Here is a 57,671-nt window from a genome sequence, read left to right as displayed (position 1 = left end):
ATCGGCTATTTGCAACTTTTAACCAATGTCATATACATAGTTTTAAACCCTCTCAGTGATACATTGATCTTTTCCACCTCTTGCGCATCCCCTTGTAGTTCAACACTTAAAGAGTCAGCACTATAAAAAGATTCAAGTTGGCCTATCGGTACCGTCGCCCAGTGTGTTGTCCCTTTAATCCAGACATCCATATCGAATGCTGAACCATTGTTTAGTGAAGCTTTTGCTGAATAGCCAGGTTCTTGCCTTGAAACTCCATTGAAAAACAATAGATTCACGCCTTCTGTGGTACATCTCAACGCGACCGTTTCTGCATTACCATCACTTTTAACACTCGATACTCCAAGAATCACAGCCTCTCCAGAATCAAAACTCTTAGACTCGTAATGTTCCCAATCTTGATAGGTCTTCGCTAACTCCAAACCAGCGGCTACGTTAAAAGTGCAAATAGATAGCAATCCGAATAATACGTATTTTTTCATATTTCTGATCCAATAAAGAAGCCGCGCTATATCATTATCATTATCAATTCCCACTAAGTTCAAGTGAGTGACAAGTGTGCGCAGCTTAAATGATTGTTGAATGATTAGTTAACCTAATTGGTCACAGATTCTGGTAGCAACACAGCTTCAAAGCGATCTGCACGAGTTAAAAACTGACGCATAATTCGATCGATTTTCGACTTGTTTGCTTCACTATTCGCTCGGCGCTGTGCTTGAATCAAGCGTGGGCTATCAGTCAGTACATAGGATTGTTCCATCGCATTTAACATGCCTAAATCTGAGTGCAGATAACGATCAATTTGGTCGTCGCGTTGAACCAATTTATTCTCAAGCACTTGTTCATCGGCTCCTTGCATTGCAACTGAACTCAACACCGAATGTGTCAGTGATATCAATTCATCCACTCGCTCAGGATCACAAGTAAACAGGATTCTTCCTTCTGCTTGCGGGCTGTAATTATCTTGCCAAAACCAACTTGCTACACCATATACTCCCGATGCCTGCTCTCGAAGCTTCAAGCGTAACTGCTCTTGAACCAACTCGCCGCTCAGCTCCAAGTAATAAGCATTATCAGGTCGCCACTGAGAGTCTTGAACTAAGTAAATCTCGACCTCTGCTCTCGGCTCTTTAGAATCAGATTTGCTGTAACGTACTTCAGGCGACGACGCTCTAAGCTCGTAGTAATTTCTCGCAGGCTCTTTCACCTCGACCGAGGACAAATAGCGCGCGGCAAGTTGTTCAAGTTGATGAGCAGATATATCACCCACAACAAAATAGATGTAATCTGTTTTACCAGCGATATATTCTTGATAAATATCACTAAGCCCTTGTGCGGTATAGAGTGTCGCTTGTTCACCATTATCGCTATACACTGTTGGGACGTCAGGGAAGCGCAACTCGGAGACCTTTCTAACAAAGCGGTCTGCACCGTCAAATTGGCTGCCACTTAAACGCTGCTCCATCTCAACTTGATATTCTTTTAGTGACTTTTCCGATACTGGACTTGCCGCCAATTTTAAATGAAATAGCTTTAACATCTTTTCAAAACTGTCGGTCTTGGCCCAACCAGAGAAGCCTTGTTGGTAATCTCCTACCAATGTCGACATCACAACAGGGTTACCACGGAAGATAGTTTGAATATCAGCCTGTGGGACTATACCCACACCCGTATCATCCACCAGACTGATCGCCGTTTTTAGGGCTTGATAATCTTGTTGAGGAACTGAGCGTAAACCGCCTTCAGTTAACGCCTTAAAGTGGACTTGGCCAGGGTTGCTGTCGCTATAGCGATATACAAGTTTACTTCCATTGCTCAAGCGATATTCAGTAATTCGATGTTCCGCCCACTTTTTCTCTTGTTTGAGTGTCCCCAATTTTGGTTCAACAACTGGCAACACAGCTTGGCTATCATCTATAACCCATCGCGGCTGTTTGCTAAGCATATTCGACTGCCATTCACTCTCAATCCACTCAGTCTCCGGTTTAGGTTGTCGCTTATTTGTTGGCTGCGTTAACAAAACTAAACGCGATTTAGGTTCTATAACTCGTCGGAAAGCTTCATTCACTTGATCAACGTTGATGCGCTCTAAAAAGTATTGATTAAGTTGATAAGCTTGCTCTTTATCTATCAATATTTGTTTGCTGGCTGCTGATATCATAAGATCCCCAGCAAGGTCGATGCTGTAATTCTTTTTGTCTTGGTTTCGGTCAATAACGCCTTTTAGACGACGGATTTCTCCATGTACTTCCTGTTCAGAAAAGCCGTGCTGGGTAAGCTGTGCAACAAACTGGAACAATGCTTGTGTTGCTTGTTCATATTGCCCTTCAACAAGTTGTAGAGAGAAGACCGCTTGTGATGTTTCTCTACCTACATTTGACGAGTAAAAGTTAGCTGCGTTGACCACGTTACCTTCATCTTGTTCCCAACGTTGAAGACGAACATTGAGCAGACGCGTCGCTATTTGATGGGCAAGATCCTCTTGATAGCGAGCGTAGCTAAGATCTGGTTGGAAAGTTGAGAAAAAGCTGACCTCCACTGATGGCGATGAGTACCCCTCTTCTGATACCACTTCACTACGCCAGCCTTCCACTAGTGGAATGCTGTAATCAACGGTCTCTAACGGTGAATCAGGCGCTTTGGCATCACCTAATTTACAAGTAATTAGCTGTTTGATTTGTTCAGTTTGAACATCGCCAACGACCACAACCGACATATTGTCTGGGCGATACCATTTAGTATAAAAGTCCGCAACTCGATACTTTGATACATTTTTAATGGTGTGAGGGTCACCAATTGGGTCACGCATAACATAGCGTGATCCAGCCATTTCAATCGCACTTTTCTTATCACCCAACCTTAACATTGGGCCTAATCGAGCACGCCACTCCTCCAAAACAATGCCACGTTCTGCATCTAAATCCCCTTTAAGCATCGTCACATTGCTTGCCCAATCAGAAAGTACATCCATCACCAATTCAAGAGTTTCCGGATCGTTACTCGGTAAGTTAAGGGTGTAAACCGTATTTTCAAAGTCGGTAAACGCATTGATGTCGACACCAAATTTCATTCCCGCTTCTTCCAGCACTTTAATGACTTCATTCCCGGGATAATGTTTTGTGCCATTAAATGCCATATGTTCAACGATATGAGCGACACCTCTTTGATCATCGTCTTCGCTCATTGAACCAGCATTAACGACCAAGCGGACATAAACTCGCGATTCAGGATTGGTGTTTTCAGCAATGTAATAGCTCAAGCCATTTTCAAGCTCGCCAACTTCTACATTGCTGTCAAAATTCAACGTCTGTGATAGGTCCAAAGGCGCATCTACATTTTTGGTCGGTGTAATCACCTGACAAGCACCCAAAAATGCCGCGCTTGCCAGTATCAGTATTTTGTTAATCTTCATAAATATTTAAACGATTGTGTTTGTGTGCATAAAATAAGTTGGTTTTGCTCTTCTTCGTGACTCTCGCGATGTGATACTTCGACGATATAGCAACCTGGGAGCTGCACCTTCAATACTTCTCGAATTGAACGATAACTTTCAGGATCGAGTGCCGACATAGCTTCATCCAAGAAAAGCCATTGAGGTTTTTGAACCAAACTGCGTGCCAGCATGATTTTCTGAAGCTCACCGCCTGACACACTCTGTTGCCAGTTACTATTGAAATCGAGCTTATCGCCAAACTTGCTTACTCCAGCAAGCGTTAACGCATCCACTAGATCTGAATCAGACGTCGATTCACCGTTTGGATACAACAAGATGTCGCGCAAACTAGCATTCGGCAGATAAGGCTTCTGAGGAATGAACATGCATTCTCTGTCATCTGGCATACTGACTTCACCATTTTGATAAGGCCATAACCCTGCCAAAGAACGAATGAAAGTACTCTTACCCCCACCAGATACGCCTTTGATGGTAATACTTTGAGAGATGTTTCCACTTTGTTCTGCAAGTAATGGCTGCTGTTCCGGTGAATACAAATTGAGATCGCGCCACTCAGGTTGGTTCGAATGCGGCATAACATTCGCTGCCGGCAGTGCTTCTAATTGAGTGTGGAACGTGATTAAACGGTCAGTCACTGCGCGCCAATCGGCAAGTGATTCATAAGAATCGACGAACCAACTGAAGGCTTCTTGAACGCGATAAAAACCGGTCGCGGTTTGCATCATATCGCCAAGTTGTAACGCACCACTCATCAATCTCGGTGAGGCAACCAAGTAAGGAAAAATTCGCGCAACTTCATTATAACCACTGGTAAAAGCGCCATATTTTAGCTTCATGCCTGTAAGTTGCTGCCAGTTATCCCATACCTTACCAAACAGATTTTGGGTGCGGTGGTTTTCAGCGGATTCGCCACGCTGCAGCGCAATAGATTCGGCATGTTCTCGTACACGCATTAAATGGAAACGAAAGTCAGCTTCACTTTTCTCTTGTTCAAAGTTCAGTGGTACCAAACGTTTGGCAATTTTGTGTGTCAACCAAGTACCAATGATGGAATAAACAATCGCAACCCATACCATATACCCAGGAACAACCCATTCACTGCCTGCAAACTCGAAAGTTAGGCTGCCTGACAGGTTCCAAAGAATCACCACAAATGAAAATAAACTGGTGACAGTGCGAAGTAAACCTAGCCCCATAGATAGTGTCTTGTCACAAAAGTCTTTCACATCCTGTGAGATACGTTGATCTGGGTTGTCACTATCGGGATAACTAAGTTGGTGGCGGTATAAACGTTTACCACCCAACCACTCTTGCAAAAACGTATGGGTAAGCCAACGGCGCCAGCGGATACGCAGTGCTCTTCTCAAGTATTCCTCAGCTAAGTCAACCACTGTGTAGACCATCATGATCAACACAAACTGACCGAGCATATTCCAGAAGTTATTCCACTCTTCATTTTGCATTAGGTTGAAAAAATCACGGTTCCAGTTGCTGTATAGAACCGCCACTTCAACAATCAAATAGTTCAGACCAACAACAAGGCCGAGCAGCAACCAAGCAATACGTTTCTCGTCGCTGCGCCAGTATGGATATGCTAGCGACCATACTTGAGAAAGGAAGGATTTGTCTTTTAGAGACAAGGGGGATGGGTTAGACATATTTCACCAAAAACGACAAGGCAACCAGTAGCTAAAAACCACTGGTCACCTATTATCAAAAAAATTAAAAAGAAGTAATTAGAATTCGTAACCTAGCTCAAGCCAGAATTCACGACCTGGGGAGTAAATGCCATAATCACCATCATCACCACGTATCACGCCAGATTGGCGAACTTGGTTAAGAACATTGAGGACATCTAACTGTAAATACGCTGAATGTGTGCCAAATAGATTTGGTTGGTATCGAATACGCGTATCCCACTGAGTATGAGTACCATAGTTGTAACTCGCGTACATTGACCGTTTATCCGGACCATCATCTGTCACGTGTTTGTACCCTTTAACCGGTGCTTTGACATAGACTTTGTTTGCCCATAGCAGATCGTAGCTAGGAATATTCATATCTAGACCTAAGCGAAGAACCCACTCTTCACTGCTACTATTCACTTCTTGCTCCATCTCAGAACGTTTCATCAGTTTACCATCGAGGAAAACCAATTCATTCGGAACAAAAGACTTATTTAGATCGGCTCTGTCAGTCGTCAACCAGTCAGCAGCTAAGGTTGTTGTCCAAAGAGTTGGACCCAATACCCAAGGTTTAATATTGCTGACCTGTAGCGTATAAGTATCAACTTTATAATCATGGCCATTTGAATAGTAAGTTACCGTTTTACCAGCAACATCTTTCTCTTCAGTCATGATTCGTTTCTGATGATCACGAAGTACGTAATTAGCAGCAACAACAAAGTTCCCTACATTTTGAGTTACGCCAAAACTCAGTTCATCTGAATATGAAGTATCCAAACTGTTGAGCGATTCGTAGTTACGCGTTTCGTCTTTGTTTAGCTCCGACACTTCACCAGCCAATTTCATCGCAGCAAAAGAGCGCCCGTAGTATCGATTTAACCCGAAGTTTAAACGAGTATCAGGTAATATTTGCCATCTCGTTGCCAAGCGAGGTGCAATGTTTGTGTTTTCTAAGAAATCATCTCGATCAACTCTTACGCCCGGACGAATAGAAACAGAGCCCCACTTAATCTTGTCTTCAACGTAAAAAGCATAGTTCTGATAACCTGTATTAACTTTACCTGCATTCAATGTTTTCGTTTCGTCATAGGTAAAGCCACCACCAAAATCCATGACCATACGCTGTGTTACATCATAATCACGATTAAACTCGTAATCCGTTTTTCGGTACTCTGCACCAAATGAGATTGCATGGAATGTACTACCTAATGCAAGTCGGTCTAAGCTGTAATCAACCTTAAATGTCGTGTTTTCTTGTGTAAGTTGACTATCTCCATAACCGCCCTCTTCATAAGAAAAAGAACTCATTGCATCAACGTAGACTGTAGCGTCATTACTTGAAGACTCTCGCTCATCTTGGAATTTATCGTATGCAGCAGTAACAGATAATCGCCCCTTGCCTAGTTGCTCATTCCAAGTCAGAGTAGAACCATAACCAAGGTGAGAATCTGTAACATCGCCGTTTACGTTAGTCTCGTAATATTTACCTTCATTATAGTCAGACAGGCGTAAACCCAGTTCCACGCTTCTTGCCGTGCTTGGAACCCAATTAACATTAGCTAGAAAGTTATCAGACCGACGAGTGTGATTTTGCTTATCCGTTTTGCCCTGTGGGTTTAACAAACGACTTTGTTGAATATCTGAATCTCGACGGCTAAAACCAATCACCATTCCAATGTCATCTGTAATAGCTTGTTCGGCAGAGACGCTAAAAAACTCTTTCTTATAGACTGGCTGAAAGGTTGAATCAATACCTTTAGGACTGGCTTTCTCCACTACGGCCTTAGCATTCGGATCTACTTTCATTTCAGCCCAATCCGACTGAGTTGTTCGATAGCTTAATCGTACTTTATCCTCACCTACATATTGGCGAGTTTCAGCAACAACAGTACCGCCAGTAAAACCACCAAATTGAGCTGGTACATCTGAACTATACACGGTAACGCCCGACAGCAAATTTGCATCTAGGAAGTAAGCTTGTTCTGATTGGCTTTGAGGGTTAACTTGCATCGTCCCATCAAATAGTTGGTTATTTGGATCCAAGTCATTATTAACATTCACACCATCGATCATGTACGACGTTTGACTAGAATCTGCGCCATGAATAGAAACTGAAACAGGTTTGATTTCCCCGCCTTGGAAACCATCCAAATCACCGCCAGCAAATCGTACATTTGGATTGTCTTTAAGATAATCGGTCAAGTTCCCGTTTGATGACGGTGTATCTTTAATATCATCAGCATCAAGCGTCTGTTTAGTTGAAAGATCATCATCTCTTGTATCAGTGACATTAACGGTAAGATCAGCTTGAGTATTCGATGTTTGTTCTGTTTCCGCATAAACGCTGGACACAGAACAGAGTGACGCAATGGTCGCGGCAAGTATGGTTTTATTAAAAGGGTGCATTTCAAAAGGTCTAAGTGATAATAATTATCATTAATACTAACAATAAGTTATTTAGTAAGTAAATCCCACTACACATACCTATAAGCAAAGAAGAATTCACTGCTACACGTTTTTTGTTAGCAAAACATTAACATTCACCAGACTTATAAAACCTGCCGAACCTTTCTGAAACCTTTATACACCCAAACGAAGATGATAATTAATACCATTTAGAATAAAACTCTACTAGAACTTTAATGGCATACAATTTTTTAACATAATTGTTTTTATAGAAATCTAATTTTGTTAAGGCAATCGATAAAATGAAAAAGACTAGAACTTAGTACCTCTTCTAGAAGATATTACGATTTATCTAATAAAATAAAATTTATTTTCATTTAAAATCAAAGAATTAAACAAGAAAACCAAGAAAACAAGCAAAAATAACCCTTCCCTTATAAATAAAAACAATTATCATTCTCTCGTTTAAACATCGTTATTTTAAATAACAGCAACCAAAGACAGTAAGAATACTGATGATTCAAATCCGATTTACGCCATTAACAATCTGCTTAATATTTCTGCAAAACACATCTTTTGCAGCATCAATCACTAATCAAAACCTTCAAAAGCAAATTGATTATATTGAATCATCTTCCACTACTCAGAAGCATATTGAAGCCATCGACGATCAAACTCAGCTTCAGCGCGAAATAACGAGAAACTTGGATCACGAGATACGATTACAAACACGATATGAGCAGCAACTGCACAAACAATTGCTTCAGCTAAAGGGGGTAGTCGATGATCTAGACCAAGAAATGGATAATATTCGTCAAACAAAGGTCAACCTATACCCCCTATTGGAGCGAATGACCAACACACTCCAAGCGCTTGTAAAGGCAGACCTTCCTTTCGATAAACAACGAAGACTTGAGCGAATTACACAAATCAACTCTGATTTAGATAACCCGCAATTGAGCGACGCCGAAAAACTTGAGCGTATTCTGATCGCGTATCAAACAGAGATCCAATACGGCACTCAAGTAAAGTCATGGTTTGGCCGATTATCCCCTATTCAAGAGGTTCAATACCTAAGAGTGGGACGTTTGGGGTACTACTATCTGTCTCTCGATGCTTCAAAAGCAGGCGTATGGCACTCGAAAGAGCAGCGATGGGTAATTTTAACAAACAACGAAACTGAGCAACTTCGCCAAGCAATCACTGCCCTTAATGGTGGTAGTGCATATCCACTCCTAACACTTCCAAAGGCGCTATAGTCATGAAAAATGAACGAATCATGAAACAAAGCAGCTGGAAAACTCATTGTTATGTGATGTTGATAGTCAGCTTAATGACAGTGTTGGGTATTGAACCAGCGGCAGGAGAGACTACATCAGATAAGCCAGCTCAGTATGAAACACTCCAAGCGATCTTTGAACGTGTCGAACGCGATAACAAAAATGATGTGCAACGCTATCAACAGCTAAAGTCACGTAAACAAAGTAAGTTGTCTGAAGTTAGTGACCAAGTCAACGCGCAGCGGTATCAGCTTAAAATGCTCAATCAGAGCAATGGACAACTTGAAGAAGAACTTCTTAAACTTCAACAAAGACTTCGCGACAAACAAAAACAAGTTGAAGCAGCACGAGCAGGTATTGTTGAAGTCACCGACCTCACCGCAGCTCAACAAAGGAACTTTGTTGCAAACAACAAACCCCTAGCGACTTGGTTTGATGTTAAGGAACCAAAGCCGATACAAGAAAGTCAATTCAATATCACGAACATCAAGACGCTTTGGCTCATCATGGTTCAACAATTCTCAGAGGCCAGTCAACCTAGAGAATATGTTGGCGAACTATTAATGCCTAGCGGTAAAGTAGAACGTATAAACATTCAGCAAACAGGTGCGTTTAATCAATATTCTGTGGAGTATGGTTGGCTGACCTTTGATGGCGCCCGTAAGCAATGGCGACAAATTACTCCCCCGCCCCAAATGGACTTAACCCCGAATCAGTGGATCATCGACCCAAACTTTGGTTTAGGCTTTGAGGCTATCGCAAAACAACCTAGGTGGTATGAGTCCTATATGGCTGCTGGGATTATTGGCTTACTCATCGCTTTGCTTGCTGTGGTCGGTTTTACAATCGGCTTCACTCGTTTAGTCACACTGACCAAAGAAAAAAGAGCCGTTACTCACCAAACCACCAAGCTAAATAATCTTTCTGATCAGAATATTTTAGGTCGTGTCCTCATTCAACTTAAAGAATGCGCTACCGACCAAGAAATGGAAGATGTGGTAGATGCAAACATTAGTCGCGAGATGCCTTGGCTACATAAAGGGGTGGGAACAATCGCCGTATTAGCTGCAATTGCGCCTCTCATGGGTTTGTTAGGTACCGTTGGCGGCATGATTGAAACATTTTCAGTGATCACAGCTCAAGGTGTAACAAATGGTGACTTACTCTCTGGTGGAATTGCAGAGGCGCTACTCACAACCAAGCTTGGGCTGCTTGTTGCTGTTCCTTTATTGATAATTCATTGCTTAGTTAAAAACCAAGCACTGCAACTTGCCGAGATTTTAGAGCATCAAGTCACCAGTTTAGTTGTCGATATACGCTATGGAAAACGCGAAGCATGTTAGAACAACTATTGAGTGCTCGCCTACCAATGGACCATCCTATTATGTGGTCTATCGGTTTGATATCGCTGGTCATGTGGGGGCTAATCATTCAATGCTACTCACGCTTCCATGTACTTAGGCGCATGGACTTAGCCTCAAAAATTGAACAGACATTGGCTCAGTACACCAAAATCAGTTCGACGCAGCGCCGCTACTTGAAGCAAGGATGGATAAGTCAAATTAGACTCCACCTAAATACAGGGCTAAGTCAAATCCATCTATTTGTTCGTATTCTTCCTATGCTTGGGCTACTTGGCACTGTCGACGGCATGATGGACTGTTTCAAACAACTTAATAGTGACGACGTATTAAGCGCAGTATCTAATGGTATTAGCCAGGCGATGTTAACAACGTTGGCAGGCTTACTCGCGGCGCTCTCAGGCATGTACCTGGCTTACAATCTAAAAAGACAACAACAAAAACTCATTGACCACTACACACATCAATGGAAATTTTATGAAAATTAAATCCTTCACAGACAGAGAAGAATCACCTCAAGTAGACTTGACTCCGTTGATTGACGTGGTGTTTATTCTTCTTATCTTTTTCATCTTGTCCGCCAATTTTCAAAAAGAGTCTACCATAGAAGTGGATAGACCCAGCGCATCCAGCTCTACACTAAAATCCGAGTCAAAAATTCTGACCGTAAGTGTCGATCGTGACCAAAATATTTGGTTTAACGGACAAAACATCAACCTAAGTCAATTGCAGTTTCAAGTGAAAGCACAATTAACGAATAGCCAAACAACCAATGCAATAGTTAATGCCGACCGAAGTTTAGATACCGGTACTCTTATCTCCATTATTGACACACTGCGCTTATCAGGACTTACCAATGTTGCTATCGCTACCCAAGACCAGTAAACCTAAGTGGGTTAGTATCTTGCTGGCGGCTATGATCATCAATCTTGTGCTGGTTACACTTTTGCACTTGCTGATCTCAACACATGATGTGAGTCCAGATCGGATCAAACACCCAACGTACGTTCAAACGATTTCTGCTCATAAAAAACAAGAGGACCTAGAGGTCAGCAATCCAATTGTTGCCGCCTCAGCACCCACATCAGCTCCTAGCCGCCCAGCTTTGGTGAACTTCTCTATACCCGATATGGAGAGCTTAGTGACTCTACCAGAAGTAACGTTTAAGCCGAGTGATGAACTAGATGTCCACTTGACGTTTGATTTTTCGTACTCTGGACAAGGTGTGCAACAAGGAAGTGACTTTCAAACAAAAGTAGTCGTAGCTAAGCCAACTTACCAAATCTCACCGACATACCCAGCCAAAGCAAAACGCAATGGCATAGAAGGCCATATCATCTTCTCCTTATTAATAAATCAACAAGGCAAACCGACCCAGTATGAGATTGTTGAAGAAACCCCGAAAGGCGTCTTCCTGCGTTCATCACTACGCTCTGTCATGCGTTGGAAGTTTGTGCCTCCAAAGTCTGGAGAGCAATGGCAGCAAGTCACTGTAAATTACAGCCTAGAGGATTAACATCATGAAAAAAGCTGCTCTGCTCTGCTTGGCTTTATTTAGCTGCATGACACACGCTCAAGTAAGCGTAGAAACTTTTGAACGCTATCAACAACTCAGCCGTTTTCTGGAGCGCAATGACATCAGTATCGATAGTTTTGCTCGATTTCACGACAATCATCAAAGTGCCAGTACAGAAACTAAAGAGCTCACCAAGAGTCTTTATTTACAAGCTTGTTTGAAGCTTGAAATGGTCAAGTGTGCGCTTGATAGAACTAATGAGCTGTTGATGCTCACAGAAAACCTTGCTAACAAAGAACAACTTTTACGCCTCGCGGTACAGCTCAACTATCAAAACCAGCGTCACCTTAGTGCGTTAAATAAATTCATTGAATGGCGAGACTTGCATTTATCAGAGAACTCTATAAAAAAAAGCAAACTCACAGCCTCACAAACCTCTGAGGTTTACACCATTGCTGGGCACAGTGCTTATCAAATTGAGCAATGGCAACAAACTGCATCGATTATGAAAGAGGCGATAACATTGGATGGAACAGAGCAACGTTATCAGCTTCTACTTGCTAGTTATCAACGCTTGGAAGATTTTGACAATGAACACGCATTACTGCTTGAAGTTACCGAACTTTTTCCCAGCAGAGATATCTATTGGTCCCGCTTGGCTCAAGCAAGTGTACAGCACGGAGAAAAGCAACAGGCGATCATTGCACTTTCTGTCGTAAAAAGGTTAGGAAAAATTACGGATCAACAGCGTATTCTTTTAGCACAACTGCAGATCGGATCAGAGACGCCAGCACTTGCTTACCAAACACTCAATAACTTCATACCCTCACCTGAATACCGAGATAAGGTTGATCAATTAAGGCTTCATGCTTTACTGCGATCACGACAGCGAAATAAAGCGATGCAGCTTCTGAAATCACTTTCTAACACAAATGTATTGGCGACAAGAGCTCAGCTAGCCTACTCAGAGCAGAAATGGGAACGTGCGATTTCACTGATAGCAGAACTGCTCACTCAGCAACCGGAAAATCAACGATGGCAACTATTAAAAGCCATCGCTCACTTTGAACTACACGAATATAACGAAGCCAAACCGTTGCTGACGTCTTTAGTCGGTGGGGAGTTTGATAGTTCAGCAAAACAATGGCTCGGACAAATCGCATACTTAAACGATGCTAGTTAATATATTGTTTTAAACTTGCACGCATTATTAAAACCTAACTCGGCCAACCAATCGCAAGAATATTGCCGTCTGTATAGTAATCATGATCTTCATCGATCACTTCCACCGTCGCCAATGGATACTTGTCTAGATCAATATCTGGTAATGACGTTCGTATCTGATTAGCGAGCCTATCTCGCTCTTCATCAACATTAGGGTCAATGTTATGAAGTATGGTAACAATGCCTGAGTAAGGGGTGACTTTAAGGCCATCATCATAACTAATTGCGCCTAACCACTGAGGCTGGTTAGTTTTAATATCAACACCAGCACGCCACCAGCGAATATGGCTACGCTTCATCAAGTTACCCGGCAATTGAAACGCCATATCTTGCGGCTTGTCTCTCCAATATAAATCGGACACTGGCGGTGTTTTGTCTCTAAGCAATGCGAGGTAACCAACCCATTCAATCTCATTTCGAGAGAAAGTTTGATTCTCTATCCAGCCTAATTGCTTCATTAAATCTCTTGGGGTTGCTCCAACATAAATTACGTTGATCGCTTGTGCCGAGTAAAACGAAGATTTGCCAGGGAACGCTTTATAGGTAACCGAATTCCAGTCGACTTTGTCAATTTGAGCCGTCTCTGGTTGATTCTGAAAATCATCGGCCTTCCAGAAAAAGTGAGCGTAGTTCGCAAACAATACCCACGCCAACAACAGCGCACTGGATTTAAGCAGCAAGCGTCGCCACTTCATTCGATAACCAATAATGGTGAAGACCAATACCGTGAACACACCGACGATCAAGCTATTATGCTCAGAGATAAATATCTTAAGACTATTAAGCCACGGGAAGTTTTCAACGCCGTGCGCCAGTAACATGCCCCAAGCAATGAACTGTCCACCACCAAGAGCCAAGCCGATAAACGCCAACACACTAAAACTACGCCACGGTACACGATGCGAGCCAGCTATAAATGGCACAACCCAAGCGATAGGCCCTAATAAACGAGCAAAAAGAATGATGTATGTGCCTTTGCGAGCAACCAGATAGCGGCAGCGCGCAATTAATCTTTTGGTTTTAGGGCGAAACTTAATGAGCCTTCGTTGCGCCTTAGCACCGTATTTATAACCAATGAAATAACTGAGTTGGTCACCAAGCAAACCACCTAGCATCACCAAAACCAACGCCATCCATGCACCTGAATACAGTTGAAAGCCCGCTGCGATAAAGAAGGGCTCTCCCGGTACAAATAGGTTTGGGCCAATGAGAGCATCACCCAATGCCCCCAGAAACAGCCCTAGTCCATCAAACATAACAACCTCAATACTTACTGTTCTTTGTAGTGACCAAACTTGTAGTTCATCTCGTTGTTACGCATTTCGCCTTTGAAGAAGCGTCTTACATTGGCTTTAAGATAAGTTGAGCCTGTCTTCACAACGCCATCTTGGTCTAATCGACGTGGGTCAAAACCAAAAGTCATATTCAGGAATCTAAATCGCCATGTCTTGCTCGCACGTTTTACGTAGTCACAGTCTTCACACAGTACGATATCTTCATCGAAACCGCCGATCTCATCATGCGCGCGTTTAGTCGAGAAAATACATGCGCCAATCGCCGTCGGGAAAAAGAACTGGGTAGTAAATAAGCCTGCGTTAAATAAGCCGTAACCAAACTTGTGTACAAGCGGCAGACCTTTCGAACTCATGTACACACCCGCAACTTCAAGCTTCTTCTCCTCTAGTTCATAAAGCGCTTTCGCAAGAAAGTTTCGGGGCAAGCTCACGTCAGCATCTAAGAAAAGGATTCTGTTGTATTGCGCCAATGAAGCTCCTGTGTTTCGTCCAAGGCTCACACCACGATTTTCCATATGATGAACCGTTAATTTTGGCAACGCGTTTTCATAGGCTTGCGCAACGTCCCTTGTGTTGTCTTCACTGTTCGAGTCGACAACAATCACTTCAAACTCTTGGTGGGTTTGCACACTCAACTCTTCCATTAAGCGGCTAATGCGTTTCTCTTCGTTTAGCGTAATTACGACAATGCTTACTGGTTCCATATTTTCACCTATTCATTCTGCTGTTTAATTAACACTAAGATTAACCAACCAAGCCTTAACCAAGTCTTAGGCAAACATTCATTTTCCGTTCATTAACTTGATGATTTAGCGGTGATATAAATAGATAAGAATGGCAATGTAAAAGACGATAAAACGGGGTAAATAAGAGTTAGTGAACGTTTTATCTCCAAACGAATCATTTATCGAAGGAAATTCACTTTGAGATGGGCTTCTGACTTGCTCAGATTTGAATGTGATGTTAGTATCCGCGCTCGCTTAAGCATGAACTCGTTTATGCCTAAGCATTACCACACACTCAAGGTCGCATTGAGGTGTGAAGTTAATTTTTACTAATTTGAGAGTAAAACTATGAAATTTGAAGCAGTAGTACGTACTGAACTAGGTAAAGGTGCGAGCCGCCGCCTACGTCACACTGGTAAATTCCCAGCAGTAATCTACGGTGGCGAAGCAGCAGCTGTAGCTATCGAACTTGTTCACGCTGAAGTGATCAACCAAATGGATAAGCCTGAATTCTACGAAGCAATCACTCTGTTGATTGACGGCGCAGAAGTTAAGGTTAAGCCGCAAGACGTTCAACGTCACGCGTTCAAGCCTAAAGTTGAGCACATGGACTTCATCCGTATCTAATTCCCTACCAAGGAATAAGATTGGATTAATCCAAGCCTTCTGCATAGAAAAGATAATCGATCTTACCAGTCGAGAAATCTAGAAATTCGAAACCCCGATGCTACCAACATCGGGGTTTCACCGTTTTTGAGCCCTCAAAAACGTCGTAAATCTCGCGCAATACACTGAAATAAATCACTGTCACCTTCCTCATCTTATCTTCTATGGGAAGCGTTATTGTAAAAGCGATAGAAGCCCTACGTGTTTGCTAATTACCTCTACTCCAAACTCTCCAACCCAGATGTATCGATACTTTTCAATGCTTCTTTGGCTACGTCATCAGAGTTCGTCGATTTATTCTTTTGTGGATAACTACCGGCTAAACCTTTGCCAATCGAAGTTGCTTCATCTTGAAGCTTTTTACCTTCGGACTCACCGGCAAGCCACCCTTGCTTGTAATCGGCATCTGAATTGAAGCGATTTTGATCTTTTATATAGTCTTCAAAACTATTACCAGTTTCTTGCATTCCACTATGCCTACCGTCATGGAAGCCTTGTATGTAAGACTCGTTATGACCACTATCAATCAAAGCACTGTCACTGGTTCCGCAACCAGAAGAAATAAGCACAAACAATATTACCAACAAAAATCTTGTCATTTCCAAACCCTCGACGAGTATCGCTTTAACTTAACAATAGTCTAATATCTCAAGGGTATTAATATTGCTGCTCTCGGTAACTCACGACAGCTCGGCGTGATCTTATTGTATGAGGATGACCCACTCATGAATGTCACTTAGAACGTCCTTCCCTCTCCCAAGATTCTTGTATTATTCAATTTAGGGCCTAGATAATAAACTCATCATTTTTATTAATATTTATAGCTTCTGTAAAGGTAAGTAAGTGATACGTAATGTTCAGTAAAGAGCGTGTTATTTATCTATAGTAAACCCTAAAATGCAATGAGTTTACTAACCTAGAATTAGAGGCTCTCATGGATGAACTGAAGCGAAGTGTAATTATCATTGCCGCATTTGGCTTAGCTAATATAGCGTATGCTCAATCCCCCCAAATGAATACCACCATTATAGGCTCCGGCTCTCCTGATTATAATCCAGAACGAGTCAGTGCTGGTGTGTTAATCACTCAAGGGGGCACTCAAATCTTGATTGATATGGGAGACGGCGTTAAACGTAATTTAGAAAAACATGGTGTCGATGGGCGTAAGATGAACGCCATTCTTTTCACTCACCACCACTTAGATCACAACGCCGACTTTTCTCTTATATTCACTTCCACTTTACTTGGTCGTGGAGACTTTCTTGTTGCTGGACCTAAACAAACGAAAGATTTTGTCAACAATAACATTAATTTATATGACCAAGATCTAGATTACCGCCTTGGTAAAACTCAACGTTCTTTAGATGAAAGGTTAGATCACCTTACTATCCGTGAGCTAAAAAGTGGTGACCGTTTTAATGTTGATGAAATAAAAGTCTCGACTCTTTCTGTTCCGCACACCATCGAATCGATCGCATACAGATTTGATTATCGTGATCAATCCGTTGTCATAACAGGAGACTTGAGTGCTGGCCCTGGCGTTGCGAAATTTGCTAAAGATGCCAACTGTTTGATCATTGACTCAGGTGGAATGATCATGAATAAAAGAGGGAAGAAACAACGTAATAAGACACTCAAATCAGAAAGAAAAAATGGAGCCCAAAAGGGTAAGAAACAACATGCTCATTTAAATATAAAAGAATCCAGTCAAATAGCAGCAGATGCCAATATTAATAAGCTTGTTTATACCCACTTTGTACTCGGTAAAATTGATAAGTCCGCGAGTATGAAAATTATCGAACAGCAATATAAGGGTGAAGTTATCTTTAGCGATGATCTTATGTCATTAAATTGTGGAAACAAAACGACTAACTAATAAATACATAACGAATTCACATTTATAAGGATATTTATGTTTACTTTAATACGAAAAGTTCTTATCACAACTGCTTGCTGTGCGGCTACGTCTCCTTTTGCCCAAACAGCACCAACGACTTCCAATAACTTAGCCAGTTATCCTGTCGTTTCAATAGACAGCACTCAGTATCAGAATAACAACGACAACACTGTCACCGATAAGATCACAGGCTTGATGTGGCAAAAAAACTATAAAGTGTTGAGCTTTAAAGATGCCATTGAATATGCAGAATCGGCGAATATTGGTGATTATAACGATTGGCGAGTCCCAAATATAAAGGAATTGTATTCACTAATATTGTTTACAGGCATCGATGCAAGTAATCGAGATATGTATACGGTTCCTGATGGCGCAAAGCCTTTCATTGATATCGATACCTTTGATTTTGCTTACGGTACTAATGGAAAGCGAGTAATTGATTCACAGTATCTAACCACATCTGTTTATACCGGTAAAGTTATGGGCAAAGACAAAGCGGTCTTTGGCGTTAACTTTGCAGATGGACGAATTAAAGGGTATCCACTTGTCCACCCACGCACCAAACAAGAGAATAAGTTCACGGTTCGTTTAGTTCGTGGAAATATCGATTACGGTCAAAATAACTTTCAAGAGAACAATGACCAAACAGTCACTGACCTTGCAACACGACTCATGTGGGCAAAACAAGACAGTAAAAAAGCAATGGATTGGTCAGAGGCTAAAGAGTGGATAGGTCATTTAAACGCTGAAGAACACTTAGGTCATAGTGACTGGCGTTTACCCACTATTAAAGAACTTCAAACGATTGTCGATTATACCCGCTCGCCTCAAGCAACAAACTCTGCTGCAATTAGTCCCGTATTTTCAATTTCCTCAATTAAAGATGAGCAAGGAAAGCTGAACTACCCTGCATTCTGGAGTAGTACCACTCACCTCCGAGTAGGTCCAAAGTCTCAGTCACAAGCCGCCTACTTCTGTTTCGGCGAATGCTTAGGATACATGAAAAGACCACATTCAAAGACCCGCACTCTACTTGATGTACATGGCGCAGGCGCACAACGAGCAGAACCTAAAACAGGAGATGCAAAAGATTACCCGAATGGACATGGCCCCCAAGGTGATGTCATTCGAATTGAAAACTATGTTCGTGCTGTGCGTGACCTATCTTAGTTAGTATTAAAGGAATAAAGCGCCAGCAGAAACAACAGTTCAACTCACCTTAAAAGCCTTTAAAAAGGCAGGTACGTGTAAAGTAAAACTGTACCATCGTGCACTCACTTAGTGGGATGATGACCTCATCACCCACTAAGTTGTACTAATCCAATCTCGATAACAGAGCACCAAGGCTTAAAAGTGCCCAACTTCAAATGACTGTGCATAATACGAATCACTTGTGACTCATATTCATCAGATTTTTTCTTAAACAGTTACAACGACGGCTACGTTTACGTTTACGTTTACAGCAAGTGTAAAATCTTAACTTAGATTAATTTCTTTGCTCAGCCTTTCATACAATTCAAAAGCTTCTGTTTTAGATATCAAATTTCCGAGAGCGTATTGATGAGCTAGCTCAATATCGTCGCTTTGATTGGAGTAATAGCGCTTGGCGACTGCAGCGCACTGGCTCAGACTGGTGTACCAACTGCCGTCTTGCTCGGCCACAAAGTAATACGCCGATCGCACTAACTTTTTGCCAATTACCTTAACGACATCCGCATCAGTCATTGTTTTGAAATTCGGGGTCATTTGCTTAAGAAAAGTTGATAGATCGCCATTAAGAGCTTGGGCTATTTCATTATTGGGCTTATATCGTGGAAACTTTATAGATAAATCATTCCCCCAAATACAACAGCAACAATGCTTGAGCCAAAACTGCCAATGGAATTCTTCGTTGGGCTGCAGAACCTCTGAGAGATACCCTGGATCAATATCAAGCTTAGTCACTTGAGGATAGGTTTGGGGTATGGTGTCGGAAAGTAGGTTAAATACTTCCTTTTCTCTCTGACCAACAGGCGTAGCGAGTACGATCGAAACATCCAAATCAGAGCGACCAACAATGGCTGTTCCTCTAGGCACGCTTCCATACAAGTAGATGCCATCAATTTGGTTCGGAAGTTCGCTTAACAACGAGTCAATAACAGCGTTCACGACACCTTGAAATTCGGGCGCGATATTCTTAGGCGAGTAAAGGTTTTGAATAAACCCGTCTTTGTCTAGACCTCTAGCTTGATCCTGCATACTGAGTTCCTATTTGAATGTAATACGCGTTGAGTGCTCCCACACATTAAGAATCAACACCACACGTTTAAGACAGGATCGTTTTCGCGTAAACGAGCGTGCTGTCTAGCTCTCCTGATAGCAAACGTCGGTCATTAGCGAAACACGCCTCTAGTTGATATCCACATCGTTTAGCTACGGCCCGACTTTTCAAATTCGAGCCTGCCATTCTAATTTCGATTCGTTTCGCACCTTTTTGAATGAATGTATACTCTTCGATAATTCGGATGGCTTCACTCACATAACCAAAACCAGTTTGGGATGTTTGTAACCAATAGCCGATTTCAAAGTAAGGGACAGTATCGTCTCTGATCATAAAACCAATAGCCCCGATAAATACCCCTGTTTGCTTTTCAATAATATTGAACCAGAACTCGCCAGTAAAGTTGGCGAAATTATTGGTAGCATCTTGAATGTTAAGTTCTAGCTGCTCTTTAGTTAGAGAATCAGAAACCCAAGGTAAGAATGGGGAAAACTCGGCCTTGCACTCATTTATCACCTCAAACATCTCTTCGCTGTATTTTAATGATGGAGGGGTTAATTTGAGCCTTTCACTTTCCATCACTAAGCCTTTTTCCAATCAGAACGTAGAGCCGCCAACACAACTGTATCCCACCATTGACCTTTGAAGAATCGATGATCTTTAAAACACGCTTCTTGTTTCATTCCTAGTGACTTACATAATTTAATGGCAGCCAAGTTCTTGCTGATGGTTTCGGCGTAGATGCGGTGTATGCCTAACTCTGAGAAACCAAAATCAGCCAGGGCTTCAGAAGCTTCTATAGAAAGCCCTTTTCTCTGAATTTCCCTTGAGAAAGCACAGCCCATCGAAGCTTGTCGATCGCCCTCAAGGCGCAAACAAACGGTTCCAATAAACTTCCCCGAGTCTTTGCTTTCAACCGCTAATTGAAAAGACTGGCGTGGGACTTCCAAAGCCTGCGCAACAAACAACTGAGTTAGCTCTCGATATTTGTTAGGTTCGCAATCACTTTCATCATAGAAACGCTGATACTTAGCGTCTTGAGACATCGCAACAAAGGCACACTCGTCTTCGAGACTCATATCTCGAAGAATCAACCTGTCAGTTTCCAGCTTAAACATCAAAATTCCTTTTTATCTTATAGCCTTGAAGGGAAAAGTCGCGGAGGTGTTTACTCGTATACTTTCCCGTTATGCTTCAACCAACCATGAGTGTGATGATTACGAGGGTCTTTGTGCGTCCAGTGCATTACGCCACCTTTATTGTTCCATTCATATTCACCATAAAATTCAACTCGATCGCCCTTTGCCAGTCCCTGAACACGAGGCGCTAAGTCAATATTATGTGCGACTAACAAGGTTTGTCCGCTATCGAGTCGCAAAATGAATTTCTGATGTCGAGAGCCTTTATTATCATCAGGAAGTACTCGATACACCGTACCCGATCCGCGCACCTGAACGTCGCTTTGGTGATTTTCGTAAGCTTGCTTAAGTCGCGTATCATTCGCTTGAACATGACTGATGCCGAAGCTAAGCAGCACCAAAAGTAGAGCGCAAAATTGTTTCATTCCTTTCATTTCCCATATCTGTGTGTTGATTTGGGATACTGGTTGGGCATCCCCTAATTTAGCGGTGCTTGTACTGAATCGGACAATAACCTCTCGAAACGTCCGAACTGCGTAGTTTTACATGCTTGGTCGAGCGCCCAGAAACACGTGAGCGCCACAGCCTAAAACTGCCAAGCTTGAGATGGCTACGCATAAAACGAATCACTTCCGATTCATTTAAACCAAATTGGTGCTCTATTGCCTCAAATGGCGTTCGGTCTTCCCACGCCATTTCAATAATTCTTGATTCATTCTCTTTGGATAACATCATACATACTCTTCCTTAATTAACTGGGAGAAATACGCTCGTTCCAAATTTAAAGATCACAGGACAAACACTTTGAATTGAACGCGTTATAACGTTCGATAAAACAACAAACTAACTCGAATTATGGCTATTTACTTTCCAGCCACTCAGAACGCAATAGGCCATATTTAATCGAGTCATAGTACTCGCCTTGGTAATAACGCACTTTTCTTAGCCTAGCTTCTTGCTGGAAGCCTAATTTGAGCGCTAGTGACATCATCCGCGGATTACCCGACCAAGTGGTTAAACCGACACGCTCTATCTGCTTGTTTTTGAATAGACAAGATACCCAAAGAGGAAGAGCTAACGCAGCAATACCCTCCCCCCAATAGTCGGAGTTATAAATGACTACTCCGGCTTCAAGCCAACGTGTCTCTTCACACTCCCAATAACAACTGACAGTACCTACAGGCACATCGTCTACAACCACCAGCTGTAAGTCGGATCCATTGAGTAACCGTTGAAACGAACGGCTTTCAAACTCTTCTAGTGATGGCGGTGAGTATGGAAAATAAGGGCCGTTAAACTTCGTCCACTCATCGTTTGAGATAACCAATGCATAAATGGCGGCCAATTCGCTTGGCATTGCGGGCCTAATAGTTACTTGCATCTTCTCTCCTTGGTTTGGTGCTTAGGTATGGTTCTTGGTCTAAGTTCTAGAGGGATTAGTCGCGACCACAGCAGTCATTAATCTCATAATAACCATTAATAATAAAGTAACTAAATCGGATGACTACCAATCTAGCAGCTAGGCAATCATGGGGTTAAATAAGCTTGTACGAACTCTCTAAGCACTCTCGCATTATTGTGGTATTTGCTATCCCCGCACTTTGTGCCATCTACTCTGATGTCCGGGCTGGAATATGCAGGTATAACATCTCGCTCATAAGACATCACTGTCCCTCTGTCAGCACAAATTGCACCGAAGGAATATTGAGGAGCTCTTGGATACGTTCCAGAAATGTAACTTTCTATACTATCAAAATCTTTCAATAACGTTTTATAGTCATGATTAGCACCACTTAAATGGCCAATTTCATGCTCCATTAAGTAATCAGGGCAGTTTATCGCTAAAGAAAAAAAGTAGGATACCGAAGATGACATACCACAATAATCAGACTCAAAGCTAAAATTATAATTAGAAAATACTATCCCAGTAAAAATGGGGACGCCGTCTTCTGTTGTTTCTGGAATCGGTTCTTCCATCGATAATTTTAATAACCTCTCTGCTGCCCCCAAATCTTGAAACCAAAGGCTGTCGATTTCAGACGTATAAATCACCTTGGTGACTTTTCGCGTCATAGGAATGCAGGAGTTTTTCAACACCAGATTCGAATAGCTTTCCCATGTCGCTATTTTAGAGGCAACAAATGTTTTGGAATATTCGGCTAATACAGATTCATCAACATAAAGATGGATCTCTGTATTCAAAACCTCACTCTTCGCACAAGTAGGAAACTCGATGCTTTGAGCATTGGAGAGTCGACTATTGCTCAACACTATAATCAAAACACAACCAACGACCCGGATGAGCCTTTTGAAGAAACTCTTATTTACTTGTGTATTCACCGCCACCGTCTCCCTAAGTTCAAAGTCCTAAAGACCATTATAAATGCCGTGACTTAAGATTCATATCAATCCCCATTACACATATAAGCATTGGCCTCTCAAAGTAACCTGCACTATCTGTGTTTTTCAGAAAACAAAAAGCTCGCCATGCAATGACGAGCTTTATTGATTATGGGAGCTTAACGGTTATAAGACCCAAGCCTTAATCGATCTAACCATTAATACACCTGATCGCGCAAAGCCAATTCAACGTTTTTCAACACTTTGAACTCTTCTCGAGTACAACCGCGTGCCACGGAAACCCAATGGTCGCCAGTTTCATCGGCTCCTTTAAACTCTGCACGCAACTCATATCTTCGCCATGTAACAAACGCCAAGATAAAGGTCAGAGCAAGCATCGGTAAACCGAACTGAGGAACAAATGCCCAAGTCGCAGCGGAAAGTACTAAAGCCAACGAAACAATATTGATTGCGTTTTCTTTAAGACCCAATTGACGAATTTCTAACTGTTTGATTTTACGTAAGCTGTACACATCTTTCTTAACTCGGAGTTCGTTAGAGCTCACCAGAAAATCTGATGCTTTGTATGACCTACGAAGTCGCACTAAATTCGCTAACCTGTTGCGTGTTTGATTCTTTTTCATCGCCTTTCTCCATGTTATTAAAGGTTAGTAAAAACTAATATAATCATGGAGTTAATGAACGAGTGCCTATTTTATAAATCAAACTAATATTAAAATCAAGCTTATGCAATTAATAACACTTATAACAACACCGTCTTACATTTGAAATCTTAATAGAAAGAAGGCTTATTAAGGAATCTACTCATCATAAATTGGTGTACTTTAGTTAAGTTAGATATAGGCCGATAGTGATTCCGATAATCGACCGAACATACTAAACAGCGGGCATGGTTCACCCTGCTTTGTAACTACTTATTTCAACGAGATTTTTGCAATGAATCTCACGCTCTGGGAATGCTGAACCACGGTCACATAACACCCCATCTTCCATAATCAGAACATTCACCCTCCCTCTTGATTATCGATTTTTTGAATACCAAAATCATTCAATTGAACATATCAACATAGCTTATCGATTAAGCAATTGATCTCATAACAAAGAGACTGTACGCTTACGTTATGCACACAGTTACCTAATGGAGATCACGATGAATGAACTACTGACATGCGCTATGGAACAGAAACAACGAACAACAGTGACGAGTTTATTCGCAAGAAATGGATTCAAGATCGCGGCTACTGACTTTGATGATGTGACTTTCGAACGAGAGAGTGTGTTGGTCAATGTTCGTTTTGATGCGTCTTCAAACGTTGAATCGATTTCAATTCTAAACAACTAACGAGCTCACAAGCAGGTCGCAAAAATAATTGAATGGCCAACATTCGAGTCATTTTAGCGTATCTTGCGACCTGCCCTTTTCTACTTCATCCCCATCCTCTCTCTTCCAAAAGCCACCGAGTGACAATTAAATCAATAACTCGCAATTCCATGAGCTTGGCTTATATTTATTAATACCCTTTGAACAAAAATTCGAAATGATGCCTATGTTCCTAACTCGGTTAATTTATGTCAGTACGCTTTCCGAATGTTGTGATTCCAAAGCATTGGAGGAGATACTCGCTATCTCGCGAGATCATAATCGGCAGAGCCATTTAACGGGGCTTCTCAGCCATAATCAAAAGTACTTTCTTCAATGTATTGAAGGGTCTAGAGAGGCCGTTAACCACACGTACAATCATATTCTTAACGACGAGAGACACAATCACGTCGCAATACTTTATTTTAAAGAGATTGATAGTAGAGAATTTGGAGATTGGTCGATGGGAGACATTCCGCAGTCCAATTTAACCGAGCTGTTGAACTTACAGTTTTCAACATCTGATCAATTTAACCCGTACGAAATGTCTGGCGAAAGTGCTTACCGAATGCTTTTAGAGTTAAAGAAAAATTTGCCATCTGAGTGACAAAACTCAACTTGGAACGATTACTATAGAAGGACCTTCGACCAAATAAAGTTTTGTCATTTTGAGTTTAATAAAAGTTTAGATGTGCATCTCACCTTTTATTTTAGGACAAGAATTTAAACTTAAAAGTCCGAGTTGAGCATTTTCAATATGCTCAACTCGGACTCTTCAACAATTGAGTTTAACGCTCTTGATTAATCTCGACGACCAGTCAACTCAATCGCTTGATCTTGTATATCAATTTGGAATTTCAAACCACCAGAAGATGCTTCATTGCGACCTTGTAATACAGGTTCTGATTCAACACGTTCTACATTAGTCTTATTTGGCACAGTTAGGTTCATGTCTATTGTACCTGTGTAATTGCCGTCTGCCGCAAACGCAGTATTCATGGAAAAAGCCATAAGCCTAGTGCGATTAACTTGTTCATACGTCAACTCTGTATTTCATCATTCGTTTTTCCTTTCGATGGAGTTATTTTAGCCATCAACAACCAAACAAATGAGGAAAACCGAGATTTGCCAAATTGAAAACAGCCCTAAGAATTAGCTTTAAGGCAATTGCGTCTGTATCTCAGATAACACCTCATCTAGCCCTTCACCTAGGGCTTCAACAAGTGCTTCATAACCGGCTTCTTTCAAGGGTACTTTGGATTCGAAGTCGGCACGTGCAAGTACTGTATCTTGGTCGCTCAATACCCAAGTTCCTTTCACTTCTGCGTTTCCGGTGTAAGAGCCATTAAACTGCTCAAAGGTTATCGTCAACTCTCTTTCGGGCTCTCCTGATGTATCAGAAGTATTGACCCGCTCTTCAAGCAACCCTTCAAGATTCTCAGCCCAAACGTGTTTACGCGCAGACACCAATTCATTCTCAGACTTGCGATAAGCTATTCCGATCGTGTCGAGGTAATCCGGCAAATCAACACTAGTTTTGACCTTAAAGATGGGCTTATCCAATGTACTTTCAGGCAAGAGGTAGGCGTTAGTACCATCAGTAGGCGCAGCGCACCCCAAGAGCCCGACTGACACAACCAGTGATATAAATTGCTTTCTCATTATTCCACTCCCTTAACTGGAATCGGGTCTTCTTCTACTTCGCTACCGAACACTAACGCATTCGGTTTGTCGTTCAGCACTTTAATCAGTGGGCGAAGCTCTTTTAACACATGTTCTAACTCTTCAGATGCACTGATCAATTGCTTGTAAGCGTCGGAGTCATCATCGTAACTTTCTAATGTCGCCTCAAGTTGCTTCATGGTGTCACTCAGATCTTGTGGTAACGCTTTTGCGCCCTCACTACCCATAAGTTGATCGACACTCTTCAGGGTAGTGTCTAATGAGGCAAGCGATCCGTTTAAATTGGCGATAGTCGCGTTTAACGGTAGCTCGTTAATCTTGGTTAGGAAATCGGTGATCTGATTTTGAATTTCGGTTAGACCACCCGCGACAACCGGGAACACAGGGTAACCATCAAACTCTCTGGGTTCGTAAGTCTCCTCATCTTCATAAAAATTAATGTCGACAAACAGCGCTCCCGTGAGCAAGTTACCCGTTTTCAGTGTTGCTCTTAACCCTTCGCCCATTTGCAACTTGACGCGTTCAGCAAAGGCTTCGGCATTCACAGCTCTAAATACTTCAGAAACTCGTTCTATTTCCAGCTTGATTAAGATAGGAATGCGGTTCGAGACCTTACCATCTTTATCCATGCGAATTTGTAACGGCACCGTATCCACAGTGCCAATCCTGACACCACGATACTCCACTGGAGCCCCTTTCCTTAAACCTCGAACCGATTCTTCAAATAGCAACACATACTCGATCGATGTCGTGTACTTACCTTGTAAAACCGCGTCGTAATTGTCGTACAGAGTGTACTCTTGAAGGTTCTCTTTTATCTGCAATCCAGGCTTAATACTCTCGGCCACATCAAAGCTCACACCGCCAGTCAGGATGCTTTCTATTGACGCAAAGTTAACGTCTAAACCATTCGCACCAAACTTCACATCGATTCCAGAAGATAGCCAAAACTGCGTTTTTTCGAAAATCAGGCCATCATAAGGTGCAAAGATAAACAGTTGGTATTTACCCTCTTTCTTTTCATAGTCAAAGCTTGTTTTCTCAACCCGACCCACCACGAAGCCATGATGCAAGACAGGTTCTCCTACACGCAGTTGATTGGCCTTATTATGTGAAACCACCACACGTATTCCTTTGGTATCTGGTCCCGCGACGGGTGGTGTGTCTAATACATCGAACTTCAATTGAGACTCACTCGATTTACCCGGCTTCAACTCAATGTACGACCCCGACAAAATGGTCTCAAGCCCACTAATGCCATCGGTGCCGACATGGGGCTCAACCACCCAAAATTGGGTTTCTTTATTGATCATGCGTGAGGCTTTCTTGTCTATCTGAGCTTTGGCTATGATGTATTCGTAATTTTCACTCAGCGCGACATCCGTAATAGTGCCCACATGTACATTTTTAGACTTAATTGCTGTCTTTCCAGCTTCGATACCTGAAGCATCAGGCAAGATCAAAGTGATCTCTGGTCCGCGATTGTTGAAGTACTGAAACAACATCCAACAGCCGACCAGAACCGCGATAATGGGCACAATCCAGACCGGAGACAATTCATTTTTTTTTGATACTTTCGCATCTGACGCGCTTTGTTTTTCCATATACCCCACACCTCTACCGAGAGATTATTTCCATATAATTCGAGAATCAAAAATTATTGCCGACAACATAGTGAAAATGACGACGGCAGCAAAAGACAAAGCAGCAGGCCCAGGATAAATCGCCATCAATCCGTCTAATTGAACCAAGGCAACCAGAATGGCAACCACAAAAATATCTATCATTGACCACCGACCAATAAACTCAGTAACACGGTATATTTTGAGAAATCGAGTCGCTTCATCAACAGGTAAACCCTGAACCCTTTTTGCATTCCAATACAAGTATGCGAGCGCAATCATTTTTGCCATCGGTATAAACACACTGGCAAGCAAGATGATCAAAGCGACTGGGTATGACCCCATATTCCACAGAATGATGACACCTTCGATGATGGTTGAACCTTCACTCGTCCCGAATGCAGACGTATACATCATTGGGTATAGGTTTGCCGGGATGTAAAAAATAATGGATGTGAGTAATAGAGCCCACGCTATCTGAAGGTTTTTGGTCGGATTAAATCGGTGTAGGTGAACATGACAACGAGAGCATTGACTAAGTTGGTCATCATACAAGTGAACCTGCCCACAAACATGACAAACCAAATGCTCATGCTTTTGGAAAAGGCTACCCGTTACCGATTCATGCAACGGCTTAGGTGGGATCAATCGGTCCCAGATCCAATCAAAATCAACCAACGAAATGGTTTTGACCACCAGCATAGCGTAGATACCAAATGCCCAAAATGATATGCCCATAGAGACATCGGCTAGTGCTGCTATTTTAATCAAACTAACCAACACACCAATCAAAAATACATCCACCATGAGCCACGGTTTAACCCAGCTCAAGGTCTTTAAAATGAAGATCGCTAAACGGCTTAGGTTCGGCGAGTGGGTGCGCCTTTTTTCAGTCAACGAATAGAACCAGATCGCGCTAATCAGAAAATAAGCAGGCAGGAAAATAACGGCAAGAAATAAGAGCGCGGCAATCAGTGAATTATCTAACCTATTCATCATATCCACGGCTTGATAAAGGGTTATTTGTTGACTGATACCTTGGACGCTAAATGACATGTAGGGAAAAGTAAGACTCATCACGAGTGTGATCAAACTGGCCACTGCGTAGGCCATCACTCCTTGTCCCTTACTCGCACCGATGCTGCACAATGTATGATGACAACGAGGGCACGATGCCTCACTGCCCGAAGGTAATTCCCGGAACTGGCTGACTAACCCACATTCGATGCATGACTTGGTACAAAGATCAGACAATAACGGCACCTCTTAGCGGTTGATAAGCAACTAGACACTAAGACTAACTATAAGTAAGGGTTGGATTTTTTGCCAATATGCACCCAATTAAACAAATACAGTATGGTAGAAATGAGAGGTAGAAAGATAAAAGAAGAGATGACCAATTAGCCACCTCCTTTTAATCATTGAACGAATACAAACGGCAACGATTTAACTCGTTGCCGTAGTCACGCACTATTTACAGCGTGATCAGTTGTGATTGTTGTTTAACTGATAGAAAGTCACTTGCGCATAATCGCTGTCGTCACTTGAGTTATCTTGCAAATAGATACCTGCTTTGAAGTACATGTAGTTATCTGCATCGTCATAACCGCTGTTACTCATATCCACTTCTTTTGCCGCCAATTCCGAGCCATTTTGACTAATAGTAGTAATCAACTTGTCACCTTCGACAACAATGGAATACGAGAAAGTTTCATTGAGTGCAATACCGTCACTTGGGTTGTTAGTGCTGTTTAAGTCACCGTCAGACGTCACCATGTTACCTAATAGGTTATGCCAAGTTTCATCGCCACCGCTCAAGTTCGAGGTTTCATGAGCAAAGTAGATTGCGCCTTTGTCGTTACCTGGCAGTTTATGGTAGTACAGACGAATAGGTTCGTTTTTCTCAGCATGAATTTGGCCAATCACGATTCGGCCCACTTGTTCAGTGTTCGAAGTAGTTGTTGTCACGTGGTTGATGGCTAACGTCGCATTTAACGTCCCGTCGATACCACCAAAGTCCGACTGGTCACTCGATGGAATAGACGAAAACGCCCAGTTATTGTCTTTACCCGAAGTGGAGTAAGAGGTATCACCGCGACGAAGCATTTCTCTTAATTCGGTACGAACATATTTTGTTCCGCTAGATGTTGTCACACCTTCGACAGGTGTGTAGAACACCAAGCCACCATCACTACCGGTATAGAAGAATTGGTCTTCATAACCCGTATCAAGCGTGTTCTCTTTGATAGAAGTCGCGTAGCCATCACCTTCATCAACGGGAATGCTCACATACCAATCCAGTAAGTCGAAGTTGCCTGATGGCGGTAGGTTTGGATCGAGTCCGTAGTCAGGGCTATCGTTGCCACTGATTTCGACTTCAGTAATATTCGTCCAAACACTTTCCGCGCTGTTTTCAAAGACTTTGATACGAATCCAACGAGCTTGAACATCCGTCACATCGTAGGTTTCAAAACCAGATGTGCTGCCACTACTATATCCATAGTAAACCTTGTCCCAGCTACTTGAACTTTCATCAGCTAGCGCTCTGATCTCGAATTTATAAGTTTGCTCTTCACCTTTACCCCAAGCTATCGCGACGTCTTGAACATTTTGTACTGATCCCAGGTCGAGCACTAAATTAACGGGCGCATTCTGAGCTGACCAACGTGATGACCAATCAGTACTGCCATCAATCGTATTCGATGCTGGGTAAGAGCTGTGAGCTCCGCCCCAGTCTGATGCGGATTGAATGTTCAGTGTTTCAGCCGATACGCCATAAGTAGCCATCGCTAAAAGAACCGCGCACGACAATTGTTTGTAAGGTTTAAATTGGTGAGTTCGAGGTTTGCAAGAAGTGAGTTTGCAAGGTTTAAAGGTCATACAAGTCTCCATGATATGTTTCACGTATATTATTTATTCCATATTTTGTAGGGTGTTACCGAAGTAACGAGAACCACTATAGGACAATATTTGTACGACAAGTTGAACAAACATCACGATAATGAATTATTATATTACAAATAAATAACTATGTGACATGAACCATTCTTATACCAAACACATCATCTAATAAGACAGCATTATAACGAGAAGCTTTAAACCAAATTACACTTGAGCTTTTCCTCCAACGCTTGGATACACAGCTTGATGGCGATAGGCGTATTTGAAGCGAATGGGTTTAGCGCATAAACCGTGTTAGTGGGTAATTGAAAGCTTGGCATCATGTCGACCACCTCACCGGATAGCTGATGAAGGTAAAAGTCTGGAATAGCGCCAATACCAACGCCAGATTTGATCAAGGCGAGACAACTGTGAAAGGAGTTCGTAGTGCAGCTTGCTTGTTGTTGGTAAATAAAGTCTTGTTCATTTTGAGAAATAAAGTGATGAGTCACCTGTTTTCCCTGCCAAGAATTTGCGATGTAAGGAATAGATTCAAGCTCACGACTTCGCATGCTTTCAACACCACACAACACGTCTTTAAACTCACCCAAACGCTTTTGCTTTAGGTTGCTATCACGTGAACTGCCTACTCGAACTGCGAGATCAATATCGTGTTCCATAAAGTCTAGATGCTGATCGTCGCTTATCAGTTCTGGCTTTAACTTCGGATATTGCTTCATCAGTTCCGCAATAACAGGCGCAATCAACAAGTCCATCAACGCATTCGGTGCCGTGATACGAATCCGACCTTGCGGCTCTTCTAGCTCTGCTTTCGCCATATCCCAAGCCGATTCAGCGATCACGTTGATGTCTTTGCAACTCAAATAAAAACGCTCACCCATACTGGTCAGAGATTGCCTGCGTGTTGTGCGCTTAAGAAGAGAAGCGCCTAGCTCTTGTTCTAAAATTTTGAGGTGCTGACTGACGACAGATTTAGACAACTCTAGCTTTTCAGCCGCAGCCGAGACTGAACCCTGCTCTACGATATGAGCGAAAATCGACATCTGCTTTAGCTTACTCATCTTATTGTTCTCTTTTTACAAACAGTATTTTCTATTATCTCTGTTTTTCAAATCAATTTCCAAGACTAAACTCAATTCAACTTATCGAGATACCAAATCAAAAAGACAGTGCTCGAAGCAAGACTGTTATGGAGAAAGACAATGTTAGACAACCAAATTTTAGAAGCATGTAAGCAAGGCATTAACGCGTGGCAAAAAGCTTTCAACAGCCAAGATGCGAAAGGTTGTGCCGATCAATATACTGAAAGCTGTGTAATGGAAGCGCGTCCATTTGGTACTTTTGAAGGTCGTGAAGCGATTCAAGCATTTTGGCAAAACATCATCGACCAAGGCTTCAAAGACGTTGATTACACCGATGTTAAGTGGGAAGAGCACCCAGAAGGCGGCTACATTCTTACCGCTAGCTGGACAATGAACAAAGCGTTTGGTGTTGTACATCGTGAGCACTGGGCACTTGAAGCCGATGGCTGTGCTCGCTTAGTCAGCGACGACTTCGAAGTTCAAGGCGAACGCTAGAGCTGTAATTAAAAGCTAGAAGCTAGAAGCTCAAAAATAGAAACAGAAAACAAAAAGCCAGCAATCCAAATGGACTGCTGGCTTTTTAATGTTTGGCTCTGTCGCCTTTTCACTTCATTTGAAGGTGATTCAGTGACTCTACACAATCACTCAACACGCTCATCATTTCAAATCAAAATGTCTAGTCAGACAGAGCAAATACAAGTCAAAGTTACAGTGCTGCTTTCTTCGCTTCTGTAATCCAACCATCGAACGTGCTTTGGTTCGCTTTGATCCAACCGTTTACGTGCGCTTCGATATCCGCAGAGCTGTTCTTGCCTTTACTCATCATCATGTTCTGAGCACTTACATCATTGATGTTAAGTTTAATGATCTCGAAAAGCTTCGCTGCTGATGGGTTGTTCTTAGCAAAATCTTTGTTCGCAATAATGCGCATTGAGTTCATTTCGAAGCCGTAGTTTTTGCCGTTAGATAACGTCGTGTCCACATTCGAACGCTCGCCAGGAAGTGCTGAGAAAGGTACTTCTAACCAAACTACATCTTCGTTAGGAACCAATACGCCACTTACCCAGTAAGGTGTCCACGTGTAATAAAGGATTGATTCACCCTTTTGGTAACGAGAAATCGTGTCTGCAATGATTGCCGCGTAGTTACCTTGGTTGTGAGTCACCGTATCGTCCAATTTGAATGCCGAAAGTTGGTGTTCAATCACCATCTCACAACCCCAACCTGGGTTACAGCCTGTTAGGTCTGCTTTGCCATCACCGTCCGCATCAAACAGCTTCGCGATTTTTGGATCAGTTAACTGACCAATATTAGTGATGTTGTACTTTTCAGCCGTTTTCTTATCAATTAGGTAACCTTGAGCGGCACCGCTTACATATTGGCCTTCACGGTAGAATTTGTCATCGCCGCCCGCCATTTTGTATTTATCAGCATGAAGCGGGAACCAACCTACGGTTAGGAACGTCGCGTCACCTTTTGCGATAGAGGTGTAACCTACGTTGTAATCCACTTCTTGCGTAGATTTCACGTCGTAGCCAAGCTCTTCAAGGGCGCGGTTAACAATCAACGTTTGGAATGTTTCTTCCGCTACAGACGATTGAACTGGCTGAACTGATACACCTTCACCCGGTAAGCTTGCTGCCCACACGTTCGTTGATACTGCTAATGTAGAAACGATGCTAACTGCAAGTTTGCTCTTCCATGAATTATTCATTGGTGTTTTTCCTTAATTGTAGTTCTGATTTGTTACCGCGATTTATCGCATTGAGCACAAGAAAAACAGGGCCCATGTGGTACCAGCGTAATTTTGTATTACCTGCATTTACCCCGAGAACTTGGGTAATGCGGTCAAGCAGGATTGCTAGAATAACGATGCCGAGACCACCAACAGCGGCCAGTCCCATATCTAGACGGCCGATACCTCTCAGTACCATTTGACCTAAACCACCTACCGCGATCATTGATGCGATAACCACCATAGATAGCGACAACATCAGTGTTTGGTTCACGCCCGCCATAATGGTTGGTAATGCAAGTGGCAGTTGAATTCGGTAAAGCATCTGCTTTTTACTTGCACCGAATGAATGACCCGCTTCGATCAAATCTTCCGGTACTTGCTGAATACCTAGGATGGTTAAACGTACCACCGGTGGCAGTGCGAATATAATGGTCACTACCACACCTGGAACGTTACCGATACCAAACAACATTACGATGGGTACTAAGTAAACGAAGGCTGGCGTTGTTTGCATAGCATCCAAAATTGGGCGAACGAATTTAGCCGCCGTGTTACTTCGGGCGAGCCATATCCCCATAGGTAAACCTATCAACAGGCAGAAGAATACAGATGTCATCACCAGTGAAAGCGTAGTCATCGCTTCAGACCAAGCGCCAATCAAACCAATCATAGTAAGAGATACTGCCGTAGCAACACCCAGTTTCAGGTTTGAAAACTGCCATGCCACCAAGAACAAAATGATGAGCATAAATGGGGCTGGCGTAGACACCAATGCCGTTTCAAATGAACTTAGAATGAAATCGATAGGTACACGAATTGCTTGAAACAATGGTCGTCCGTGTTCAACTAGCCAATTCAATCCAGACTCAACCCAAGTATCAACAGGCAAAACTGCCTCTGCAAAAGGATTAAGAGGATCAAAAGGAATGGTTTCTACGGTTTCACTGCTTAGCCAATCTGCCGATGGTGAAGTGTCAGCGGCTTGACCCCAAGGATCACTTGATGGCTGAGCGGCAGGAGCAGACTGTGACCATGGGTCATTATTTGTTTGTTCAGACGACATGATCTACCCCTTATCCAATGTTTGTAGCAAACGTGACTTAGTTACCACGCCAAAGTAATTACCTTGCTCATCCACAACAGGAACTGAGTAAGGCACACCACCAACAAGGCCAAGCACGTCATTGATTGGTAAATCAGGGTTCAGCGTTAATCCATCATCGAGCTGCGCGCTCACTAATGATTTGTTCTCTTTGTGAGCTTTGCGAAGAGAGTCAATAGAAACAATGCCGGAGTAAAGGCAGCTCTTCTCAACAACGATGCCGTATTCACGGTCGTTATCCATTAAGATTTGCAGAGCGGAAGCTGGGCCGTCGTGTTCTGACTTTTTAAATACCGCAGCCGGTTTCTTACGCGCAATGTCTTTCACAGTAAGTACGCTTGCGACATTTACACCACGGAAAAAGGCTTCGACATAGTCGTTCGCTGGGTTGTTAAGAATTTCGTCTGGTGTGCCCACTTGAACCACTTCACCGTTTTGCATAATGGCAATACGGTCACCGATTCTCATCGCTTCATCCAAATCATGGGAGATGAATACAATCGTTCGTTTATCGTCATTTTGAAGACGAATCAGTTCATCTTGCATTTCAGTACGAATCAAAGGATCGAGTGCCGAGAACGCTTCGTCCATTAACAGGATATCTGGGTCACATGCCAAGGCTCGCGCTAGACCAACACGTTGTTTCATACCGCCAGACAATTCATCTGGGTACGATTCTGAGTATGCGCCAAGGCCTACGCGTTCTAACGCTTCAAATGCTGACTGTTTTCGTTTATCTACTTCAACACCTGCCAGCTCAAGGCCAAATGCAGCATTTTCGATAACTGTCATATGCGGCATCAGTGCGAAATTTTGGAAAACCATGGAGATGTTGTTGCGGCGGACTTCACGCAGTTCATCTTCTGAGATGTGGGCAATGTCTTTGCCTCGAAGAAGCACATTACCTTTGGTAGGTTCGATTAAGCGGTTAAGAAGGCGTACTAGGGTTGATTTGCCAGATCCTGACAATCCCATAATCACGAAAATCTCGCCTTCTTGAATACTAAGAGAAACATCGTTAACACCGATCGTTAACCCTGTTTCTTCGAAAATTTTGTCTTTATCCGCGCCTTCATTAATCATCGAAAAAGCACGGTCGGTATCTTCACCAAATACCTTGTACAGTCCCTTAACTTCCAGTATGGGATCCATATAATCTAATCCTTTCTTAGCTATTTTAACTTAAAAATGGTTATTTAAGCTCGAAAAACGATTAGCACTCTAAGCAATGTAGAGCTGTAAATCAAGGGGTTGCGTTCGGTAACCCTTATCAAAAACAATCATTCTGCCAACCAAAATCAAGTTTCAACATCCAGACAAAAGCCACCAAAACACTGATAATAAAGGATATTAAAACGATATAAATGCGTTCGAGATTATCTATTACTTACTGATAGATTATTGAATATTTATTTCACATTAAAACAATTAATGGGTGAAACAGACTAGAATTCAATGCAAATACTTCGTGCACAAATAATTCGAATACAAACTATTTATTGCAGTTTTAACGATATCTAAAAACTGGACATTTGCGCTTTACGGAGAGCAAAACCTCCCCTTCTTCTCTATCGATGTAACAAGAAGATCGGTATAGCTTCGGCAAGAACGCAGAGGTATTCACAACCGCTCATTTAAACCAATAGAGGGCCAGAAGGTCACTATATGAAAATAGAAATAGCCGATGGAATAAACCAAGTTTGGCACTGGTCAGATTGATAGAGTTATCTTCTATATCCAAAACATAACCCCAAGTGTGATACTTGCTGCAAACTAATGAATGTCGATTCTCTAAGCCGAACGACAACTTGTAGAGTCCTCATTGCTGAGCCATTATTTATAGAAGAAATCGACATGCTTTCCGCGATTATTAAAGAAAAGGACAAGGCGCTCGAATGATAAAAATGCTGGTGTGTGACTTTGACGGTACGCTTGATGGGGGTTCATCTCATGGGGTTAATCAGTTATTTGACTACTTAGCGGAGCAACCTGATATCCGCTTTATCATCGCGACGGGTAGAACTCTGCCCTCAATTCGGGTGGGCTTGGCATCAGATAACTACCCGAAACCACACAGTATTATCAGCGATGTGGGCACCAGAATTCATCACGATCACTCCCAAAAGCCTGATCATATTTGGCACAACCAATTAGAAGCGTCTTGGAACAAATCAAAGGTAGAGTCCGCACTGGCGCCACTCGATTTCATGGGCGAACGCTTAGAGAGCCATCAGGGTGATTACAAAATCACTTTTGAAGGGAAGCTTTCAGAGCCTCAACATGAACTGATTGAATCTAGTTTGGAGATGCACGGATTAGATGTTCACCTTACTTACTCTCATGATTGGTACTTAGATATCACACCAAAAGGCGTTAACAAGGCGACGGCGATTCACCACCTACTCGAACAACACGATTTGAGCGTTGCAGAAGTATGTGTCGCAGGTGATTCAGCTAACGACACCTCAATGCTCACCATTGAGGGCGTAAACTCGATACTGGTCGCTAACCATTACCCAGAGGTTGCTCACCTATCTGATAGAGACAACGTGTACACCAGCAGAGCAACACATGCTGAGGGTGTTTTAGAAGGCCTTAAATACTGGCAAGGGCGTGCAGCAGCGGGTAATTAGAAATAAGTAGAGGTGACCGACTGATCCCTACTTCCTATCCTTATTTCCAACCAGGAAGCCAATGTTCCTTGTCGGTTAGATCTCGCCAATTAATGGCTTCCTCTCGTTTGGTCATCACTGCTTCTATCAAGCAACGAATCACCTCCCCTTCTTCAAACTCGACCTCAGTGACCATAAAGTGCTTTTCTTTCTTTACTGGGCTAACAGCAGTCCATTTACTGCGGAGCAGTTTCTTTGGGTTAATTCGATTCATGATTCTTTCCTGCACAGTTCATTGATGTTTTATCTATAAGCTTCAAAGAGTTAAAAAGATCATTTTAAGTTGAGAAAGCCCACGACTAAAATCCAGATAAGTCATAACTAAAGTCAATAAAACAAGTCGTAGACTCGGTACAATAGCTGCCACCAGTTCAGAGACTAATCCCCATGAACCAAACAGAATTCCAGCAAAAAATAGCGAGTTTCACCGCCATAGAACAAGCGCTTGATTACTTTGAGATTGGCTTTGATAGCAAGTTTATCGACCAAAATAGAATAGAGCTTGTGAAGCGCTTCAATGGTTACCTGATCCTGTCAAAACCGGATGATTGGTTTTCTGGAAGAAGAGCGCTGAAAAATGCCTATTGTAAGGTGCAACGCAGTAAGCTGGATCGCTACACACGGTCAGCCTGTCGTGGCTGTACGACTTGCCAACGCCGCTAGTTCAAAATCAGAAAGCTTAAACGTAGATAACAAAAAATAGAGAATTGAAATAACATCTCATTACGATTTAGTTAGTGGTTTGCTCGAAAAAAAGTGTGCTAGTCTTACGGCAACTCAACTACGAGATAAAAACTACAATGAAAATTTTCAGCAATTTCGAAAGCGGCAATATTCACGTCGTTTCAGCAGATTCACCACAAAATATTCAACTGACGATCCCAGCAGACAACCAGACTGAAATCTCTCAGTGGTTTCATTTCCGTTTAGAAAGTGAAGCTCAACAAGCTCACCACTTTGAAATCGGCCAATTGGCAACATCTGCTTACCCTGATGGGTGGAAAGATTATGATGTTGTAGCATCTTATGACCGTGAAGAGTGGTTCCGTATTCCATCTCAGTTCGATGGCGATACATTAAGCTTTGATATCATCCCTGAACACGATTCAATGTACTTCGCCTACTTTGCGCCGTACTCATACGATCGTCACCAAGATCTTCTGCACAGTGCTCAAACGCACCCGGCTTGTAAGCTTGAAACTCTAGGTCACACGCTAGACAACAACGACATCACCTTGCTAACCATTGGTGAGCCAAGTGAAGAGAAGAAAAACATCTGGGTTATTGGTCGCCAACATCCAGGCGAGACTATGGCTGAATGGCTAATCGAAGGTCTGCTGCAACGCCTGCTTGATGAAACAGATACGGTCGGTCGCTCTCTTCTAGACAGCGTTGTTTTCCGCGTTGTACCGAACATGAACCCAGATGGCAGCATCCGTGGTCACCTGCGCACTAATGCGATTGGTGTAAACCTTAACCGCGAATGGCAATCACCTTCTCTAGAACGCAGCCCTGAAGTTTTCCTTGTGCGCGAGCGCATGCTAGAAACTGGCGTTGATCTGTGCCTAGACATTCATGGCGACGAAGCGATTCCTTATAACTTTGTAGCGGGTAGCGAAGGCACACCTTCATACAACGAGCGCATTGCAAAACTGGAGAATCACTTCAAGCAAGCGCTTCTGACTATCACGCCAGAATTCCAAGATGAATTTGGTTACGATAAAGACGAACCGGGCAAAGCAAATATGACCGTCGGCACAAATTGGATCGGCGAGCAGTTCAAATGTCTGGCTTACACTGTCGAGATGCCGTTTAAAGATCACATCAGCCATGCTGACGAACTTTACGGCTGGTCTCCAGAGCGCAGTGTTGCATTTGGTCACGACATGCTAGCAGCGGTTTGGGCAACAGTAGACGAGCTATAAAACGAACCATAGACAGGCTAAGCGCCTTAGTTTGTCCGTATAGTTAGTTTGCTTGCATATATAGCAAAGCCCAGCACTTGTGAAAGTGCTGGGCTTTTTAATATCGGATCTGAATGAATGACTTGGGCTTTAAGGCATCTAACTTTAAAAGCTTTTTATGCCACTCTGAGGCTAGCAAAAAATACTGGGTATCTTTGTCTAATGTGTCTTTGTTCTGACACCATATCTTTGAAGCTTGGTCCTTCTAACAACTGAACGATCACTTCATCGCCTTCTTGTCGCAGCACTGCACCACTAATATCAATGGTGTTGTTATCGTGCAGTCTTAAACTGCCCGCCATTGAGAAGCCTCGATAAACAGGAATGATGTTACGCATCATCAAGCGCACACCCTTTTCAGACACTTCGCTGACATGAAAAAGCTCATCCTTAATTCGCATCACTGGACGTGCCTTTTTTGGGTACTTCAAGCGGTAATATTTGCGTTTCTGGGTGAATAACTCTTCACTCATCTGTGACTCCCTGTCTCTGTTTATTCGGTAAAGCAATAGCCTTTAGCTTCAATTGGATTTCGAACGAACACATTCACCGAATTGATAGCTGACCATTATATCGACTTTACGAGCTAATGCTTTAGAGATTTATGCACAGAAACAAGGATTGCTGAGCATTCAGTAAAAAGTGAGATATGAGTCGTATATGCTAGGGGTGCGATTGTTAGCTATGACCCCTAAAGCTGAAACAGCGCCAACTGAATACTGAAGCCAACAAACAACAACCCGCACACAATGTTCATCCATTGAGACGTGCGCTTTTTCGTCAATAATCTCTTAAACGTATCAGCCATCAAAATGACAACCAAAAACCATGTAGCAACCACTGTCGCCTGTATCGCGCCCAGCATTAAACTGTCGGACACAATGTGATCCTTAGAAACAAACTGAGGGAATATCGAAAGGTAGAACAGAACGATTTTAGGATTCAGTAGATTAGTGATGAGTCCTTTGAAAAACTGGTTATAGAGCTTACTGCCCGATGCACTCACTATAGCAAGCACACCCTCTTGAGCTCGCAGTGCCGCTCGAAAGTGATTATAACCAAGCCAGACTAAGTACAAGACACCCGCCCACTTCAGTCCCTCAAAAGCCATTGGAGTCTGAGATAACAGTAAGCTCATGCCATTCGCAGAAACAAACGCATGAAACAAGAACCCGCATGACACACCCAACACGTTAATAAACGCAAACAACTTTCTTTGAGTTAAAGCCGTGCTCAATACCAACAAAGCATTTGGGCCTGGAATAATGGCAATAAAAAACACGATGACAATAAACAGCCAGATACTTTCCCAACTCATTTCGCTCTCATTTCCTTAAAGCTTCCTTATCATACTTGATCGTTTTAGGGCGCATATTGTACGTCCATTCAATACCATTACAATATGCCCAACGTTTAATTAGCTTGGCTTAGCTCGCTTGCCTTAGTTCAGTTGTATGGATAACGCTTAAATTTAACGTGTATAATTCACCCGTTTATCCTGTAACGCAGCAAAACTCATTCTCTAACATTTATAGCCCTGTTAGACTCCACCTCCATTTTGATACTTGGTTCATTTATGTCATTTGATAACCTCACCCTTAACGCAAAAACCGTCACAGCGATCCCTTCTCAATTCGACAAACCGACTGAGATACAACAAGCGGTAATTCCATCAATTATTGCGGGTAAAGACGTACTTGCGTTGGCTCAAACGGGTAGCGGAAAAACATTGGCGTTCGGCTTACCCTTGCTGAACAACATCAACCATGATGTGAATGGACTGCAAGCGCTTATCATCGTCCCGACACGTGAACTCGCGTCTCAAGTGACTGAATCTTTAGAGCCGGTCGCGATAGCGCTCGATATCAAATTCGTAACCTTAACCGGTGGCGTGAATACTGATGTTCAACAGCAACAATTACTAACCCAACCGCAATTAGCAATCGCTACGCCGGGGCGTCTACTTGCTTTAATCAAAAGTAGCGAACTGAATGTAACTCAGTGCGTATCATTGGTTCTTGATGAAGCCGACCGCCTGATCGACATGGGCTTTTGGCCAGATATTCAAGCGATTACTGCAGCACTACCGAGCAAACGTCAGTCACTGTTGTTCTCTGCGACACTTCCGCCAGAGTTGGTTAGTCAGGCTGAGCTACTTCTTTCAAACCCAGTTAAAGTCACGACACACCAAGAAAACAGCGTGGTCGCGACTATTGAAGAAACTCTGTACTTAGTGAACAAAGGCAGTAAGGCTCAAGCACTTATCGCCCTACTTCATCAGACCCCATGGCCGCAAGTATTGGTGTTCATTGGTGCGAAAGACAATGCCGACGCATTAACCAAGCGATTGAATAAAGCCAAAATCAGTGTGAGTGCGTTACATGGAAATAAGAGCCAAGAAGAACGAGAGCAAGCATTAGAAAGTTTCAAAAATGGCGAGACTCGTGTGCTTATCGCGACAGACGTGATGGCTCGCGGCATCCATATTGATCAGCTGCCTGTCGTGATTAATTTTGATTTGCCGACACACTCTGCCACTTACGTACACCGGGTTGGTCGCACAGCAAGAGCAGGAAGCACTGGTTGCGCTATATCTCTGGTTAGTCACAGCGAAACTGATTACCTGAATGCGATTCGTACTCTGACCAATAAGCCTCTTGTGCTACAAGCATTAGAAGGTTTCCCTGTTACAGACAAACCTGCATCTGAAGCCACAGCTCGCAAACGTCCACCTAAAGACAAAATGGCTAACCGAAGAACCGCAAAGAAGAAAAGTGCTAAGCAATTTAAGAGCAAGCCAAGTTCTTCGAAATAGCCAGTTCTTCAAAATAACCAGCTCTTCAAAATAACCATAGAAAATCGATTAGCCCAGTTTGTACTGGGCTTTTTATATGCAATCAGATGTAAAATCACAACCTATCGACTCAGACAAAATGCCAATTTAAATGACACTTTTGTGAATTATGATGCCAAGGTATTGATTCTTGGTTGCTCAAAAAAAATACTTTCTGATCACGTTGACGCCCCTATATCTGGCAACTAGATTTTTCTATTAGTGTCTAAAAACCGGGAGGTCATTGAAATGAAACGTGCAAGCTCTACATATCGATTACAACTGATTAAGGAAGTGGCTACTCGCCGAGATCGTCAGAGTTCCAATGACCCAATGGCAAACTACATACAAAACCTAATCGACAACAAAGACGACTGTGATACCTCGGTGGAACGCAACCAGAGGTTCAGTGGTAGTCATTTTGATGAGCATATTGGTGGTTGGGTTAGCGACCACTGGGGTAGCAAGTAGTCCGATATCTCCAGTCACTCGTGTCTTAAATAAAGCAGCGTAACCACTGTAGAATTTATCTCCGCATTAACCTATCATCTGCAACAAATCCCTACCATTGAGTAAGCAGAAAGTGTCTGAGTTAAAAAGAGAAAAAGAAGTGATGGTTGCCTTCCAAGTGATCCCTCGCGTCAAAGAAGGCAACAACTTCGAAGTAGTTGATAAAGCCATTGAAGTTGTGAAAGCAGCCGATGTCCCTTTCCAAGTTGGTGCGATGGAAACCACAATGAAAGGTGAACTCAATCAATTACTCGATATCGTTAAAAAGGCAGAGCAAGCTTGTTACGATGCAGGGGCTGTAGAAGTGATAACCAACATAAAGATTCATAGTAAAACCACCGAGGCCGATGATACATTTTGTACATACCATCGTGGTGTAACGAAAGCGAATCACATGTTTGTTTAGCAATATGTTTATTTCAGAAAGCTGTTTATTTAAGAAAACAGCGGGTTAAGAAAGACTCTGAAGAACCAGTGATGTTATTGAAAAGGCATGTCTGAAAGGTGAGAAAGGATTTCCATTCGTTCTTCTTCTGACATCGAATGCCAATCACGCGGGCTCTCTTCAGGGTCATTTTTCGCCCCAATGTTTTTTCGATCCAGTGCTTTAACTGGTTCTTTTTTGAGTTTTACGTTCTTTTTATTCATACCGACATCACTCCTTCTGGTACAAAGGTACCTACCTTAATATTACACCCCAACCATTATGTAAAGTAATAGTTACTTCGGAGTTAAATAAAATCTTGATACTTCCTCTTTAACCGAAAAGATCTCTTTGGGGACTTGTATTTCCTTCTTCGTCGACCGACTTACCAACCAAGTTTTTTTGCTTCATTATCTTCCTTCGATAGCGCTGACGACAAAGCTTAATCACGTGCAATTGTTCTGACGGAGTCATCGACATCCAATTAAAGCGCTCTTCTCTTTTGCGCATACAACCATTGCAATAGCCTTTATCATCGCTTGAGCAAACCCCAACGCAAGGGCTTGGAACCTGGAAAAACTCTAACTGCTCCACCATGCCTCCTTACACATCAAAATCGAGCTTACTAATTAAAAAATAAGCGATTAATTTGTCGTCCAGCTCGTGAAATTCATACTAAACTATGACCTTATACTGACACATATAGTGTTTTGTAAACTATACTTTGAACCCATCAAGTTACACTTATTCGGTAACTTCGTTCTTTCCTTTGGAGCCTTATAATATGAAGTTTAGTTCAAAAAAATTACTAGCAGTAGCCGCTTTACCTATGATGCTAGCAGCATGCACAACAACAGGTGACAACGCGATGCAAGTAACACCAACCGATCTACAGCACCATAATTGGGAACTTGCGCAAATTGATGGCAAGGACATTGTGAAAAATGAAGACCAAGCAGCTCCTCGTCTAGAGATCGGCGAAAAGATGACTGCAAACGGCATGGCTGGTTGTAACAACTTCTTTGGTCAGGGCGAATTGAAAGACGGTCAATTCCGTATCAAGCAAATGGGCATGACAATGAAAATGTGTCACGGTTCAGCAATGGAAATCGAACAATCGGTTTCAGCTACTCTAAGCGAGTGGAGCGACGTAACCCTAACAAACGATACGCTAGTACTGAAAAACGATGTACACACGCTAACGTACACAATTCGTGATTGGGTAAACTAATCCGTTCTCGAAATAGATATTGATTAAAGGAGCCTTCATGGCTCCTTTTTTATTGCCTGCTTACCCTCACAACACCTTCAAAATTAACACTCATCGCCTACTTTTCGTACCAACCTCCAATAAACCTCAAATATCTCTCATTTAGATGCAATAAATTCACTGGTTTATCGGTCTATTGCTAGGATGGTAAGAGCCTAGAGTCTGTCGAGCTTTCGAAACGATCGCATATCGAACAAAGTTTAACCAAAAAAGATCAGCACGCCCTCCCTACTTGTTCTCAAGTAATTGATTGAATTTACTGTTGAATTAGAATTTATTTCAGAAACAGATAGAATAACTGTTAGGGAGTTTGAAAATACAATGCTCTTGCCCGTTCACTACCAAATGGAAAAGTTTATGAACAAGATAGTAAGTACGTTAGGAATCATGGCAACCGTTGCATACAGCGCAACCATTTATGCTGATGAAGCAACATCAACCAATAACTGGAACCAAATCGAACAGCAGGCAGAGGGACAAACTGTCTACTTTCACGCTTGGGGCGGTAGCCAAGAAATCAATCGTTACCTACAGTGGGCGGGCAAGAAATTACAAAGTGAGTACGGTGTTACCTTAAAACATGTGAAAGTAACTGATATTGCAGAAACGACCACTCGCTTACTCGCAGAAAAGGCGGCAGGAAAGAACACTGAAGGCAGTGTCGATATCGTCTGGATTAACGGTGAGAATTTCCGTTCAATGAAAGAAAATGCCTTGTTGTTTGGACCATTCACTCAAACACTTCCAAACTGGCAGTACGTGGATAAGTCTTTGCCGATCGATGTCGATTTCTCGGAGCCAACAGAAGGCTTGGAGGCACCTTGGGGCGTTGGGCAACTTGTCTTCATCCACGACCAAGAAACACTGCACAATCCGCCACAATCGTTTTCAGAGATGTTGAGCTACGCTCAGGCTTTCCCGAACCGCTTAAGCTACCCGCGCCCACCAGAATTTCATGGCACGAGCTTCATTAAGTCTCTATTGATTGAGCTAACAAACAACAGTCCTGCGCTTGCTAAACCCGTTTCAGAAGATACCTTCCAAGACGTTACGGCACCACTGTGGGCTTACTTAGATAAATTCCATAAAGTGGCATGGAGAGGCGGAAAGCAATTTCCTGCAGGTACATCTGAAAGCATTCAACTTCTGGATGACGGACAGCTCGACCTCGCGATTACGTTCAACCCAAACTCTGTATATTCAGCACAATCAAGTGGCCGCCTAGCGGAAACTACCAAGGCTTATGCGTTAGAAAGCGGCGCTCTGTCTAACATTCACTTCCTTGCGATTCCTTGGAATGCCAATGCAACCGCGGGTGCTCAAGTGACCATCAACTTCTTGTTGAGCCCAGAAGCACAATCTCGCAAAGGTGACCTCAATGTCTGGGGTGACCCTTCTGTATTGAGCAGTAAGTACTTAACCGGCAGCGCTAAAAATACTCAGCAATTTAAATCGATTGATGAACCGCATCCTAGTTGGCAAAACGCGCTCGAGAAAGAGTGGCTTAAGCGATACGGTAACTAACCTCCATGCTTCGCGCTCTATATTTTGTTGTTATAGCGGTATGTATCATCCCAACCATTCCTGGGGTAGCGGGAGTCGTGGCTTCGTCACTGAGTTTCATCCCGCCCTTAGGTTTAGACGAGCCAACACTCAACGGGTTTAGCCAAGTCTTTCAATGGGAAGGGGCTTGGCACTCTATTGGCTTAAGCCTAGGTTCAGCGGTCGCCAGCAGCTACATCGCCTGCTTCCTGACCTTTTGCATTCTTCAGGCTTCTTGGGGAAACAAGTTTTGGAGAAAGATTGAGCTAACGCTATCGCCAATGCTTGCCATTCCGCATGTGGCTTTCGCTATCGGCTTTGCTTTTTTGTTTAGCCCAACAGGCCTTGGAGCAAGAGCCGTACACCACTTACTTGGTGAATCGGCTACAAGCTCTGAATTGGCTTTGCTGATCAAAGATCCTTACGCATTTGGTCTAATCATTATGCTCGCACTCAAAGAAGTTCCTTTCTTGTTGCTGATGAGCATATCGATACTTCAACAAATTGATGTAGAACGTATCACCAAGGTGAGTGCATCACTCGGTTACAGCCGCGCTCAGATCTGGTGGAAGTGTATTTTCCCGCAATGGTTTACTAAGCTTCGCTTCCCAATGCTGGCTGTGCTCGCCTATAGCGTATCGGTTGTCGACATCGCTCTTATCATTGGCCCAACCAACCCACCGACTTTTGCCGTTTTGGTATGGCAATGGTTCAACGATCCAGATCTTAATCTACTACCACGAGCTGCTGCTGGTGCGATCGTTTTGTTTGGCTTGGCTTCGTTGATCATCGCCTTGGCGCGTTTAGTTGAATGGGCAATTCTTAAGTACTTTCGAACTTGGCAGTATTCAGGAAGAACAGGGGCTAACTTACCGGGGAAAACCGTATTCACAGCTCTTGCAGCTTTGTCACTGATCATCATTCCTTTGATGATTATCTGGAGTTTTGCGCAGCGCTGGCGCTTCCCTGATTTACTGCCTAGTCGCTACAGCATGCGTTTTTGGGAATTCGAATGGGATGGCATCATGAGCACCGTTGGTCAAAGTTTATGGATTGGTCTGATTGCTGCTTCAATCGCTTTGTTGCTTGCGTTGGTTGCTCACGAATACAGAATCAAATACAAGTGGCAAGTCCCAGGCTTTATTATCGCTATTCCAATGTTGATACCTCAACTGTCGGTGTTGTTCGGCATGCAAATCACCACTCTATACATTGGCAGTAGTGCCTATGAGCTTTGGGTTATTTGGGCGCATGTTTTCTTCGCCTTTCCATTTGTGTACTTGTCTTTGGACGGCCCATGGAAAAGCTTCAACGATGGGCTGATAAAAGCTTCACTGAGCTTGGGTAAATCGCCATTTCAAAGCTGGTATTCGATCAAGCTGCCGATATTACTGCCCGCCATCGCCTTCGCTTGGGCGGTTGGGATCAGTGTGAGTTTAGCTCAGTACTTGCCAACATTGATGCTCGGTGCTGGTCGTATTAGCACCATCACCACAGAAGCCGTTGCCCTAACCAGTGGTTTCGACCGCAGGGTAACCGCAATTTATGCCATTTGGCAGGCCTTGTTGCCTCTGTTCTTTTTCTCTTTAGCGATATTAGTCAGCCGACTTCAACTTAGATATCGCCGTCTTACTTTTAAAGGTTTTCTTACTAATGAGTCTGCACCTCAACGACCTCGCCATCCATAAAAACGGTGGCGAATCGCTGTTTTCAGCGCTAAACGTAACATTAGAATCAGGCCAAATATTGGCGTTGATGGGGCCAAGCGGCTGCGGAAAATCGACTTTGTTAGATGCCATCGCGGGTCACCTGAATGACGAGTTCTCATACTCTGGCACCGTTATTTTGAACGATATTCAACTAGACGATCTCCCATCACATCAGCGTGAAGTTGGTATACTGTTTCAAGACGACTTGTTGTTTCCACACCTAAAAGTATGGGAGAACTTGGCCTTTTCGTTACCAAACTCGGTTAAGGGTCCAGATCGCCAACAACAAGCAATGGAAGCGTTAAGAGACATTGAACTGACCCGCTTGGCTGAGTCATTTCCCGACCAAATATCTGGCGGCCAGCGAGCGAGAATTAGCTTAACTCGTATGCTATTGGCGAAACCGAAATTGGCGTTGCTTGATGAGCCGTTTAGTAAGCTCGACCAAGAACTCAGAGCCCAGTTTCGCGACTGGGTGTTTGAGCAACTCACTAAAGCGAATATTCCGACATTAATGGTGACGCACGACCAAACCGATGTGCCTCAAGGGGCAAAAGTTCTGTCTTGGCCATGGAGAAGTAACCATGCTGGATAAGTACTCTATTAAGGTCATTAAGTGGCCATTAAATCAATCAGCCAAACTACTTAATAGATTCGGCATCACAGCTAACCAAACCACCCTGTTTGGGTTTCTGGTTGGATGTTTAGCGTTTCCAGCATTGGCATTTCAACAATACGAATGGGCGTTGGGGTTTATTGTATTTAACAGGGTTTGTGACGGGCTTGATGGGGCCTTGGCTCGAATCCAAGGCATTAGTGATGCGGGCGGTTTCCTCGACATCAGCCTCGATTTTCTTTTCTACTCGTTAATCCCTTTTGGCTTTGTTATCGCCAATCCAGAACATAACGCCATTGCCGGTGCATTTTTGATTTTCTCTTTTATCGGCACAGGCAGCAGCTTTTTAGCGTTTGCGGTTATGGCTGGTAAGCGAGGCATTGAAAACCCAGTCTATAAACATAAGTCTCTCTATTACATGTCTGGACTAACCGAAGGCACAGAAACCATCGCTTGTTTCATTGCTTTCTGTATTTGGCCTCAACACTTTGCAGTTATCGCTTATACCTTTGGCGCTGCGTGTTGGCTGACTACGTTTATGCGTATTTACTTTGGGTTTCAGACACTCAAGAATCAAACCAACTAGTGTGAATTTCCGCATCCCTCATAGACAAAAACGCCGCTCAATATGAGCTGCGTTTTTTAGCTGATTCTGAAATTCAATTAAGCGTCAGTAGAGGCTTTAATTTGAAATCTCAATACCTTTAGGCTTGAATCAAGATCGACATCCACAAACTCAGGTGGGTTGTCTAAGCGTTCGATAAACTCAACACTAGGCGCTTCTTCTGCCATCGTCTCAATTAGGAAGTTTGGCGATACTGCTGGTGAGTTAACACAAGCAATCACTTCTCCGTCTTCTGTTAGAAGATCAGGCAAGCGACGCAAGATCTTTTTGTAATCTTTAGTTAAAGCAAAGCTGCCTTTTTGGAACGAAGGCGGGTCGATGATAACCAACTCGTAAGGGCCACCCTTTTTGATTTTTCCCCACGACTTAAAGATATCGTAGCCAAGGAAGTTAACCGAGCGCATGTCGTGATCATTCAGACGGTGGTTATCGCGGCCTTTATTCAACGAGCCACGTGACATATCCACATTCATGCACTGACGAGCGCCACCAGCGATAGCCGCGACAGAGAAACCACAGGTGTATGCGAACAGGTTAAGAACGTTCTTATCCCTAGCATTATCTTGTACCCATTGACGACCATTACGCATGTCGAGGAACAAACCAAAGTTCTGATTACGGCCAATGTCTAACTGGTACTTAAGACCGTGCTCAACCACAACGGGTGAGTCATTGAGTTCGCCCCATAAAACTTCTGACGGCGCACCATCGGCATAACGATGTTGCAGAACAATACTGGTGCCCTGCTTTGCTTGCCAGATGTCTTTATTAGTCAAATCAACCAATCCAGCTTTAAGAGATGATAAGAACTCGTCATCTACTTCTTTGAATACGTTAACCAATAACTGCCCATCAACCCAATCACATGTCAGTTGATCTAGGCCTGGCCAAAACTTACCACGACCGTGAAAAATACGGCGTAGTTCATTCGGTACTTCATTAAGTTGCTGTTCAATATGACTAAAAAACAGAGGTAAAGCTGATGCTTCCATTATTTCACTCACTTAGTGTTTAGCTTTGGCCAAGTTAATGACCAAGGTTCAAGCCAGTTGTCTAAACCATTAGACACGATCTCTTGATGCCACTTCTCACCCAAGGAGTTTAGGCTTCTTGGATCGCAGACATATTCGTAGGCTTGTGATTGATAGGCAAATCGAATCGCGAAGGCATGCAGATAACCTCTGTCAGCCTCACTCGATGGATTATAAATAGGGTCACCAACAATGGCTGAGCCGATCGACTTCATCGCGACACGGATCTGGTGAGTTCTTCCCGTATAGGGTTTACATAAAAATAGACGCTCACCGGGTTCAGCCGTTGCAGATAAAAACTGGGTAATCGCTGGGTTTTCTTTGCTTGTCAGTAACTTCCAGCTCGAGCGTCGTGAACGCTCCATATCTCCTGAAATCAGCCCCTGCTTTTTCTTAGGCTTCTTCGAACCAATCGCAAGGTAGTACTTCTCGACTTCACGCTTTGCGAACAGCTGTGAAAGCTCACTTGCTGCCGAAGCATTTTTTGCCAGCAGTAGAATACCTGATGTCATTTTATCGAGACGATGGACTAGGTATAGCTTCGGCTCGTTGATTGCTTTAGCAACTTCTTGCAACAACATGGTATCACCATCGTCTTTATGGACGCTGACGCCAGGATGTTTGTTTATGAGTAAAAAATCAGAGTGGTTCAGAAGAATGTCGAACATTTAAAGGCTAGCTCCATTGTAGAACGTGGAGTATACCGTGTCTGAACCCAGATTCCAGCTACGAAAAAGCCCAACTCACTCAATAAATATTGAATCATTGGGCTTCTTTTCAGCAAGTAGCGATCAGTGCTTGGTCTTTGTTCTATTGGCATTCGGAAAATAGAACAAAGCCACCCGCCCTACGCGAGTTTGAACTTACCGACTAATGCTTCTAGCTCAGCAACTTTAGCGTTCAAGCCTGAGGTATTTTCAGAGCTGCGAGTCGCTAATTGCAAAGACTGCTCAGAAATATCACTGATCGCCGTAATATCCGCTGCAATTTCTTTGGTCACCGCTGTCTGTTCTTCTGCCGCTGTCGCGATAGAGTTGACCATGCTTTGTACATTGCCAGCACCACTTACAATCGCTTCTAGCGCCGAAACTGCGCCAGAGCTTTGCTCAACACCAATCTCAACTAGACGACAGTTATCTTGAGTGTAAGTCACCGCTTCTTGCGTACCAGATTGAATCGACTGAATGATACCAGACACTTCTTGAGTCGCTTTGGTCGTTCTCTCTGCCAGTGCTCGTACTTCATCAGCAACCACTGCAAATCCACGTCCAAACTCGCCAGCACGTGCCGCTTCAATCGCAGCATTCAGCGCCAGTAGGTTGGTTTGTCCAGCGATGTCTTCGATTACCTTAATAACACTGCCAATCTGTTCGCCATGTGAACCTAGCGTATTCATTTGTACCGACATGTCGCTCATTTGAGTCGACACTTGTTGGATACTTGCCACCATTTCAACAATCACATTACGGCCATCTTCTGCTGACGTTTCTGAGCGACGTGCCTCTTCATAAGTAGAAGTACCTTGCTGAGCGACTTCAGAAATGGTCAAGCTTAGCTCTTCTGCGGCAGTCGCAATCAGGTTAGCTTTATCAGCTTGCGCAGAGGCACCAGAAACGATGTCTTGACTGATTGATGATAGCTCACCTGTCACCGATTGAACTTGGTTCGTCACAGAAGAGATTGAACCCAATAGGTCGACCAAAGATTTCTGCATCTGGTTAATCGACGTAGCAAGATCGGCCAGTTCGTCACCAGAATCATCAATAATGTCGCCTGCCGTTAGGTCACCATTTGCTACACGTCGTGCTACTTGTTCAACACGAGTTAGACGGTTAGTGATGGAGCTAGATAATACAAACGCAATTACACAACCAAACACAATCGCAATGGCAGACAACACCATGATGGTGCGTTCGATGGTGGTAAACGAATCGGTTAATACAAGCAGCGATTGTTCTGTATCGGCACGCTCACTTGCAGACGCTTGGTCCAGTAAGTTTTCAACCGGGATTAGATTGCTCTCATATAAGGAGCGAAGCTGCTGGATATTCGATAACAGCGCAGACTCATCGTTGATCATAGGTACAAGCTTAGATTCAAACTCTTGAGTAAAGCGCCCCATCAGGTCTTCAATTCGCTCAATACGGCGATGGTCTTCTGAACCTCGACTCTCTAAACGTTTTGCTTCTTTAATAGCCTGAGCAAATTCATTCTTGTTGGTTCGATAATCATTAAGCGCATTGTCGGCCCGAGTAATCGCACCAAGTGCATCGCGATAAACATCCCCGGCTTCATCTATCAATACAAGGTAGGTCACCGTTCCCGGTACATCATCCATCCTAATTTCATCAGCGCTCTTGTGAGCCCCAATGACTTCGATCCATACAATACCGACTAACGTGACAAGCACTGCCAATATAGAGCCAAACCCGGCGTACAACTTCTTCCTAACTGACAATTTCACACAACACCTACTTAAATAAAATACAGCTCAATCAGCTATTACTTTTCATTATATCGGCTACCAGACCAATAACTTTAAGTATTTATTTTTCTTTGATAATTAAGTTAGTAGCATAAAAAAACGGGAGCCAATGGCTCCCGTTTCTTAACTTACTTTAACTCGCGGATTGTAGCTTCTAAGAGCTATGGTTTCTTAGAGCTATAGCTTCTTAAAACTATAGCTTCTCAGAACTATAACTTCTTAGAAATAAGCGCAGAGCCAGCAATGATACCAATACCTAGTAGCATGATTGCACCTTTACCGCTGTCGAAGCCAGAAGAGATACCCATGAACGCTACGATAGCGATAGCTACTGGGATGATGTACTTAACAAGTGTGTACCATAGACCGAATAGAGGGAAAGAAACTTCACCGTCGTTAGTGATTTCTTTCTCTAGGTCAGCACGGTTTAGTCTCCAACCAGCGAAGATACATACCAACATACCGCCAACTGCTAGGAAGATTTTATCCGTTAGTAAGTCGAAGATATCGAATGCACCAGTACCAAACAGTGTTGGACCGAAGCCGCCAAGTGATAGAGAAGCGAAGATACATAGAATCGCCATTACTACACTTGCAGACAGTACTGCAGTCACACGCTTCATGCCTTTCTCATCGATTAGGTAAGAAACCACAACTTCAAGTAGAGATACTGAAGAAGTCAGTGCCGCAACACTTAGACCAACGAAGAACATTAGAGCAAATAGCAGACCAACTACGCCGCCCATTTCAGCGAATAGCTGAGGAACAACAACGAATACTAGACCAGGACCCGCAGCAGGCTCCATGCCGAATGCGAACATTGCAGGGAACATTGCAACACCAGCTAGGATAGCAACGCCTGTATCCATCGCCGTAACCATAGCTGTAGTTTGAACTAGGTTCTCTTTCTTCTTAAGGTAAGAACCGTAAGTCAACATACAACCCATACCAAGAGATAATGAGAAGAATGCTTGACCTAGTGCAGCTAGAATTACACCGCTGTCTACTTTAGAGAAATCAGGGCTGAATAGGAATTCAAGACCAGCCATCGCGCCCGGAAGCATTAGGCCTTTGATTGATACCACGATAAGGATGATGAAAAGAAGCGGCATCAGAATCTTACCCGCTTTCTCAATACCGCCTGAAATACCCTTCATAACGATAACAACGTTAAGTAGTAGGTATAGGCCCATCCACATAAGTGGTTGAACTGGGTTTGAGATAAAGCCACCGAAGCTGTCACCAATTGCTTCAGGTGCGTCTAGTAGACCACCAGCAATTTTACCGATGTATGCGATAGACCAGCCACCTACTACAGGGTAGAAACCCATGATAAGTAGACCACTGACTACGCCGATAACACCAGCGAACGTCCAACGACGGTCAGTTGATTTAAATGCACCTACTGCTGATTTTTGCGTATGACGGCCAATCGCAAATTCAGTCAGCATGACACTGAAACCGATGAAGATTACAAAAAACAGGTAAATTGCAACGAATGCACCGCCGCCACTTTCGCCTGCTGTGTAAGGGAATTTCCAGATGTTACCTAGACCAACAGCAGAACCTGCTGCAGCCATTACGAATCCTAACTTCGAACCCCAGGTATCGCGGGGTGTTGTGGTTGTATTACTAGTAGCCACGTGTACTCCAAACTTTTGTGTTGTGTGATGTTGTGTTTTGCTTTGGGTGGCGTCTTTAAAAGATAAGGTGTATAAAAAAATTTACACACTTAAAAGATTTGATTGACGCTCGTTGTATGGCAAGTAAACCAGTTTAAGAATAAAATTGGAAGTCCGAACCGTACATATTTCGTTACCAATGTAAATTTTTATGGTTAAATGCCGTCTTTTTATACAAAACAATCGTTTTCGTCTTAAGTTAACCAAAACTTAACAACTATAACCTGTTTACAGCTTTTGCTCTATTTTGTAAATAGTTGATTCCTTAAATTCCCATATCCTCAAAATAGCATTACTATCTAAGTGTCTCTTTTTTCGAGTATTCAATGTGGAAAAGCTCTACCATTTTTTAACTTTAGCTTCCGTTGCTTTGTACTGGGTTCTCGTCGCCGGTGTGACCTTTCGTGTCGTACTAAAACGACGCTCTGTCAGCGTTTCTCTCGCGTGGTTGATGGTTATCTACATTATCCCGATTGTTGGCGTGGCCTGTTACTTCCTTTTCGGCGAGCTAAACCTTGGTAGAAAGCGGGCTGAGCGCGCACATCGTATGTTTACTCCGTTCGGTGATTGGTTCCGCCAATTAAATGATTGTCAGGTTCACCTTCCAGGTAAAGTTGGCTCTCCAATCCACAAGATTGATGAGCTTTGTAATAATCGAATGGGTATTCCTGCACTTAGTGGAAACACACTTTCACTGCAAGCTTCACCCAATGAGATCCTTCACGCAATTATCGAAGATATAGAAAACGCACAAACCAGTATCAAAATGGTTTTCTATATTTGGCATCCTGGTGGTCTAACCGACTCCGTAGCTTCTGCACTGATTCGAGCGGCCAAACGTGGCGTAGATGTTAAGGTTTTACTCGATTCAGCAGGTAGTCCACGCTTTTTCAAAAGCCATTGGCGTTCAATGATGAAAGACGCTGGTGTGCAAGTTGTGCAAGCATTAGAAGTAAGCCCATGGCGTATTTTCTTACGTCGCCTTGATTTAAGACAGCACCGTAAGATCATCGTGATTGATGAATCCATCGCCTATACCGGTTCAATGAACATGGTGGATCCGGCGCATTTCAAACAGAGTTCAGGCGTTGGTCAATGGATCGACGTAATGGTCCGAGTCACCGGGCCAACCGTTAACGTGCTTTCGGCCATTCATGGTTGGGATTGGGAAGTAGAAACAGGCGAACGCATTCTTCCTGATTTACCTGAATGCCCGATTGAAGAAATAATGACGCACCATCCGGTTCAGGTCGTTCCGTCTGGTCCTGGTATGCCGGAATATTTGATCCTACAAGTTCTGACTATTGCCATTAATCAAGCCAATCGTTCTGTGCGCATCACTACCCCTTATTTTGTACCGAGTGCCGACTTGTTAGAAACGCTAAAAATGACAGCGCAAAGGGGCGTAAACGTAGAACTGATCATTCCACACAACAACGATTCATTGATGGTTAAATGGGCTTCTCGCGCTTTCTATACAGAGTTACTTGAAGCTGGCGTTAAGATTTACGAGTTTTACGGTGGCCTTCTTCACACAAAATCGGTAGTGATTGATGAAGAGTTTTGCTTAATCGGAACGGTCAATATCGACATGCGCAGCCTGTGGCTAAACTTCGAAGTGACGCTAGCCGTTGATGACGTACACTTCACCAAGCAACTGTTTGATTTGCAGCAATCCTATATTGAATCATCTCATCCAGTGGAATTGGAGCAATGGGAGCAGAGAAATTTACGTAACCGCTTCTTCGAACGATTGTTCTATTTGTTCAATCCCCTGCTGTAATCCAATCAATGGACCCACTGCGACTCATATCTCTCTGCTTATCAGATTTTTGACCTTTCACGATAAACGACGTGAAAGGTTAAAAAGCGAAAGAAAAGCATAAAAACTCTCCCTCTGCTCTTGCTTTGAATGCTATTGGCATGTTTTAAATAGGACATAACCGATTGATAAGGAATTCACAGCATGTCCGAGAACAAAACCACTAAACTGATCACTGCTGGTCGTGATAAGAAGTGGACCAATGGTGTCGTTAACCCACCAGTACAGCGCGCCTCTACTGTCGTGTTCAACTCAGTAGAAGAAAAGCGTAAAGCTACGATTAATCGCGCTAATAAAACGCTTTTTTACGGACGCCGTGGAACCAACACTCACTTCGCTTTCCAAGATGCCATGGTTGAAGTCGAGGGCGGCGCAGGCTGTGCACTTTACCCTTGTGGTACTGCAGCCATTTCAAATGCCATTCTTTCTTTTGTAGAAACAGGCGATCATATTCTGATGGTCGACACCTGCTACGAACCGACGCGTGATTTCTGTGACACCATCATGAAGAAGATGGGTGTAGAGACGACCTACTACGAGCCAACCATCGGTGAAGGCATCCAAGACCTTATTAAGCCAAACACTAAGGTGCTGTTTACCGAATCTCCGGGGTCAGTCACCATGGAAGTGCAAGACATTCCAACGCTAGCGCGTATTGCTCATGAACACGATATCATCGTGATGCTCGATAACACATGGGCTGCTGGTGTGAACTTCTCACCGTTTGATTTTGGCGTTGATATCTCGATTCAAGCTGCGACCAAATACATTGTTGGTCACTCTGATGTGATGCTAGGGACTGCTGTTGCCAACGAGAAGTGTTGGGATCAACTAAGAGAACAGAGCTATTTGATGGGGCAATGTGTATCACCAGATGACGCTTACCTTGCCCTTCGTGGTATTCGTACTCTTGACGTTCGACTACGCCAACATGCAGAGAGCAGTTTGAAAGTCGCAAAATGGTTGGAGACTCGACCTGAGGTTGATCATGTTCGCCACCCTGCCCTTGAGTCTTGCCCAGGCCATGAATTCTTCAAACGAGATTTCACTGGCGGTAATGGTTTGTTCTCTTTCGTGCTGAAGAACTCAAATACAAAAGCGACCACAGCGCTGCTTGATGGTATGACGCACTTTAGTATGGGTTACTCATGGGGTGGTTTTGAAAGCTTGATTTTAGCGAACGAACCGAACAGCTTTGATAGCCTAAGAACAGTAGCGAACCCTAACTTCGCTGGAACCTTGGTACGTGTTCATATCGGCTTAGAAGACGTTGACGATCTGATTGCGGACCTAGAGGCAGGATTAGAGCGTTACAACGCGCTCGTTTAATTTAAAGCGTTAGCAGACTCAGATCAAAAAGGCAGGATATTCCTGCCTTTTTTAGATTAGCGCATTAGACACATCGCTTTAAAAAGCTACTGAACGTCAAAGCACGCCCAATTGAAAATTTCAGAGCGGTGTTCATTGAACAAATACAAAGACTGATCCTTGACTGCAATAGCGTAATCAATCGTCACCCCTTTATACTCACTATATTCATTGTTAATAATTGGATCATGGAAAGGGGTCGCCGTTCTCACATCTATAATGCTCATCGACAAATTATTCCCATCAAGCTCATAGTGCCCGAAATACAGATTTTCCATAGTACTCTCCTTACCGTCTTGCTCTGTAATCGTCACAAACTCTCTCATGCTAAAGGTATGGTCAGATTGAAAAGTAAGGCTTA

Annotated in this window: 58 protein-coding genes and 1 pseudogene (1 of these 59 cut by a window edge); 25 read left to right on the top strand and 34 right to left on the bottom strand. The window is 43.1% G+C overall.

All coding sequences use genetic code 11. The features are described from left to right. Window positions 1-5: 5 nt before the first annotated feature. From L3V36_RS01070 to L3V36_RS01055, 4 genes are all read right to left on the bottom strand, one after another. A complete protein-coding gene (locus tag L3V36_RS01070; protein WP_017086496.1) occupies window positions 6-482 on the bottom strand; it encodes a hypothetical protein in 477 nt (158 codons plus the stop codon). Window positions 483-595: 113 nt separating this feature from the next. After that, window positions 596-3,412, bottom strand: a complete 2,817-nt coding sequence (locus L3V36_RS01065) for a M16 family metallopeptidase (protein ID WP_208774059.1) — start codon at window positions 3,410-3,412, stop codon at window positions 596-598. Continuing rightward, the gene (locus L3V36_RS01060; RefSeq protein WP_017095890.1) at window positions 3,409-5,112 is read right to left on the bottom strand and encodes an ABC transporter ATP-binding protein/permease; all 1,704 of its coding nucleotides are present in this window, start codon (window positions 5,110-5,112) and stop codon (window positions 3,409-3,411) included. Before L3V36_RS01060 ends, L3V36_RS01065 begins: the two co-directional genes overlap by 4 nt. A gap of 78 nt (window positions 5,113-5,190) precedes the next feature. Further along, window positions 5,191-7,545 (bottom strand): TonB-dependent receptor plug domain-containing protein, encoded by a 2,355-nt coding sequence (locus L3V36_RS01055; RefSeq protein WP_017095889.1) that lies wholly within the window; start codon window positions 7,543-7,545, stop codon window positions 5,191-5,193. Between the two features lie 515 nt (window positions 7,546-8,060). Between L3V36_RS01055 and L3V36_RS01050 the strand changes: the two genes are divergently transcribed. Genes L3V36_RS01050 through L3V36_RS01025 form a run of 6 tightly spaced genes read left to right on the top strand, consistent with a single transcriptional unit; the run spans window position 8,061 to window position 12,885 of the window. Further along, complete coding sequence (locus L3V36_RS01050; RefSeq protein ID WP_017095888.1) at window positions 8,061-8,804, top strand: DUF3450 domain-containing protein; 744 nt, start codon at window positions 8,061-8,063, stop codon at window positions 8,802-8,804. 2 nt (window positions 8,805-8,806) lie between these two features. Next, window positions 8,807-10,168 (top strand): MotA/TolQ/ExbB proton channel family protein, encoded by a 1,362-nt coding sequence (locus L3V36_RS01045; RefSeq protein WP_017086501.1) that lies wholly within the window; start codon window positions 8,807-8,809, stop codon window positions 10,166-10,168. Then, window positions 10,162-10,674 carry a MotA/TolQ/ExbB proton channel family protein gene (locus tag L3V36_RS01040; protein WP_017086502.1) on the top strand — a complete coding sequence of 171 codons (513 nt, stop codon included), beginning with the start codon at window positions 10,162-10,164 and terminating at the stop codon, window positions 10,672-10,674. The genes L3V36_RS01045 and L3V36_RS01040 overlap by 7 nt, the downstream gene beginning before the upstream one ends. Then, on the top strand, window positions 10,664-11,071 hold the full coding sequence (locus L3V36_RS01035; RefSeq protein ID WP_017086503.1) for a biopolymer transporter ExbD: 408 nt from the start codon (window positions 10,664-10,666) through the stop codon (window positions 11,069-11,071). Before L3V36_RS01040 ends, L3V36_RS01035 begins: the two co-directional genes overlap by 11 nt. Continuing rightward, a complete protein-coding gene (locus tag L3V36_RS01030) occupies window positions 11,043-11,702 on the top strand; it encodes an energy transducer TonB (RefSeq protein WP_017086504.1) in 660 nt (219 codons plus the stop codon). The genes L3V36_RS01035 and L3V36_RS01030 overlap by 29 nt, the downstream gene beginning before the upstream one ends. Window positions 11,703-11,706: 4 nt before the next feature. Next, window positions 11,707-12,885 (top strand): tetratricopeptide repeat protein, encoded by a 1,179-nt coding sequence (locus L3V36_RS01025; protein WP_017086505.1) that lies wholly within the window; start codon window positions 11,707-11,709, stop codon window positions 12,883-12,885. Window positions 12,886-12,919: 34 nt separating this feature from the next. Here L3V36_RS01025 and L3V36_RS01020 read toward each other — a convergent pair whose 3' ends face one another. Next, window positions 12,920-14,182, bottom strand: coding sequence for an LssY C-terminal domain-containing protein (locus L3V36_RS01020; RefSeq protein ID WP_208774057.1), 1,263 nt, complete (start codon window positions 14,180-14,182; stop codon window positions 12,920-12,922). A 14-nt stretch (window positions 14,183-14,196) separates the two neighbouring features. Then, on the bottom strand, window positions 14,197-14,925 hold the full coding sequence (locus L3V36_RS01015) for a glycosyltransferase (RefSeq protein ID WP_017095886.1): 729 nt from the start codon (window positions 14,923-14,925) through the stop codon (window positions 14,197-14,199). Between the two features lie 369 nt (window positions 14,926-15,294). Here L3V36_RS01015 and rplY point away from each other — a divergent pair, with 369 nt between their 5' ends. Continuing rightward, the gene (gene rplY, locus L3V36_RS01010; RefSeq protein ID WP_004734628.1) at window positions 15,295-15,573 is read left to right on the top strand and encodes a 50S ribosomal protein L25; all 279 of its coding nucleotides are present in this window, start codon (window positions 15,295-15,297) and stop codon (window positions 15,571-15,573) included. 257 nt (window positions 15,574-15,830) lie between these two features. On the opposite strand, the gene L3V36_RS01005 is transcribed toward rplY, so the two are convergent. Next, window positions 15,831-16,181 carry a hypothetical protein gene (locus L3V36_RS01005; protein WP_026012311.1) on the bottom strand — a complete coding sequence of 117 codons (351 nt, stop codon included), beginning with the start codon at window positions 16,179-16,181 and terminating at the stop codon, window positions 15,831-15,833. Window positions 16,182-16,546: 365 nt separating this feature from the next. Here L3V36_RS01005 and L3V36_RS01000 point away from each other — a divergent pair, with 365 nt between their 5' ends. Beyond that, window positions 16,547-17,488: an MBL fold metallo-hydrolase gene (locus tag L3V36_RS01000; protein WP_065681241.1), complete on the top strand. Its 942-nt coding sequence runs from the start codon at window positions 16,547-16,549 to the stop codon at window positions 17,486-17,488. A gap of 36 nt (window positions 17,489-17,524) precedes the next feature. After that, on the top strand, window positions 17,525-18,679 hold the full coding sequence (locus tag L3V36_RS00995; protein ID WP_208774055.1) for a DUF1566 domain-containing protein: 1,155 nt from the start codon (window positions 17,525-17,527) through the stop codon (window positions 18,677-18,679). A 306-nt stretch (window positions 18,680-18,985) separates the two neighbouring features. Here L3V36_RS00995 and L3V36_RS00990 read toward each other — a convergent pair whose 3' ends face one another. The 8 genes from L3V36_RS00990 to L3V36_RS00955 form a co-directional block, all read right to left on the bottom strand. After that, window positions 18,986-19,747 (bottom strand): nucleotidyltransferase domain-containing protein, encoded by a 762-nt coding sequence (locus L3V36_RS00990; protein ID WP_208774053.1) that lies wholly within the window; start codon window positions 19,745-19,747, stop codon window positions 18,986-18,988. Window positions 19,748-19,814: 67 nt separating this feature from the next. Next, window positions 19,815-20,348: a GNAT family N-acetyltransferase gene (locus tag L3V36_RS00985; protein WP_102456065.1), complete on the bottom strand. Its 534-nt coding sequence runs from the start codon at window positions 20,346-20,348 to the stop codon at window positions 19,815-19,817. A 2-nt stretch (window positions 20,349-20,350) separates the two neighbouring features. Continuing rightward, on the bottom strand, window positions 20,351-20,887 hold the full coding sequence (locus L3V36_RS00980) for a GNAT family protein (protein ID WP_102483041.1): 537 nt from the start codon (window positions 20,885-20,887) through the stop codon (window positions 20,351-20,353). 50 nt (window positions 20,888-20,937) lie between these two features. Further along, window positions 20,938-21,333: a DUF3465 domain-containing protein gene (locus L3V36_RS00975; protein ID WP_017060348.1), complete on the bottom strand. Its 396-nt coding sequence runs from the start codon at window positions 21,331-21,333 to the stop codon at window positions 20,938-20,940. Between the two features lie 58 nt (window positions 21,334-21,391). After that, window positions 21,392-21,643: a TIGR03643 family protein gene (locus tag L3V36_RS00970; protein WP_208774051.1), complete on the bottom strand. Its 252-nt coding sequence runs from the start codon at window positions 21,641-21,643 to the stop codon at window positions 21,392-21,394. Window positions 21,644-21,767: 124 nt separating this feature from the next. Next, window positions 21,768-22,289, bottom strand: a complete 522-nt coding sequence (locus L3V36_RS00965) for a GNAT family protein (RefSeq protein ID WP_065681234.1) — start codon at window positions 22,287-22,289, stop codon at window positions 21,768-21,770. A 146-nt stretch (window positions 22,290-22,435) separates the two neighbouring features. Beyond that, on the bottom strand, window positions 22,436-23,248 hold the full coding sequence (locus L3V36_RS00960) for a hypothetical protein (protein ID WP_208774050.1): 813 nt from the start codon (window positions 23,246-23,248) through the stop codon (window positions 22,436-22,438). A 218-nt stretch (window positions 23,249-23,466) separates the two neighbouring features. Further along, window positions 23,467-23,892 (bottom strand): hypothetical protein, encoded by a 426-nt coding sequence (locus L3V36_RS00955; protein ID WP_102452969.1) that lies wholly within the window; start codon window positions 23,890-23,892, stop codon window positions 23,467-23,469. A 527-nt stretch (window positions 23,893-24,419) separates the two neighbouring features. Between L3V36_RS00955 and L3V36_RS00950 the strand changes: the two genes are divergently transcribed. Further along, the gene (locus L3V36_RS00950) at window positions 24,420-24,611 is read left to right on the top strand and encodes a hypothetical protein (protein WP_004734640.1); all 192 of its coding nucleotides are present in this window, start codon (window positions 24,420-24,422) and stop codon (window positions 24,609-24,611) included. Window positions 24,612-24,816: 205 nt separating this feature from the next. Continuing rightward, entirely contained in the window at window positions 24,817-25,236 is a 420-nt protein-coding gene (locus L3V36_RS00945; protein ID WP_017060344.1) for a BLUF domain-containing protein, read from the top strand. 194 nt (window positions 25,237-25,430) lie between these two features. On the opposite strand, the pseudogene L3V36_RS00940 reads toward L3V36_RS00945, so the two are convergent. The 6 genes and pseudogenes from L3V36_RS00940 to L3V36_RS00915 form a co-directional block, all read right to left on the bottom strand. Further along, window positions 25,431-25,666 (bottom strand): annotated as a pseudogene (locus L3V36_RS00940) (hypothetical protein). A gap of 121 nt (window positions 25,667-25,787) precedes the next feature. Beyond that, window positions 25,788-26,291, bottom strand: coding sequence for an ABC-type transport auxiliary lipoprotein family protein (locus L3V36_RS00935; protein ID WP_108176377.1), 504 nt, complete (start codon window positions 26,289-26,291; stop codon window positions 25,788-25,790). Beyond that, the gene (gene pqiB, locus L3V36_RS00930; protein ID WP_102495846.1) at window positions 26,291-27,916 is read right to left on the bottom strand and encodes an intermembrane transport protein PqiB; all 1,626 of its coding nucleotides are present in this window, start codon (window positions 27,914-27,916) and stop codon (window positions 26,291-26,293) included. The genes L3V36_RS00935 and pqiB overlap by 1 nt, the downstream gene beginning before the upstream one ends. Window positions 27,917-27,940: 24 nt before the next feature. Further along, window positions 27,941-29,197 carry a paraquat-inducible protein A gene (locus L3V36_RS00925; protein WP_133147012.1) on the bottom strand — a complete coding sequence of 419 codons (1,257 nt, stop codon included), beginning with the start codon at window positions 29,195-29,197 and terminating at the stop codon, window positions 27,941-27,943. A gap of 222 nt (window positions 29,198-29,419) precedes the next feature. Then, the gene (locus L3V36_RS00920) at window positions 29,420-30,814 is read right to left on the bottom strand and encodes a polysaccharide lyase family 7 protein (RefSeq protein ID WP_208774046.1); all 1,395 of its coding nucleotides are present in this window, start codon (window positions 30,812-30,814) and stop codon (window positions 29,420-29,422) included. A gap of 215 nt (window positions 30,815-31,029) precedes the next feature. After that, window positions 31,030-31,896: a LysR family transcriptional regulator gene (locus tag L3V36_RS00915; protein WP_208774044.1), complete on the bottom strand. Its 867-nt coding sequence runs from the start codon at window positions 31,894-31,896 to the stop codon at window positions 31,030-31,032. A 141-nt stretch (window positions 31,897-32,037) separates the two neighbouring features. On the opposite strand from L3V36_RS00915, the gene L3V36_RS00910 reads away from it, so the two are divergent. Next, on the top strand, window positions 32,038-32,412 hold the full coding sequence (locus tag L3V36_RS00910) for a nuclear transport factor 2 family protein (RefSeq protein WP_029222090.1): 375 nt from the start codon (window positions 32,038-32,040) through the stop codon (window positions 32,410-32,412). Between the two features lie 211 nt (window positions 32,413-32,623). Here L3V36_RS00910 and proX read toward each other — a convergent pair whose 3' ends face one another. From proX to proV, 3 genes are read right to left on the bottom strand one after another with little or no spacing between them, the layout of a single operon-like run. After that, complete coding sequence (proX, locus tag L3V36_RS00905; RefSeq protein ID WP_208774042.1) at window positions 32,624-33,631, bottom strand: glycine betaine/L-proline ABC transporter substrate-binding protein ProX; 1,008 nt, start codon at window positions 33,629-33,631, stop codon at window positions 32,624-32,626. Beyond that, the gene (gene proW, locus L3V36_RS00900; protein WP_102446931.1) at window positions 33,624-34,718 is read right to left on the bottom strand and encodes a glycine betaine/L-proline ABC transporter permease ProW; all 1,095 of its coding nucleotides are present in this window, start codon (window positions 34,716-34,718) and stop codon (window positions 33,624-33,626) included. Before proW ends, proX begins: the two co-directional genes overlap by 8 nt. Before the next feature lie 3 nt (window positions 34,719-34,721). Continuing rightward, window positions 34,722-35,909 (bottom strand): glycine betaine/L-proline ABC transporter ATP-binding protein ProV, encoded by a 1,188-nt coding sequence (gene proV / locus L3V36_RS00895; protein ID WP_102446932.1) that lies wholly within the window; start codon window positions 35,907-35,909, stop codon window positions 34,722-34,724. 743 nt (window positions 35,910-36,652) lie between these two features. Here proV and L3V36_RS00890 point away from each other — a divergent pair. Beyond that, window positions 36,653-37,390, top strand: coding sequence for an HAD-IIB family hydrolase (locus L3V36_RS00890; protein WP_102446933.1), 738 nt, complete (start codon window positions 36,653-36,655; stop codon window positions 37,388-37,390). 40 nt (window positions 37,391-37,430) lie between these two features. Here the strand turns inward: L3V36_RS00890 and L3V36_RS00885 are convergent, their stop codons facing one another. Continuing rightward, entirely contained in the window at window positions 37,431-37,643 is a 213-nt protein-coding gene (locus L3V36_RS00885; RefSeq protein ID WP_017093192.1) for a TIGR02450 family Trp-rich protein, read from the bottom strand. 173 nt (window positions 37,644-37,816) lie between these two features. On the opposite strand from L3V36_RS00885, the gene L3V36_RS00880 reads away from it, so the two are divergent. After that, window positions 37,817-38,092 carry a nitrogenase-stabilizing/protective protein NifW gene (locus L3V36_RS00880; protein ID WP_004734654.1) on the top strand — a complete coding sequence of 92 codons (276 nt, stop codon included), beginning with the start codon at window positions 37,817-37,819 and terminating at the stop codon, window positions 38,090-38,092. Between the two features lie 137 nt (window positions 38,093-38,229). Continuing rightward, a complete protein-coding gene (locus L3V36_RS00875; protein WP_004734655.1) occupies window positions 38,230-39,354 on the top strand; it encodes a M14-type cytosolic carboxypeptidase in 1,125 nt (374 codons plus the stop codon). Between the two features lie 155 nt (window positions 39,355-39,509). Here L3V36_RS00875 and L3V36_RS00870 read toward each other — a convergent pair whose 3' ends face one another. Then, complete coding sequence (locus L3V36_RS00870; protein WP_004734656.1) at window positions 39,510-39,866, bottom strand: hypothetical protein; 357 nt, start codon at window positions 39,864-39,866, stop codon at window positions 39,510-39,512. Between the two features lie 218 nt (window positions 39,867-40,084). Further along, entirely contained in the window at window positions 40,085-40,711 is a 627-nt protein-coding gene (locus L3V36_RS00865) for a LysE family translocator (protein WP_017079022.1), read from the bottom strand. Between the two features lie 258 nt (window positions 40,712-40,969). Between L3V36_RS00865 and L3V36_RS00860 the strand changes: the two genes are divergently transcribed. From L3V36_RS00860 to L3V36_RS00850, 3 genes are all read left to right on the top strand, one after another. Further along, entirely contained in the window at window positions 40,970-42,208 is a 1,239-nt protein-coding gene (locus L3V36_RS00860) for a DEAD/DEAH box helicase (RefSeq protein WP_076645460.1), read from the top strand. Between the two features lie 267 nt (window positions 42,209-42,475). After that, a complete protein-coding gene (locus tag L3V36_RS00855; RefSeq protein WP_004734659.1) occupies window positions 42,476-42,697 on the top strand; it encodes a hypothetical protein in 222 nt (73 codons plus the stop codon). 142 nt (window positions 42,698-42,839) lie between these two features. Continuing rightward, window positions 42,840-43,142: a thiamine-binding protein gene (locus L3V36_RS00850; RefSeq protein WP_017065764.1), complete on the top strand. Its 303-nt coding sequence runs from the start codon at window positions 42,840-42,842 to the stop codon at window positions 43,140-43,142. A 74-nt stretch (window positions 43,143-43,216) separates the two neighbouring features. Here L3V36_RS00850 and L3V36_RS00845 read toward each other — a convergent pair whose 3' ends face one another. Both L3V36_RS00845 and L3V36_RS00840 read right to left on the bottom strand, forming a co-directional pair. Beyond that, on the bottom strand, window positions 43,217-43,384 hold the full coding sequence (locus tag L3V36_RS00845) for a hypothetical protein (protein ID WP_017079018.1): 168 nt from the start codon (window positions 43,382-43,384) through the stop codon (window positions 43,217-43,219). Between the two features lie 109 nt (window positions 43,385-43,493). Next, window positions 43,494-43,757 carry a DUF1289 domain-containing protein gene (locus tag L3V36_RS00840; protein WP_017079017.1) on the bottom strand — a complete coding sequence of 88 codons (264 nt, stop codon included), beginning with the start codon at window positions 43,755-43,757 and terminating at the stop codon, window positions 43,494-43,496. A 187-nt stretch (window positions 43,758-43,944) separates the two neighbouring features. On the opposite strand from L3V36_RS00840, the gene L3V36_RS00835 reads away from it, so the two are divergent. The 5 genes from L3V36_RS00835 to L3V36_RS00815 all read left to right on the top strand — a co-directional run bounded on the left by L3V36_RS00835 (window position 43,945) and on the right by L3V36_RS00815 (window position 48,883). Continuing rightward, on the top strand, window positions 43,945-44,391 hold the full coding sequence (locus L3V36_RS00835; protein ID WP_017057112.1) for an META domain-containing protein: 447 nt from the start codon (window positions 43,945-43,947) through the stop codon (window positions 44,389-44,391). A 396-nt stretch (window positions 44,392-44,787) separates the two neighbouring features. Further along, a complete protein-coding gene (locus L3V36_RS00830) occupies window positions 44,788-45,954 on the top strand; it encodes an ABC transporter substrate-binding protein (protein WP_208774040.1) in 1,167 nt (388 codons plus the stop codon). A 5-nt stretch (window positions 45,955-45,959) separates the two neighbouring features. Beyond that, the gene (locus tag L3V36_RS00825; RefSeq protein WP_017093184.1) at window positions 45,960-47,660 is read left to right on the top strand and encodes a thiamine ABC transporter permease; all 1,701 of its coding nucleotides are present in this window, start codon (window positions 45,960-45,962) and stop codon (window positions 47,658-47,660) included. After that, window positions 47,626-48,276 (top strand): ATP-binding cassette domain-containing protein, encoded by a 651-nt coding sequence (locus L3V36_RS00820; RefSeq protein WP_208774038.1) that lies wholly within the window; start codon window positions 47,626-47,628, stop codon window positions 48,274-48,276. The genes L3V36_RS00825 and L3V36_RS00820 overlap by 35 nt, the downstream gene beginning before the upstream one ends. Beyond that, entirely contained in the window at window positions 48,266-48,883 is a 618-nt protein-coding gene (locus L3V36_RS00815) for a CDP-alcohol phosphatidyltransferase family protein (RefSeq protein ID WP_054541030.1), read from the top strand. The genes L3V36_RS00820 and L3V36_RS00815 overlap by 11 nt, the downstream gene beginning before the upstream one ends. A 77-nt stretch (window positions 48,884-48,960) precedes the next feature. Here L3V36_RS00815 and L3V36_RS00810 read toward each other — a convergent pair whose 3' ends face one another. From L3V36_RS00810 to L3V36_RS00795, 4 genes are all read right to left on the bottom strand, one after another. Continuing rightward, the gene (locus tag L3V36_RS00810; RefSeq protein WP_208774036.1) at window positions 48,961-49,914 is read right to left on the bottom strand and encodes a class I SAM-dependent methyltransferase; all 954 of its coding nucleotides are present in this window, start codon (window positions 49,912-49,914) and stop codon (window positions 48,961-48,963) included. An 8-nt stretch (window positions 49,915-49,922) separates the two neighbouring features. Beyond that, entirely contained in the window at window positions 49,923-50,621 is a 699-nt protein-coding gene (locus tag L3V36_RS00805; RefSeq protein ID WP_108112047.1) for a TIGR01621 family pseudouridine synthase, read from the bottom strand. A 179-nt stretch (window positions 50,622-50,800) separates the two neighbouring features. Beyond that, window positions 50,801-52,417 carry a methyl-accepting chemotaxis protein gene (locus L3V36_RS00800; protein WP_102483029.1) on the bottom strand — a complete coding sequence of 539 codons (1,617 nt, stop codon included), beginning with the start codon at window positions 52,415-52,417 and terminating at the stop codon, window positions 50,801-50,803. A gap of 230 nt (window positions 52,418-52,647) precedes the next feature. Then, window positions 52,648-54,081 carry a sodium-dependent transporter gene (locus L3V36_RS00795; RefSeq protein ID WP_012604350.1) on the bottom strand — a complete coding sequence of 478 codons (1,434 nt, stop codon included), beginning with the start codon at window positions 54,079-54,081 and terminating at the stop codon, window positions 52,648-52,650. A 367-nt stretch (window positions 54,082-54,448) separates the two neighbouring features. On the opposite strand from L3V36_RS00795, the gene cls reads away from it, so the two are divergent. Continuing rightward, on the top strand, window positions 54,449-55,903 hold the full coding sequence (gene cls / locus L3V36_RS00790; RefSeq protein ID WP_004734615.1) for a cardiolipin synthase: 1,455 nt from the start codon (window positions 54,449-54,451) through the stop codon (window positions 55,901-55,903). A 183-nt stretch (window positions 55,904-56,086) separates the two neighbouring features. After that, window positions 56,087-57,271 (top strand): cystathionine beta-lyase, encoded by a 1,185-nt coding sequence (locus tag L3V36_RS00785; RefSeq protein ID WP_017094405.1) that lies wholly within the window; start codon window positions 56,087-56,089, stop codon window positions 57,269-57,271. 86 nt (window positions 57,272-57,357) lie between these two features. On the opposite strand, the gene L3V36_RS00780 is transcribed toward L3V36_RS00785, so the two are convergent. Then, a protein-coding gene (locus L3V36_RS00780) for a hypothetical protein (RefSeq protein WP_017079009.1) crosses the window boundary here: on the bottom strand, window positions 57,358-57,671 show its 3' portion. It continues 157 nt past the right edge of the window; only the last 314 of its 471 coding nucleotides appear in the window; its start codon lies off the right edge, out of view; it ends in the stop codon at window positions 57,358-57,360.

Origin of the sequence: Vibrio sp. G-C-1 (assembly GCF_021728015.1) — a bacterium.
GTDB classification, from domain to species: domain Bacteria; phylum Pseudomonadota; class Gammaproteobacteria; order Enterobacterales; family Vibrionaceae; genus Vibrio; species Vibrio splendidus.
The sequence above is the reverse complement of the archived record's forward strand: the minus strand, read 5'-3'. Positions and strand labels throughout refer to the sequence as shown.

Coding starts and splice junctions, on each gene's coding strand:
- L3V36_RS01070 (WP_017086496.1), bottom strand. CDS start 482: ATGAAAAAATACGTATTATTCGGATTGCTATCTATTTGCACTTTTAAC.
- L3V36_RS01065 (WP_208774059.1), bottom strand. CDS start 3,412: ATGAAGATTAACAAAATACTGATACTGGCAAGCGCGGCATTTTTGGGT.
- L3V36_RS01060 (WP_017095890.1), bottom strand. CDS start 5,112: ATGTCTAACCCATCCCCCTTGTCTCTAAAAGACAAATCCTTCCTTTCT.
- L3V36_RS01055 (WP_017095889.1), bottom strand. CDS start 7,545: ATGCACCCTTTTAATAAAACCATACTTGCCGCGACCATTGCGTCACTC.
- L3V36_RS01050 (WP_017095888.1), top strand. CDS start 8,061: ATGATTCAAATCCGATTTACGCCATTAACAATCTGCTTAATATTTCTG.
- L3V36_RS01045 (WP_017086501.1), top strand. CDS start 8,807: ATGAAAAATGAACGAATCATGAAACAAAGCAGCTGGAAAACTCATTGT.
- L3V36_RS01040 (WP_017086502.1), top strand. CDS start 10,162: ATGTTAGAACAACTATTGAGTGCTCGCCTACCAATGGACCATCCTATT.
- L3V36_RS01035 (WP_017086503.1), top strand. CDS start 10,664: ATGAAAATTAAATCCTTCACAGACAGAGAAGAATCACCTCAAGTAGAC.
- L3V36_RS01030 (WP_017086504.1), top strand. CDS start 11,043: ATGTTGCTATCGCTACCCAAGACCAGTAAACCTAAGTGGGTTAGTATC.
- L3V36_RS01025 (WP_017086505.1), top strand. CDS start 11,707: ATGAAAAAAGCTGCTCTGCTCTGCTTGGCTTTATTTAGCTGCATGACA.
- L3V36_RS01020 (WP_208774057.1), bottom strand. CDS start 14,182: ATGTTTGATGGACTAGGGCTGTTTCTGGGGGCATTGGGTGATGCTCTC.
- L3V36_RS01015 (WP_017095886.1), bottom strand. CDS start 14,925: ATGGAACCAGTAAGCATTGTCGTAATTACGCTAAACGAAGAGAAACGC.
- rplY (WP_004734628.1), top strand. CDS start 15,295: ATGAAATTTGAAGCAGTAGTACGTACTGAACTAGGTAAAGGTGCGAGC.
- L3V36_RS01000 (WP_065681241.1), top strand. CDS start 16,547: ATGGATGAACTGAAGCGAAGTGTAATTATCATTGCCGCATTTGGCTTA.
- L3V36_RS00995 (WP_208774055.1), top strand. CDS start 17,525: ATGTTTACTTTAATACGAAAAGTTCTTATCACAACTGCTTGCTGTGCG.
- L3V36_RS00990 (WP_208774053.1), bottom strand. CDS start 19,747: ATGCAGGATCAAGCTAGAGGTCTAGACAAAGACGGGTTTATTCAAAAC.
- L3V36_RS00985 (WP_102456065.1), bottom strand. CDS start 20,348: ATGGAAAGTGAAAGGCTCAAATTAACCCCTCCATCATTAAAATACAGC.
- L3V36_RS00980 (WP_102483041.1), bottom strand. CDS start 20,887: ATGTTTAAGCTGGAAACTGACAGGTTGATTCTTCGAGATATGAGTCTC.
- L3V36_RS00975 (WP_017060348.1), bottom strand. CDS start 21,333: ATGAAACAATTTTGCGCTCTACTTTTGGTGCTGCTTAGCTTCGGCATC.
- L3V36_RS00970 (WP_208774051.1), bottom strand. CDS start 21,643: ATGATGTTATCCAAAGAGAATGAATCAAGAATTATTGAAATGGCGTGG.
- L3V36_RS00965 (WP_065681234.1), bottom strand. CDS start 22,289: ATGCAAGTAACTATTAGGCCCGCAATGCCAAGCGAATTGGCCGCCATT.
- L3V36_RS00955 (WP_102452969.1), bottom strand. CDS start 23,892: ATGAAAAAGAATCAAACACGCAACAGGTTAGCGAATTTAGTGCGACTT.
- L3V36_RS00950 (WP_004734640.1), top strand. CDS start 24,420: ATGAATGAACTACTGACATGCGCTATGGAACAGAAACAACGAACAACA.
- L3V36_RS00945 (WP_017060344.1), top strand. CDS start 24,817: ATGTTCCTAACTCGGTTAATTTATGTCAGTACGCTTTCCGAATGTTGT.
- L3V36_RS00935 (WP_108176377.1), bottom strand. CDS start 26,291: ATGAGAAAGCAATTTATATCACTGGTTGTGTCAGTCGGGCTCTTGGGG.
- pqiB (WP_102495846.1), bottom strand. CDS start 27,916: ATGGAAAAACAAAGCGCGTCAGATGCGAAAGTATCAAAAAAAAATGAA.
- L3V36_RS00920 (WP_208774046.1), bottom strand. CDS start 30,814: ATGACCTTTAAACCTTGCAAACTCACTTCTTGCAAACCTCGAACTCAC.
- L3V36_RS00915 (WP_208774044.1), bottom strand. CDS start 31,896: ATGAGTAAGCTAAAGCAGATGTCGATTTTCGCTCATATCGTAGAGCAG.
- L3V36_RS00910 (WP_029222090.1), top strand. CDS start 32,038: ATGTTAGACAACCAAATTTTAGAAGCATGTAAGCAAGGCATTAACGCG.
- proX (WP_208774042.1), bottom strand. CDS start 33,631: ATGAATAATTCATGGAAGAGCAAACTTGCAGTTAGCATCGTTTCTACA.
- proW (WP_102446931.1), bottom strand. CDS start 34,718: ATGTCGTCTGAACAAACAAATAATGACCCATGGTCACAGTCTGCTCCT.
- proV (WP_102446932.1), bottom strand. CDS start 35,909: ATGGATCCCATACTGGAAGTTAAGGGACTGTACAAGGTATTTGGTGAA.
- L3V36_RS00890 (WP_102446933.1), top strand. CDS start 36,653: ATGATAAAAATGCTGGTGTGTGACTTTGACGGTACGCTTGATGGGGGT.
- L3V36_RS00885 (WP_017093192.1), bottom strand. CDS start 37,643: ATGAATCGAATTAACCCAAAGAAACTGCTCCGCAGTAAATGGACTGCT.
- L3V36_RS00880 (WP_004734654.1), top strand. CDS start 37,817: ATGAACCAAACAGAATTCCAGCAAAAAATAGCGAGTTTCACCGCCATA.
- L3V36_RS00875 (WP_004734655.1), top strand. CDS start 38,230: ATGAAAATTTTCAGCAATTTCGAAAGCGGCAATATTCACGTCGTTTCA.
- L3V36_RS00870 (WP_004734656.1), bottom strand. CDS start 39,866: ATGAGTGAAGAGTTATTCACCCAGAAACGCAAATATTACCGCTTGAAG.
- L3V36_RS00865 (WP_017079022.1), bottom strand. CDS start 40,711: ATGAGTTGGGAAAGTATCTGGCTGTTTATTGTCATCGTGTTTTTTATT.
- L3V36_RS00860 (WP_076645460.1), top strand. CDS start 40,970: ATGTCATTTGATAACCTCACCCTTAACGCAAAAACCGTCACAGCGATC.
- L3V36_RS00855 (WP_004734659.1), top strand. CDS start 42,476: ATGAAACGTGCAAGCTCTACATATCGATTACAACTGATTAAGGAAGTG.
- L3V36_RS00850 (WP_017065764.1), top strand. CDS start 42,840: ATGGTTGCCTTCCAAGTGATCCCTCGCGTCAAAGAAGGCAACAACTTC.
- L3V36_RS00845 (WP_017079018.1), bottom strand. CDS start 43,384: ATGAATAAAAAGAACGTAAAACTCAAAAAAGAACCAGTTAAAGCACTG.
- L3V36_RS00840 (WP_017079017.1), bottom strand. CDS start 43,757: ATGGTGGAGCAGTTAGAGTTTTTCCAGGTTCCAAGCCCTTGCGTTGGG.
- L3V36_RS00835 (WP_017057112.1), top strand. CDS start 43,945: ATGAAGTTTAGTTCAAAAAAATTACTAGCAGTAGCCGCTTTACCTATG.
- L3V36_RS00830 (WP_208774040.1), top strand. CDS start 44,788: ATGAACAAGATAGTAAGTACGTTAGGAATCATGGCAACCGTTGCATAC.
- L3V36_RS00825 (WP_017093184.1), top strand. CDS start 45,960: ATGCTTCGCGCTCTATATTTTGTTGTTATAGCGGTATGTATCATCCCA.
- L3V36_RS00820 (WP_208774038.1), top strand. CDS start 47,626: ATGAGTCTGCACCTCAACGACCTCGCCATCCATAAAAACGGTGGCGAA.
- L3V36_RS00815 (WP_054541030.1), top strand. CDS start 48,266: ATGCTGGATAAGTACTCTATTAAGGTCATTAAGTGGCCATTAAATCAA.
- L3V36_RS00810 (WP_208774036.1), bottom strand. CDS start 49,914: ATGGAAGCATCAGCTTTACCTCTGTTTTTTAGTCATATTGAACAGCAA.
- L3V36_RS00805 (WP_108112047.1), bottom strand. CDS start 50,621: ATGTTCGACATTCTTCTGAACCACTCTGATTTTTTACTCATAAACAAA.
- L3V36_RS00785 (WP_017094405.1), top strand. CDS start 56,087: ATGTCCGAGAACAAAACCACTAAACTGATCACTGCTGGTCGTGATAAG.